55 protein-coding genes, 1 pseudogene and 1 other annotated feature (2 of these 57 cut by a window edge) are annotated in these 57,671 nt (G+C 36.8%); of the genes and pseudogenes, 33 read left to right on the top strand and 23 right to left on the bottom strand.

Annotated features, from left to right (window positions below):
- From MKY46_RS01420 to MKY46_RS01430, 3 genes and pseudogenes are all read left to right on the top strand, one after another.
- Positions 1–126, top strand: a pseudogene (locus MKY46_RS01420) (solute carrier family 23 protein); its annotated part reaches 312 nt to the left of the window's first position; the annotation flags it as partial.
- 159 nt (positions 127–285) lie between these two features.
- Positions 286–636 carry a VOC family protein gene (locus MKY46_RS01425; protein ID WP_036121996.1) on the top strand — a complete coding sequence of 117 codons (351 nt, stop codon included), beginning with the start codon at positions 286–288 and terminating at the stop codon, positions 634–636.
- A 256-nt stretch (positions 637–892) separates the two neighbouring features.
- Positions 893–1,414, top strand: a complete 522-nt coding sequence (locus MKY46_RS01430) for a DUF2179 domain-containing protein (protein ID WP_004227692.1) — start codon at positions 893–895, stop codon at positions 1,412–1,414.
- Between the two features lie 50 nt (positions 1,415–1,464).
- Here MKY46_RS01430 and MKY46_RS01435 read toward each other — a convergent pair whose 3' ends face one another.
- A complete protein-coding gene (locus MKY46_RS01435) occupies positions 1,465–2,754 on the bottom strand; it encodes a DUF2252 domain-containing protein (protein WP_036121994.1) in 1,290 nt (429 codons plus the stop codon).
- Between the two features lie 181 nt (positions 2,755–2,935).
- On the opposite strand from MKY46_RS01435, the gene MKY46_RS01440 reads away from it, so the two are divergent.
- The gene (locus MKY46_RS01440) at positions 2,936–3,514 is read left to right on the top strand and encodes a YitT family protein (RefSeq protein WP_036121991.1); all 579 of its coding nucleotides are present in this window, start codon (positions 2,936–2,938) and stop codon (positions 3,512–3,514) included.
- A 25-nt stretch (positions 3,515–3,539) separates the two neighbouring features.
- On the opposite strand, the gene MKY46_RS01445 is transcribed toward MKY46_RS01440, so the two are convergent.
- From MKY46_RS01445 to MKY46_RS01460, 4 genes are all read right to left on the bottom strand, one after another.
- A complete protein-coding gene (locus MKY46_RS01445; protein ID WP_036121988.1) occupies positions 3,540–4,436 on the bottom strand; it encodes a DMT family transporter in 897 nt (298 codons plus the stop codon).
- Positions 4,437–4,539: 103 nt separating this feature from the next.
- Positions 4,540–5,700, bottom strand: coding sequence for a PucR family transcriptional regulator (locus tag MKY46_RS01450; protein WP_036121985.1), 1,161 nt, complete (start codon positions 5,698–5,700; stop codon positions 4,540–4,542).
- A gap of 160 nt (positions 5,701–5,860) precedes the next feature.
- On the bottom strand, positions 5,861–7,279 hold the full coding sequence (locus MKY46_RS01455; protein ID WP_036121982.1) for an amidase: 1,419 nt from the start codon (positions 7,277–7,279) through the stop codon (positions 5,861–5,863).
- Positions 7,269–7,454, bottom strand: a complete 186-nt coding sequence (locus tag MKY46_RS01460) for a hypothetical protein (protein WP_009373346.1) — start codon at positions 7,452–7,454, stop codon at positions 7,269–7,271. The genes MKY46_RS01455 and MKY46_RS01460 overlap by 11 nt, the downstream gene beginning before the upstream one ends.
- Positions 7,455–7,750: 296 nt before the next feature.
- On the opposite strand from MKY46_RS01460, the gene MKY46_RS01465 reads away from it, so the two are divergent.
- Both MKY46_RS01465 and MKY46_RS01470 read left to right on the top strand, forming a co-directional pair.
- The gene (locus MKY46_RS01465) at positions 7,751–8,632 is read left to right on the top strand and encodes an EAL domain-containing protein (RefSeq protein ID WP_036121976.1); all 882 of its coding nucleotides are present in this window, start codon (positions 7,751–7,753) and stop codon (positions 8,630–8,632) included.
- Positions 8,610–9,560 carry a GGDEF domain-containing protein gene (locus tag MKY46_RS01470; protein WP_036121973.1) on the top strand — a complete coding sequence of 317 codons (951 nt, stop codon included), beginning with the start codon at positions 8,610–8,612 and terminating at the stop codon, positions 9,558–9,560. The genes MKY46_RS01465 and MKY46_RS01470 overlap by 23 nt, the downstream gene beginning before the upstream one ends.
- 194 nt (positions 9,561–9,754) lie before the next feature.
- Here MKY46_RS01470 and MKY46_RS01475 read toward each other — a convergent pair whose 3' ends face one another.
- On the bottom strand, positions 9,755–10,597 hold the full coding sequence (locus tag MKY46_RS01475) for an IS3 family transposase (RefSeq protein WP_340833632.1): 843 nt from the start codon (positions 10,595–10,597) through the stop codon (positions 9,755–9,757).
- Complete coding sequence (locus MKY46_RS01480; protein ID WP_340833634.1) at positions 10,594–11,100, bottom strand: helix-turn-helix domain-containing protein; 507 nt, start codon at positions 11,098–11,100, stop codon at positions 10,594–10,596. The genes MKY46_RS01475 and MKY46_RS01480 overlap by 4 nt, the downstream gene beginning before the upstream one ends.
- 739 nt (positions 11,101–11,839) lie before the next feature.
- On the opposite strand from MKY46_RS01480, the gene MKY46_RS01485 reads away from it, so the two are divergent.
- Entirely contained in the window at positions 11,840–13,234 is a 1,395-nt protein-coding gene (locus tag MKY46_RS01485) for an L-cystine transporter (RefSeq protein WP_036118167.1), read from the top strand.
- Between the two features lie 47 nt (positions 13,235–13,281).
- On the opposite strand, the gene MKY46_RS01490 is transcribed toward MKY46_RS01485, so the two are convergent.
- From MKY46_RS01490 to MKY46_RS01500, 3 genes are all read right to left on the bottom strand, one after another.
- Positions 13,282–13,596 carry a hypothetical protein gene (locus MKY46_RS01490; protein ID WP_036118164.1) on the bottom strand — a complete coding sequence of 105 codons (315 nt, stop codon included), beginning with the start codon at positions 13,594–13,596 and terminating at the stop codon, positions 13,282–13,284.
- A gap of 111 nt (positions 13,597–13,707) precedes the next feature.
- A complete protein-coding gene (locus tag MKY46_RS01495) occupies positions 13,708–14,247 on the bottom strand; it encodes a DUF1273 domain-containing protein (RefSeq protein ID WP_419185178.1) in 540 nt (179 codons plus the stop codon).
- A gap of 231 nt (positions 14,248–14,478) precedes the next feature.
- Positions 14,479–15,618: a DUF418 domain-containing protein gene (locus MKY46_RS01500; RefSeq protein WP_036118160.1), complete on the bottom strand. Its 1,140-nt coding sequence runs from the start codon at positions 15,616–15,618 to the stop codon at positions 14,479–14,481.
- Between the two features lie 103 nt (positions 15,619–15,721).
- Here MKY46_RS01500 and MKY46_RS01505 point away from each other — a divergent pair, with 103 nt between their 5' ends.
- Together MKY46_RS01505 and MKY46_RS01510 are read left to right on the top strand one after the other, a co-directional pair.
- Positions 15,722–16,423, top strand: a complete 702-nt coding sequence (locus MKY46_RS01505) for a response regulator transcription factor (RefSeq protein ID WP_101966981.1) — start codon at positions 15,722–15,724, stop codon at positions 16,421–16,423.
- Entirely contained in the window at positions 16,420–18,063 is a 1,644-nt protein-coding gene (locus tag MKY46_RS01510) for a sensor histidine kinase (protein WP_089934951.1), read from the top strand. The genes MKY46_RS01505 and MKY46_RS01510 overlap by 4 nt, the downstream gene beginning before the upstream one ends.
- A 100-nt stretch (positions 18,064–18,163) precedes the next feature.
- On the opposite strand, the gene MKY46_RS01515 is transcribed toward MKY46_RS01510, so the two are convergent.
- A complete protein-coding gene (locus MKY46_RS01515) occupies positions 18,164–19,075 on the bottom strand; it encodes a TetR/AcrR family transcriptional regulator (RefSeq protein ID WP_036118149.1) in 912 nt (303 codons plus the stop codon).
- Between the two features lie 157 nt (positions 19,076–19,232).
- On the opposite strand from MKY46_RS01515, the gene MKY46_RS01520 reads away from it, so the two are divergent.
- From MKY46_RS01520 to MKY46_RS01555, 8 genes are all read left to right on the top strand, one after another.
- Complete coding sequence (locus tag MKY46_RS01520) at positions 19,233–20,747, top strand: DHA2 family efflux MFS transporter permease subunit (RefSeq protein WP_036118147.1); 1,515 nt, start codon at positions 19,233–19,235, stop codon at positions 20,745–20,747.
- A 164-nt stretch (positions 20,748–20,911) separates the two neighbouring features.
- Positions 20,912–21,931, top strand: a complete 1,020-nt coding sequence (locus tag MKY46_RS01525; protein ID WP_036118145.1) for a serine hydrolase domain-containing protein — start codon at positions 20,912–20,914, stop codon at positions 21,929–21,931.
- A complete protein-coding gene (locus tag MKY46_RS01530; RefSeq protein ID WP_196243723.1) occupies positions 21,928–23,241 on the top strand; it encodes an ABC transporter substrate-binding protein in 1,314 nt (437 codons plus the stop codon). The genes MKY46_RS01525 and MKY46_RS01530 overlap by 4 nt, the downstream gene beginning before the upstream one ends.
- A gap of 86 nt (positions 23,242–23,327) precedes the next feature.
- Entirely contained in the window at positions 23,328–24,272 is a 945-nt protein-coding gene (locus MKY46_RS01535; protein ID WP_036118142.1) for a carbohydrate ABC transporter permease, read from the top strand.
- Positions 24,273–24,284: 12 nt separating this feature from the next.
- Complete coding sequence (locus MKY46_RS01540) at positions 24,285–25,112, top strand: carbohydrate ABC transporter permease (RefSeq protein WP_051891576.1); 828 nt, start codon at positions 24,285–24,287, stop codon at positions 25,110–25,112.
- Complete coding sequence (locus tag MKY46_RS01545) at positions 25,099–26,145, top strand: N-acetylglucosamine kinase (RefSeq protein WP_051891575.1); 1,047 nt, start codon at positions 25,099–25,101, stop codon at positions 26,143–26,145. Before MKY46_RS01540 ends, MKY46_RS01545 begins: the two co-directional genes overlap by 14 nt.
- A complete protein-coding gene (murQ, locus tag MKY46_RS01550; protein ID WP_036118138.1) occupies positions 26,117–27,010 on the top strand; it encodes an N-acetylmuramic acid 6-phosphate etherase in 894 nt (297 codons plus the stop codon). Before MKY46_RS01545 ends, murQ begins: the two co-directional genes overlap by 29 nt.
- A gap of 62 nt (positions 27,011–27,072) precedes the next feature.
- Positions 27,073–27,954, top strand: coding sequence for a MurR/RpiR family transcriptional regulator (locus MKY46_RS01555; RefSeq protein ID WP_036118170.1), 882 nt, complete (start codon positions 27,073–27,075; stop codon positions 27,952–27,954).
- 86 nt (positions 27,955–28,040) lie between these two features.
- Here the strand turns inward: MKY46_RS01555 and MKY46_RS01560 are convergent, their stop codons facing one another.
- From MKY46_RS01560 to MKY46_RS01570, 3 genes are all read right to left on the bottom strand, one after another.
- Positions 28,041–29,123, bottom strand: a complete 1,083-nt coding sequence (locus tag MKY46_RS01560; RefSeq protein ID WP_036118135.1) for an ABC transporter ATP-binding protein — start codon at positions 29,121–29,123, stop codon at positions 28,041–28,043.
- Positions 29,124–29,226: 103 nt separating this feature from the next.
- A complete protein-coding gene (locus MKY46_RS01565) occupies positions 29,227–30,087 on the bottom strand; it encodes a PucR family transcriptional regulator (protein ID WP_036118132.1) in 861 nt (286 codons plus the stop codon).
- Between the two features lie 142 nt (positions 30,088–30,229).
- Positions 30,230–32,416, bottom strand: coding sequence for an MMPL family transporter (locus MKY46_RS01570; RefSeq protein ID WP_036118128.1), 2,187 nt, complete (start codon positions 32,414–32,416; stop codon positions 30,230–30,232).
- Between the two features lie 125 nt (positions 32,417–32,541).
- On the opposite strand from MKY46_RS01570, the gene MKY46_RS01575 reads away from it, so the two are divergent.
- The 6 genes from MKY46_RS01575 (at position 32,542) to MKY46_RS01600 (ending at position 37,431) form a co-directional block, all read left to right on the top strand.
- Positions 32,542–33,162, top strand: coding sequence for a TetR/AcrR family transcriptional regulator (locus tag MKY46_RS01575; protein WP_036118125.1), 621 nt, complete (start codon positions 32,542–32,544; stop codon positions 33,160–33,162).
- 680 nt (positions 33,163–33,842) lie between these two features.
- Positions 33,843–34,625 carry a methyltransferase domain-containing protein gene (locus MKY46_RS01580; protein ID WP_141905214.1) on the top strand — a complete coding sequence of 261 codons (783 nt, stop codon included), beginning with the start codon at positions 33,843–33,845 and terminating at the stop codon, positions 34,623–34,625.
- 3 nt (positions 34,626–34,628) lie between these two features.
- Positions 34,629–35,315, top strand: a complete 687-nt coding sequence (locus MKY46_RS01585) for an ABC transporter ATP-binding protein (protein ID WP_036118022.1) — start codon at positions 34,629–34,631, stop codon at positions 35,313–35,315.
- A 19-nt stretch (positions 35,316–35,334) separates the two neighbouring features.
- Positions 35,335–36,387 (top strand): ABC transporter substrate-binding protein, encoded by a 1,053-nt coding sequence (locus MKY46_RS01590; RefSeq protein WP_058843993.1) that lies wholly within the window; start codon positions 35,335–35,337, stop codon positions 36,385–36,387.
- Entirely contained in the window at positions 36,362–37,132 is a 771-nt protein-coding gene (locus MKY46_RS01595; protein WP_036118019.1) for an ABC transporter permease, read from the top strand. Before MKY46_RS01590 ends, MKY46_RS01595 begins: the two co-directional genes overlap by 26 nt.
- A 2-nt stretch (positions 37,133–37,134) precedes the next feature.
- On the top strand, positions 37,135–37,431 hold the full coding sequence (locus MKY46_RS01600) for an AraC family ligand binding domain-containing protein (protein WP_089933118.1): 297 nt from the start codon (positions 37,135–37,137) through the stop codon (positions 37,429–37,431).
- A 64-nt stretch (positions 37,432–37,495) separates the two neighbouring features.
- On the opposite strand, the gene MKY46_RS01605 is transcribed toward MKY46_RS01600, so the two are convergent.
- The gene (locus MKY46_RS01605; RefSeq protein WP_340833640.1) at positions 37,496–38,275 is read right to left on the bottom strand and encodes a class I SAM-dependent methyltransferase; all 780 of its coding nucleotides are present in this window, start codon (positions 38,273–38,275) and stop codon (positions 37,496–37,498) included.
- Between the two features lie 167 nt (positions 38,276–38,442).
- Between MKY46_RS01605 and MKY46_RS01610 the strand changes: the two genes are divergently transcribed.
- From MKY46_RS01610 to MKY46_RS01625, 4 genes are all read left to right on the top strand, one after another.
- Complete coding sequence (locus tag MKY46_RS01610) at positions 38,443–39,045, top strand: Crp/Fnr family transcriptional regulator (protein WP_340833641.1); 603 nt, start codon at positions 38,443–38,445, stop codon at positions 39,043–39,045.
- A gap of 321 nt (positions 39,046–39,366) precedes the next feature.
- Positions 39,367–39,795, top strand: a complete 429-nt coding sequence (locus MKY46_RS01615; RefSeq protein WP_036118008.1) for a DUF1641 domain-containing protein — start codon at positions 39,367–39,369, stop codon at positions 39,793–39,795.
- Between the two features lie 45 nt (positions 39,796–39,840).
- Positions 39,841–41,025 (top strand): NAD(P)/FAD-dependent oxidoreductase, encoded by a 1,185-nt coding sequence (locus MKY46_RS01620; protein ID WP_101966972.1) that lies wholly within the window; start codon positions 39,841–39,843, stop codon positions 41,023–41,025.
- A 133-nt stretch (positions 41,026–41,158) separates the two neighbouring features.
- Positions 41,159–42,112: a methyl-accepting chemotaxis protein gene (locus MKY46_RS01625; protein ID WP_036118002.1), complete on the top strand. Its 954-nt coding sequence runs from the start codon at positions 41,159–41,161 to the stop codon at positions 42,110–42,112.
- Between the two features lie 55 nt (positions 42,113–42,167).
- Here MKY46_RS01625 and MKY46_RS01630 read toward each other — a convergent pair whose 3' ends face one another.
- Entirely contained in the window at positions 42,168–43,829 is a 1,662-nt protein-coding gene (locus MKY46_RS01630; protein WP_036117999.1) for a M20/M25/M40 family metallo-hydrolase, read from the bottom strand.
- 241 nt (positions 43,830–44,070) lie between these two features.
- On the opposite strand from MKY46_RS01630, the gene MKY46_RS01635 reads away from it, so the two are divergent.
- Positions 44,071–44,784 carry an IclR family transcriptional regulator gene (locus tag MKY46_RS01635; protein WP_058843989.1) on the top strand — a complete coding sequence of 238 codons (714 nt, stop codon included), beginning with the start codon at positions 44,071–44,073 and terminating at the stop codon, positions 44,782–44,784.
- A gap of 39 nt (positions 44,785–44,823) precedes the next feature.
- Here the strand turns inward: MKY46_RS01635 and MKY46_RS01640 are convergent, their stop codons facing one another.
- Positions 44,824–46,056 (bottom strand): MFS transporter, encoded by a 1,233-nt coding sequence (locus MKY46_RS01640; RefSeq protein WP_101966970.1) that lies wholly within the window; start codon positions 46,054–46,056, stop codon positions 44,824–44,826.
- A gap of 66 nt (positions 46,057–46,122) precedes the next feature.
- Positions 46,123–46,387, bottom strand: a binding site (T-box leader).
- A 317-nt stretch (positions 46,388–46,704) separates the two neighbouring features.
- Here MKY46_RS01640 and MKY46_RS01645 point away from each other — a divergent pair.
- Positions 46,705–47,673 carry a quinone oxidoreductase family protein gene (locus tag MKY46_RS01645; protein ID WP_340833642.1) on the top strand — a complete coding sequence of 323 codons (969 nt, stop codon included), beginning with the start codon at positions 46,705–46,707 and terminating at the stop codon, positions 47,671–47,673.
- A 49-nt stretch (positions 47,674–47,722) separates the two neighbouring features.
- On the opposite strand, the gene MKY46_RS01650 is transcribed toward MKY46_RS01645, so the two are convergent.
- Both MKY46_RS01650 and pdxR read right to left on the bottom strand, forming a co-directional pair.
- Complete coding sequence (locus MKY46_RS01650) at positions 47,723–48,529, bottom strand: EcsC family protein (RefSeq protein ID WP_036117986.1); 807 nt, start codon at positions 48,527–48,529, stop codon at positions 47,723–47,725.
- 144 nt (positions 48,530–48,673) lie between these two features.
- A complete protein-coding gene (gene pdxR, locus MKY46_RS01655; RefSeq protein WP_340833643.1) occupies positions 48,674–50,038 on the bottom strand; it encodes a MocR-like pyridoxine biosynthesis transcription factor PdxR in 1,365 nt (454 codons plus the stop codon).
- A 95-nt stretch (positions 50,039–50,133) separates the two neighbouring features.
- On the opposite strand from pdxR, the gene MKY46_RS01660 reads away from it, so the two are divergent.
- Both MKY46_RS01660 and ldmS read left to right on the top strand, forming a co-directional pair.
- A complete protein-coding gene (locus MKY46_RS01660) occupies positions 50,134–50,724 on the top strand; it encodes a GNAT family N-acetyltransferase (protein ID WP_058843984.1) in 591 nt (196 codons plus the stop codon).
- A gap of 107 nt (positions 50,725–50,831) precedes the next feature.
- Positions 50,832–51,983, top strand: coding sequence for an L-aspartate--L-methionine ligase LdmS (gene ldmS / locus MKY46_RS01665; protein ID WP_340833644.1), 1,152 nt, complete (start codon positions 50,832–50,834; stop codon positions 51,981–51,983).
- A 16-nt stretch (positions 51,984–51,999) separates the two neighbouring features.
- Here ldmS and MKY46_RS01670 read toward each other — a convergent pair whose 3' ends face one another.
- From MKY46_RS01670 to MKY46_RS01685, 4 genes are all read right to left on the bottom strand, one after another.
- Positions 52,000–52,707 carry an ABC transporter permease gene (locus tag MKY46_RS01670; RefSeq protein WP_340833645.1) on the bottom strand — a complete coding sequence of 236 codons (708 nt, stop codon included), beginning with the start codon at positions 52,705–52,707 and terminating at the stop codon, positions 52,000–52,002.
- The gene (locus MKY46_RS01675; RefSeq protein WP_036117970.1) at positions 52,704–53,552 is read right to left on the bottom strand and encodes an ABC transporter ATP-binding protein; all 849 of its coding nucleotides are present in this window, start codon (positions 53,550–53,552) and stop codon (positions 52,704–52,706) included. The genes MKY46_RS01670 and MKY46_RS01675 overlap by 4 nt, the downstream gene beginning before the upstream one ends.
- Positions 53,553–53,698: 146 nt before the next feature.
- Positions 53,699–54,655, bottom strand: a complete 957-nt coding sequence (locus tag MKY46_RS01680) for a LytTR family transcriptional regulator DNA-binding domain-containing protein (protein WP_036117963.1) — start codon at positions 54,653–54,655, stop codon at positions 53,699–53,701.
- A gap of 2 nt (positions 54,656–54,657) precedes the next feature.
- Positions 54,658–55,245, bottom strand: coding sequence for a dienelactone hydrolase family protein (locus tag MKY46_RS01685; protein WP_036117961.1), 588 nt, complete (start codon positions 55,243–55,245; stop codon positions 54,658–54,660).
- Between the two features lie 243 nt (positions 55,246–55,488).
- Between MKY46_RS01685 and MKY46_RS01690 the strand changes: the two genes are divergently transcribed.
- Both MKY46_RS01690 and MKY46_RS01695 read left to right on the top strand, forming a co-directional pair.
- Positions 55,489–56,490 carry an iron-siderophore ABC transporter substrate-binding protein gene (locus MKY46_RS01690; RefSeq protein WP_340812447.1) on the top strand — a complete coding sequence of 334 codons (1,002 nt, stop codon included), beginning with the start codon at positions 55,489–55,491 and terminating at the stop codon, positions 56,488–56,490.
- A 251-nt stretch (positions 56,491–56,741) separates the two neighbouring features.
- Positions 56,742–57,671, top strand: partial view of an NAD(P)/FAD-dependent oxidoreductase gene (locus MKY46_RS01695; protein ID WP_036117955.1) — the 5' portion only. It continues 120 nt past the right edge of the window; 930 of the gene's 1,050 nt are visible here — the first part of the coding sequence; its start codon is at positions 56,742–56,744; the stop codon falls past the right edge of the window.

Raw genomic sequence — 57,671 nt, forward strand, 5'->3', positions numbered from 1 at the left:
GAAAAAGTGTCTATTTTAACATCCAACGGTATCGTCTGTGGTTCTGTCACAGCGATTATCCTTAATATTTTATTCAATATGATTGGGCCTAAGCATAAGCAAGACCCGATGCATGGTGAAGTATAAAGAATCCTAAAAGTTATCTATTTTTGACTAGTCGTTTAGTTGAAAGTAGGTGACTTTTTTGTGTAAAAAAGTAGATATGAACAGAGAAATAGAAGGAATTCACTCTCAAAACTAGAATTTAGAATGAATAACTAATAATAGGATAGGAAGGGGTTATTTGTGAATATAAAGGGCTTTGGAGGGATCTTTTGGAGAACTAAAAATCTTGAGGAAATCAAAAAATGGTACAGTAAAGTCTTGAACATTGAAATTGAAAATTGGAATGGTACTATTATTACGCCACAATCAGACAATGAAACGGTCTTCTCTTTCTTTTCTGAAAGTGATAGCTATTTTCCAACAGAACAACAAGTAATGTTAAACTTTCAAGTGGAAAATCTAGATGATAGCATCAAGCATTTAGAAAAAATGGGTATTCCCTTTGTAATGGACAAGACGATGAATGAATTTGGACAATTCATTTGGATTGAAGATCCTGAAGGAAGACGTATAGAGCTTTGGGAAAAGTAATATAACATTGATCAATGAAAAACCAATTTCCATGCCTAAGCTTACGATTAATAGCAGCATCATCATGTTATTCCTCAACTCTTTTAGATAATATCATATAACAGTGTAGGTGTAAAATTACACTTTTTTTGTTATGTTCGATGTTTAATATCGGGTTATAAGGGGAATTTAAAAATGAGGATGGTTTTTAATAGAATGTAATTCTCTCTTTCAACATACACTTATATATAACTACTCTGAGAAAGGGCTAGTACAAATGCAAAGTATCGTTTTAATATTAATTCTTCAATTAGTTTATGTACCTTTTTTAACATTACGAACAATATTTTTGGTAAAGAATATTACATTCCTTGCAGCGATATTTGGTATGCTGGAGATGTTAGTGTATGTATTTGGCCTTTCACTCGTTTTTAGTGGGAAGCAAAGCATGTTATCTATGGTTGTCTATGCAGTTGGATTTGGATTAGGTATATTTTTAGGAGCAAAAATAGAACGTAAGCTAGCGATAGGCTATGTTTATACAACCATTAATACGCAAAATAAGAATGAAGAGCTTGTGAAATTTCTTCGTAACGAAGGGTTTGCAGTCACGATTTATATCGGAGAAGGGCGAGATAGTAATCGCTATAAATATGAAATTTTAACGAAGAGAAATCGTGAAGGGGAGCTCTTTCAAATAGTAGAGCAATTTGAGCCGAATGCCTTTATTATCTCGTATGAGCCTAAATCATTTAAGGGCGGCTTTTTGCTTGCTCGTATGAAGGCTAAGCAAAAATAATTTAATAAGGAAGGACCTCTGCTAAATGCCGAGGTCCCTTTTTTAGGATGTTAATTAAATTTTGTTTCTACCCAGTCTTTAAATAAACTAAAGTCTGTGTAGACAATTTCCTTGTAGCTCATGGCTTGTAAAATTGTATGCTCTATAAATACATCACGCTCTTTGCCGATCGCTTTTAAAATCTCCTCCTCGCTGTGATAGGTAAAAACATGAGAATAATCGATATCAGCTCGTGCATGTATTTTAGCAGCAATTTTCCCCATAAGTGATGTTGTAGTAAAGTAATCCTCTACATCCTTATAGTTTTTAGGCTTAATCTTCTTTTTATAAGGAGAACGTTCACGAATATAAAATTCCTGTCCATTCATCGTGATAAAGGCTAAATGTGGGTCCTCTAAATGGTGCATAGCTTTTTGAGTTCCGACTACACGTGCTCCCTGATGCTCATAATGAGCCCAAAATAGTTCCTGATAAGGGAGGAAGTAGGCAGGAATTGCTGTACGTACCTCTTTCATTTCTAACACTAAATCCTCGACTCCTGACGCACCTTTTTCGTCTTCCACTAAAATATAGTAACGTTTTAAACCGATGGAAGCTGTACCAGAGCCATACTTATAAGCTATGTCCCTAATTTTATATGTAGATAGTGCGTTTGAAATGGCGCTGTATTCTTCACTAGTAACAGGTTGAATTTCTTCATTCCATAAGAAGGCACGCTGACCATCCTCATTTACATACGAAATATCCTGTAAAAAATGAGATCGCTGGCGTTTATCAAGCTTTTTCAATAATCTCTTTGCTGGTCCCTTTGTATTGTCCTTTGTGAACATCAAGGTTAAAGGATTATCCTGCTTACGCTGGAATCGTTTTAGCTGATCTATGTAGCTACGGAGAAAATACTGAATAGCCGTTTCCTGAGTTGTCTTATGTAAGCCTTGTTCTTCTAAATAGAGCGCAATACTGACGCTCATGCGAATAATATCGTATAAATAAGAGCCGACATAGCCCTCATCGAAATCATTAACATCAAAAACAATCTCGCCTGCCTCATTTTGAAAAGCACCGAAGTTATCCATATGCATATCACCTTGAATCCAAGTTGGTTTTCTATCAGGAGTATGGAAGATTGAGGCGGATTTTGTCATATCAAAATAAAATAGATAGGCACTTCCACGGAAAAAGCGAAATGGGCTTTCAAGCATTTTACGGTATTTTTCCAAGCGCTGTCCCTCTGTTAAACTCATTCGTTGAACATCAAATTCTTCAAAGATTGTTTCTAATTGTTCTTGTCTTAAAAAAGTTCTAGTATGTTTAACTTGTTCCAATAAAGCATGCTCCATACAATAATCCCCTTTGTTAAATCAAAATTTACCTGTATATACGAAAAATAATTGAATAGGTTTCGAAGAAATTTAGCAAATGTTCTCGATAAAAATGGTTATACATCTAAGGGTATTTCATAACATGTTCGATAACCTATTTTCATACTATAAGACATGCTTAATCACGGAGGGGGGTTATATGTATTTCTTTACAAAAGGTCTTGTCATTATAGTAGGAAGTATTTCATTGTCGTTAGGAATTAATTTATTTTTAACGCCATATGAAATTTTAGATGGGGGAGTAGTAGGGTTAGCGCTTATATTACATTATCTATATAAGCTCAAAATCGGTTTAATGATCATTATTATTAGTATTCCCATTTTTATTATTGCTTGGTTTAAATATAGAGCCTATTTTTACAATAGTATACATGGCTTAATAGCATCTTCCGTAATTATTGATTTGTTAAAGCCTGTGCGAAATCTTGTCCAAATGGATGCGCTTTACAGTGCCATTTTGGGAGGTATACTTGTTGGCTTCGGCATTGGTCTGATGCTACGTTTTCAGACAAGCACAGGGGGGACAGACTTAATCGCTCAATTTATCTGTGACAAGACAGGTATCAATGTTGGAATATTAATATTTTTTATTGATTCCATTGTTATTGTTATAGGAGGCTTCCTATTATCCACATCAACCTTCCTATTATCCATTATTACCGTGTTGGTAGTGGGCATTACGACAAGCGTTATTACTAGTCGAGTATCAGGAACGTAAAAATAGTCCCAGTATAAAACTGAAACTATTTTGGCGTCTGATTATCAAGTGTTTTCATTAGCTTCTTTTTAGGGTGTGCTGGTTTGATCTCTGCAATGAGTATAGCCAGTAAAATAAGTATTGCACCTACGACCATGCGACTTGTTAAGATTTCATGCAAAAAAATGACGGATAACACCATACCGAAAAAAGATTCAGTCGATAGGATAATCGCAGCTTTAGTAGCAGTTGTATATTGATTGGCTACATTTTGGAAGAGGTAAGCAATTGTCGTAGAAAAAATACCTAGGTAAATAATCGAATAGATTGCTTCTTTTTCGAGTGATGTCGGGATATCCCCTTGGCTAATGACGACTAGAACACCTATAAAGGATGCCGTGAGAAATTGAATAATGGTAAGGGCAATGGCATCTTCTTTTTGAACAAAAAGATTAGTATAAAAGATATCAAAGGCAAAAGCAACGGCACATGCTAGAGAAAGTGCATCCCCAACATTCATTGTTAATGAGCCTTGTAGTGATAAAAAGCCGATTCCTGCGATCGCAATTAGAGAACCAATGATTTCATAGCCGTCAATGCGGCGTTTATAAACCGCATAGGCTATTAAAGGAACAATAATAACATTCACTGCGGTTAAAAAGGCATTTTTAGACGGTGTTGTATATTGGAGTCCAACGGTTTGAAGGGCGAATGCTATATACAGAATTGTACCTAATAAAGCTCCCTTCCAAATAACAGATTTCGAAGCTTTTTTTAATCGAGAACCAAATAAAACCAATAATATAATGGAAGCTAATAAAAATCTACCAGCCATCACTTGATAAGCTGTTAAATATTCTAAGGCAATAGCCGTTATAACAAATCCACTACCCCACACGATTGCAGTAATCAATAGCATGCCATCAGCTATGTAAGTTTTCATGTTTTCTTCCTCCTGACTTCAATAGAATAGCATAGGAGTGAGGAAAAGAATTTGATTTTATTTCTAAATATTCAGGCGTTTTTTTGTACTTATTCCAAAGCGATTACTCAAAACCTATCTTGCTATGTAATAAGTACAATTTAACGGCTGCAGCTAAGTGTTCATAAAAAACATAATCATTATCTGTCGGTGCTACTAAATGACGTATTTTAGCCATACGATAGCGAATTGTATTTGGATGACAAAATTGTGCTACGGCAACTTCCTTAATATTTCCTTTTTTTACGATATAGGTTATGGCAGTTTCCATTAAATCGGGATCAGCCTTATCATCAAGTAAAGGAGCTAAAAAAGAAGTAACATAATCCATTGCAAATATGGGATCTTTACGATACAACTCAATTAATAAACGATCCGATGCGAGATGCTTATAATGAAGGCTAGGCAGCATGTCAATCTCAGCTAATATACTAGCAAAGAAGGCTTCGCGTAAAGCAATAGGGAAGCCAGTTTGAGTATCGTAGCTACTACTATAGCCAAAAGTGATCTTTTCCGTTGGGATGGCATATAATGCTAACCATTCATGTAACACCTTGTCAAATTGAAACAGCTGGGATGGATGTGTCATGATGATAAAAAGGCTCTGCTTATAGGAACAAATCAGACCTGATTTAAGTAGTGGCTCTAACGAAAAAATAGCTTGCATCCAGTTATGGTGAGATGTGTCACTTGCTCGTAAAGTTGCTACAAATACATATTTTTCAAAGGGTCTATTGAGCTGCTGTAAAATGGATTTGATTTGCTCTTGTGTAATATCTTCCTCCATTAATCTCCGTAAGATCGTTTCTAAAAAGAATGAATAATCCTGTGTTTTAGCGTAGGCCATTGTTTCTAAAATAATCTTCTCAAAAAACTCATCTCCACCAAATCTTAAAATAGGAAAATCTTGTTCCTCTGCATAAGTCAAAACCTCTTCAGGTAAATCTCTGAAAATAACAGGCTTATAAGCTAAGGCACTCGCCCCGAGCTCCACTAGATTTTTTACTGCATTTAATAAATACTCAGGCTTTTGTTTGGCAAATAATAAACTACTTAATACAACGCTGTTGGGCGTGAAAATTGTATCTCGCACATGGTGTATGTCTGGTGAAAATTCAAAGTCTAAAATCTCTACATTTTGAACAGCTTTATGCAAACCGTTGTGGCCAGCGACAACGGTGAAATTCTTTGTAATGGGTAATTGTAAAAAATTTTCTACATTCATAAACGGACCATTGCCTTTCTTGTAGTAAGGTACTAACTTCTATTATAAATTTACTTGTTCATAAAAAACCATTTGTATTCATGCAAATGGATATCCACCACAAAAAAATCTGCTCATTCAGCGGTAAACCGTGAAGTGAGCAGATTTCAGTACTTATCGTTTAAATGTTAGCAAAAATATTTGGCTTTCTATTTCTCAGTGGATTCGTTTGCTCAACGGCATACCCTACATTTAAAATGCGTCCTTCTTTAAAGGCAGGGCCAATAATTTGTAGCCCTATTGGTAAATTCCCTTTAAAGCCACAAGGAACGGAAAGGGCAGGTAAGCCTGTTAAGTTGCTAGGGCCTGTAAAGCGAATAATATTATCAATTAAATCCACTTTTTGACCATTTAACTCTGCGAAATCATCACCAATTGTATTAGCCACAACAGGTAGAGTAGGGGTAATAAGCACATCTACCTTATTAAAAATCTCTGTAAACTCCTGTTTGATTTGACGACGTACCTGTTGTGCCTGTAAGTAATCGACTGCAGAAGGCAATTCACCGAGCTCAAAGAGTAGGCGTATATCGTCACCAAAATCTTGTGGTCTCTCTTGTAAATCGGAATGGTGTATAGCTGCCGCCTCCGAAAGGGACGTCACAAGCTCTGCCCATTCTGCATATTGTAATGAAGGAATTCGCACTACTTCCACTTTCGCACCTTGATCTACTAAGTTTTGAATACTTGCTCGAACAGCTTTTTCTATATCAGCATCCACATTTTTAAAGAAGTATTCTTCATTGATACCAATCACTAAATCCTTGATATTGCCAGAAAGCTGCTGCACGTAGTTGTCTGTTGGAACGTCAATGCAAGTAGGGTCTCGATGATCAAAGCCAGAAATGACTTCAAGCAAGCCTGCTGCATCCTTTACTGTCTTTGTCATTGGGCCAATATGGTCTAAACTCCAAGCGAGTGGGTAACAGCCATATTTACTTACACGACCGTGTGTAGGTTTTAAACCAACAATGCCACAAGCAGAGGATGGAATTCGAATGGAACCAGCTGTATCCGTTCCTAATGAAGCAACACTGGCCCCTGCTGCAACAGCCGCCCCAGAGCCGCCGCTAGAACCGCCAGGGATTTTATCTAAATCCCATGGGTTGCGAACAGGTCCGTAATGAGGATTGTTATTGGTAATTCCCCAAGCATATTCATGCATGCTTAGTTTTCCAGTGAAAATTACACCAGCGTCACGAAGTTTTTCAACCACTGTCGCATCATAATCAGAAACGAAGTCCTTATGAATTTTTGAGGACATCGTTGTTATCTTATCTTTGAAATACAAGTTATCTTTTAAGGCCATCGGAATCCCATGATACATGCCTTTATAGTGGCCTTGGAGAATTTCCTGTTCCACTTCTTTTGCCTTTGCTAAAGCTTCTTCCCTGTAAAAGGCCATATAGGAATTAATTTTAGGCTGACTTTCCTCAGCAAAATCTAAAATCGCCTTCGTTAATTCCACGGGAGATAGTGTCTTCGATGCAAGTAAGGGTGCCAACTCTTCAACGGATTTTAAATGTAAATCAGTTGTCAATATGATCACCTCCAGGAATACTACGTACCGCGATATCTGCATCATCAATCGCAATACCTTCTAAATTGCTACGAAGTGACTGCATGCCCTCCCAGCGTGTTTTTAATAGTTCAAGGTGTTCAGGTTTCGGTGTAATTCCTTTGTTCTCCAATAATTGTTGAATAGACAAGCTCATTAACAGGATCCTCCCTTGAATAATTTTTATATCTAAATAGGTTTCCCTATTAAGATCGATAGGTAAAAACGCAAAATATTATAATAGGTAATATAAACCTATTATTACAATCATACACTAACAATAATTTATATCAAATAAATTATTTGTAATATATTTAATATTATGAAATATTTACTACGCTAATAAACGGTCAAAGTCTAGTGTGTGTGCTTGCTCTTTTTACATACGATTCACAGTCTATTTACAATCAAAGCGTACAATGAACCATAATAACCAATTGAAGAGGTGCAAGAATGGAGTCTGCTGTGGGGCAAAATATAAAAACTAGTAATATATTTTCTTTTTTTAAATATTTATATGGGCAACATCAAAGCAATACGTTATATATGAAACGTTTAAAAGCATTGAAACAAATTATTCAGCATAACGATTTACATACATATTTTCAACCTATTGTAGATTTACAGTCAAAACAAACGATGGGATTTGAAGCATTAAACCGTCCAGTTTCCTCAGCATTATTTAATAGTGTCGACCAGTTTTATGAGTTTGTTGGACAAACAGATTGTGTATTTTTATTTGAATGTTTTTGTCGAAATCTTTCCTTACAACGATTTAAGGAACGTATGCCTAACGATTTGGCGAATAAAAACTTCTTAGTCTTTCTTAATATACATCCAAATGTATTAGTAGATAAAAATTACCATTGTGGAGAAACACTGCAATTGCTAAAGGAACTTGGCATTAAACCGCAGCAAGTCGTGTTTGAATTAACTGAGCGTAGTGCCGTGATAGATTTTGTAGAGTTTGAGCGTGTATTATCACATTATCGATCACAGGGCTATCGCATAGCAGTGGACGATGTAGGCTCAGGCTATAATAGTTTAAAAACGCTCATTTATTTAAAGCCAGAATTCATTAAATTAGACCGTTCCTTAATTCAATTTATCGATCAAAACAGCGAACAGCAACAACTCGTTACCTTATTAATGAAGTATGCCGAGCAAGCTAACACTAAAATGATTGCTGAAGGGATTGAGCGACAAGAAGAGCTGGCGTATCTGCATCATATTGGCATTCACTATGCACAAGGTTATGCAATAGGAAAGCCCGCAAAGGAAATACAATTGGGGAAAATAAGGGTGGGTGACAATGAAGATAGGGGAAGTCATTGAAAAGGTTCCATGTATTGATGAATTTGTGAAAAATAAAGAAGTAGATGTACTTTTTACAAGTAATCCTTCATTGCGTAGTATTGTTGTCGTTCGGGATGAAAAACCAATTGGACATATTACACGCACACATTTCTATCAAAAAATAGGTACTCAATATGGCTATCATTTATTTATGGGACGGCAAAATCAACTTATCATTAAAGAAAATCCTTTAATAGTAGATCGCTATATTCCAATCACTGAGGTTAGTACACTAGCGATGTCTAGACCTCCTGAAGACTTATATGATGATATCATTGTGACGAAAAATGACTTATATGACGGAATGGTTAGCATTCGTGAGTTACTGTTAAAGCTTGTTGATACACAAGTAGCTATCGCCAGTTTTTTAAATCCGTTAAGTAGTCTTCCAGGCAATACATTAATCGATGAAAAGCTAGAGGAAGCATTACAGCTAGCACACTATAGTTTGATCTATTTTGATTTAGATCATTTTAAATCCTACAATGACACATATGGCTTTAATAAAGGGGATAAAATTTTACGTTATTTAACAGATATACTAAAAAGATATATCTGTGGGGCGGAAGATTTTTTAGGGCATATTGGTGGCGACGATTTTGTTGCCATCCTTCCGCATTATGAAATAGAAAAGATTTGTCAGAAGATCATAGATGACTTTGATGCCAATATTTTAAGCTTTTATGAGCTAGAGGATTTAGTGTATGTGCAGGTAGCTAATAGAGCGGGTGAGCTAGGTACTCTAACATGTACATCCTTATCCATTGCCGTTATTACGAATGAATATCAGTATTTTAACTCCGTCGAACAATTATCCAATGCGGTCACACACGTGAAAAAGCAGTGTAAAAAAATTGCAGGCAGCTGTTACCTTATCAACGAACAAAAAACCTACTTCGTTCATTAAACGATGTAGGTTTTTCATGTTGTTGAAAAAAGATCATGTCAAAGGCAGAAAAAGCAACTTTGCAAGGTGAGAGGTTGATTTCCGTTCCGCCAGCGCCCTTTCCAGGGGGCGTCCGATGAGCCGCTTCACTCACTTACGCTCGCTCCAGGGTCTCATCTGTGACGCTAATGATCTGACCCCAAAAATTAGAACTTTTAAGAAACCCTTCGAAACTCAACTGGACTTTTTCCGTTGAGTTTTATTTTTATCCGTTCATGATTGTAATAATGGATATAGTCTGCTAATGCTTTTTTGAATTCTTCATAGGTGTGAAACGTTGTCGTATATAGAAATTCAGATTTCAAAATGCCAAAAAAACTTTCGATTACGGCATTATCTAAACAATTTCCTTTCCGTGACATACTTTGCTTGATTTCATGCGTTGCCAATAGCTCTTTAAAACGTGGTATTTGATATAACCATCCTTGATCAGAATGGATGATTAAGCCACTCTTTTTCGATAACTTTGTATACGTAAACGCCATTTTAAAAGACTGTTGAACTAACTCAAAATTGGGTGCTTTCGAAACCTCATATCCAACGATTTCTCGATTGAATAAATCTAATACAGCCGATATATAGAGTTTTTGACCATTTATTTTAAACTCTGTGACATCGGTTACCCATTTCTGATTGGGTGCAGTAGCTTCAAAATCACGTTGGATGACATTCTCTGCGACATAGCCGACTGTCCCTTTATACGAACGGTATTTTTTAGGGCGTACCGTCCCTTTTAAGCCCAATTCTTTCATCAATCGTTGGACTGCTTTGTGGTTGATTAAAATCCCTTCATTTCGGAGTGCAAGACAAATACGACGATAGCCATAACGACCCTTATGGTAATGAAAAAGTATCTGGATTCGTTCTTTGATCGCCTGATATTTATCTGGTTTTACCCATTTTTGAAGATGATAATAATACGTACTTTTCTTAAGTTTCGCGACTTTGAATAGAGCTTGAAGTGGAAATTCCAGCCTTAGCTCATACACAGCTCTCACTTTTTCTTCGGTTTGAATGCTTCCTTTTCTTGAACTAAGGCTTTCAACTTTTTTAAATAGGCGTTTTCCATACGTAAATAGTCAATTTCCGCTTTTAACTCTTCCATTGTTTTTTCGTTTAAGTCAGACGAAGGTGGTTGTTTTTTTGGCATCGATTGGCACTCCTTTTCTATTTGATAGAGTACCTTATCAGCCGTTGACATCCATTGTTTTTTCCATCTCCGAATGGTTTCACGAGAAGGAATATTAAACTTCGCAGCAGTCTGAAGGAGCGAATCGCCCGTCTCTATCATGTGTTGAATTACTTTTATTTTAAAAGAATCTTCGTAATTCGTGAACCCTTGAGGACGAATAATTCCTTCGATGCCATGATAGCGATATAATTCAATCCATAATCGAATGTGATGTCGATCAATCTGCAATCGATTGGCAATCTGATACGGACTTTCCTTTTCTTCAAAGTAAGCTAGAACAGCGGCTAATTTTTGTTCATCAGTAATCACTAACTGCACCTCCTAAATTAGATTTTTAAGTCCAATATTTTGGGTGCAGTTCACTAAATCCCCTAGGAGTGACGCTGGCTCCACTCCAATCAACCATTCTGCAAAGTGTCTTTACTTTTTTTCATAGTAATATAGCGATTAAATAGCCCATTATTTTTAGAGGGAATAAGCTCTTATTTTCAATGTGGGGAAGTGATGTGTGACAACACCTCTCCATAAAGAGTAGTGAAGACCTTCGCCTTATTTGAAAACCTTTGCTAAAAAGGTAATACTTTTGTAGGTTGGAGTCAAGTAGCCTGCAACGGGAATCCATTTCTACCTTTCAATTGACTGTTTTGTTTTTTGTTCGTCAGTAAGGCATTTTGGGTATAGATTTTGTAGTTAATATGAACAATTTTAAAATTCTGGTAACCATTTTGTCACCAACTTCTATGTTTTTGACTAGAATATTAATACAACTGAAATGAGCAATTCTATCAAGCCTTATAGTTTAGCTGTCTATACGTTAAAAGTTAGCCTCATGAACGTTTTCGATAACTATCTACTATTCCCTTTTATAATGGCTCCTTTTACTTATTGCTAATAAATATTATTGATTTTAATTTTAAGGGCATAATCAAAGGAAGAAATCGTTTTTATTTTAGGAATTTATTAATCTTAATAAAACATACTTGAATTATAGGGATTATGGGTATATAATTCGATTACATTATTATAAAACATCTTAGGAGGCATTCCATTGTCGAATTTACAAATCATTCTTAACGTAGCAGTGTTACTTGTGTTCGTTGGAATTTTATATGTTATGAATAAAAAACACGTCAAGTTTTCAAATCGTGTTTTTGCAGGTTTAGGTTTAGGGATTGTACTTGGTCTTGGACTTCATTTTATCTATGGTATAGATTCTGAAGTGTTAGCCAAAACAACATCTTGGTACAACATTATAGGTACAGGATATGTAAAATTGCTACAAATGGTAGCAATGCCACTAGTCTTTATTTCTATTTTAATTGCCTTTACGAAAATGAAGATTGGCAAAAACTTTGGGAAAATGGCAGCTCTTATTCTAGCCATTTTAATTGGTACAACAGCGGTTTCTGCGGCTGTCGGTATTTTTTCTGCAACCGTATTTGATTTAGATGCAACACAAATTTTACAAGGTGATGCAGAAACTGCACGTGGTCAATATCTTGAAGAAAAAACAACGGGCTTAGCAGCTCCAGATCTACCAACACAAATTATCGAGCTATTCCCTGCAAATCCATTCCTTGATTTAACAGGTGCTCGTTCTACTTCAACAATTGCGGTTGTTATTTTCTCAGCATTCCTTGGTTTTGCTTATTTACGTGTGGCACGTAAGGATGAGGGGACAGCAGCTACAATTAAAAAAGGCTTAGATGCAATCTATGCCCTTGTAATGGGTGTCGTAACGATTGTCTTACGATTAACACCATACGGCATTTTGGCTATTATGGCTCGTACTGTTGCAACATCAGATTTCGGTGCGATTTACAATTTAGGTAAGTTTGTTATTGCTTCTTATGTGGCGTTATTTATTGTTTTACTAGTACACTTATTAATTCTGACATTAAGCGGATTAAATCCATTCACGTATTTGAAAAAATCTGCAGAGACATTATTATTCGCCTTTACATCTCGTTCTAGTGCGGGTACTTTACCGATGAATATTAAAACGCAAACAGGTCGTCTTGGGGTATCTGAGGGTATTGCAAACTTCTCAGGCTCATTCGGATTATCAATCGGTCAAAATGGCTGTGCTGGTGTATATCCTGCTATGTTAGCAATTATGATCGCACCAACAGTTGGCATTAATCCACTCGATCCTATCTTCATTATTACAGTTATCGCGGTAGTAGCGGTTAGCTCATTTGGTGTAGCAGGTGTTGGTGGTGGTGCAACATTTGCAGCTATTCTTGTGTTATCAGCACTTGATTTACCAATTGCACTTGCAGGTGTATTAATTTCTGTAGAGCCTTTAATTGATATGGGACGTACAGCATTAAATGTAAGTGGGTCAATGACAGCGGGTGTTACAACAGCACGTATTACAAAAGAATTGGATACAGAAATGTACAATGATAAAGAATTAGGTGCTCAAGTAGCAGATCTATAAAATCAAAGAGGCCCCTTTAAAGGTAAAACTTTAAAGGGGCTTACATTTTATATTATTTTTACATAAAAATCTTTACCGTTAATTAATTCGGAAACTTCAATTTTATAATTTTGTTTATAGTAATCATAAATATTGTAGGCTAGACCAGAGTGTCCATTTAAATAGGTTCCTTTTTTAATCTCTTTCCGAGGATTATGGAAATCGAAATAGAGGCGTGCATCATTGCTCATTGTATTTAAAATAGCTAGAAATTCTTGTTCTTCAATATGAATTCCTCGTGTATAGCGGCATTCTCTGCGGTAGGTATCGTGAGCAACATTTACGGGAGAAGCTTCAAGAATCATTTCAATCTGTTTATTCAAATGATGATAGCTCCTTTCAAATTATTAGTAACGTCCGTATGTGAACTAGTTACAAATAAGGGTTTTATTAATTTTAGTATATAATTATCAGAAAATTATATCAATATTTTTCTACCAATCTTGTTGCTGTATGTCCTCTGCTATTACTTGTAAATCATAGGCATTTACGATTAAAAGAGTGTAGTCATGAGATTCCATATATTTTTCAGCAAGTCGCTTAATATATTTCGGAGAACCTTCATTTTCTTCATCGTAAATTAATAAAAGCCCATCTGTATTTTGAATAATAAATTTATCCTTCTCAACAAATTGCCAGGGTGCTTCGTATGGTTTTTTGGTCACGCTTGTAACAAAATCGGCTTGGGCAATTAATGTTTGATATTTTTCCTTTTTTAGGTCCTGCCAATTTTTTTCTTGCTCTAAAAATGGTGTAATAACGGCATATTTTAAATGTGGAAATTCTTTTTTAAGCATTAAAACAACTTCAGCACTCCAAGATTCTACACCCTGCTGACCACTGATAATAACCCATTCCAGTCCTTCATCAAGTAGTGTGCGTAGACGGGCTTCCAGTGCTTTTTTTATGATGGCAATGCCAGGATGTTTATCATTAAAAATACCAAGTTCATGTGGCTTATAGCCAGTAATCATAATACGCTGTAACAACAAAATGCCCCCTAAGCTGTATAGTTGTAGTTCTAGTATACAGTAGGGGGCAAATGAAAACGAATTCCATGCAATTGTCTATGAAAATGCAAGTAGTGTTAGAATCACTGCTACAGCCGCACAAATACCTAAAAACCACCATGAGTCTGTAAAGTCTTCTTTAGTGTCACTATTCATATAAAATAATTCCTTTCTTATTTGCCTACCTGTTGAGTTTTATTTTACCTGCCCAGTCCAAGACCAATTCGTCCATATCCGTAAGATTGTCTCAAATGGGCCACGTTTAAATTTCTTTAAATAGGCAAGGCTGAAAACACATTGCAAGCCATATACAACGATTCCGAATAGGATACCACCAAAGACGCCTAGTTTACCGTATAATCCGAGACCATAGCCATAAAAAACAGTTGTACAAATAATGGTTTGTAGTAAATAATTGGTTAATGACAGTTTTCCAACGCTCTCAAATGCTGGTGCAAGTAGTTGTACAGGACGTGTTTTATAAATGAGTGCTGCAAGGCAAACATAGCCAACCGCTAGTAACTGAGCACCACCCATTAATAAGATGGAAGAAAAGGCACTTTCTATAAAACTTAGACTTTTACATACGAGCCCAATAGGAACGAGGAGAGTACCTAGCTTATACCATTTCATTTCCTTATCCATCTCCATGAAGGCTTGCTTTTTAGCAAGTGCCATACCGAAAAGGAATAGAGGTGCGTAGAACAACGGTGTAAAAATTAATAAAATGAAGAGGAAGGCTGGCTCTTCCATTCCCGGTACTTCAGCATTAGCTCGAAAATCAAAAATTTCTGAGTAGCTTCCGTTAGCGTAAACGTTATCTGCTTTTTCAATATAGGTATCTAGCTCTTTTTGTTCCTTTTTTGAAGCTTCCATAGAGCCGTATGTTAATGCCGTTGTTAGGACGAAAAGGATACTGGCCCATATAAATAGCGTTTTCGGCTTCCGATTAATAAAAGGAATCAAAAATAAAGTCATACAGCCATAAGAAAATAGAATATCGCCTTCCCATAATAAAGTGGAATGAAGTAAGCCGAGAGCAATCAAGCCAGTAGCACGGCGTAAAATAGACCAGCGACTTTTATTCTTTTTTCTGCGAATGGATTCAATCAATTTAATAAGTGAGAAGCCGAATAATATAGTGAAGATAGGCATAAACGAGCCTTCAATCACAATTTTCACAAAATATAAAGCTCCATTATCTAAGGTAGAAAGATTTTTTAATTCATCTTTGCCATACATCCCGTACTGGAAAATCAGTAAATTCGCCATTAAGATGCCAAATAAACTAAATCCACGCATCGTATCAATGAAAGTAACTCGTTTAGTTGTCATTGCGTTTTATCTCCTTAATTGGTTATCTTATACATAGAATAGTGAAGGAAGCTTATGGTGAAATAATGACTACCTTAAATTAATCTTAAAAGTAGGTGAGGAAATGCAGGACGCATCAATTTTAGTGTTAGAGGATGAACGTGCCATTGCTGAAATGATTGAAATCATTTTAAGAAAAGAAGGAATTACCAATATTACATTATGTAACACAATTGAAGAAGCAAAAGATGAAATGAATACTAAAACATTTGACTTTTATCTATTAGATATCATGCTGCCAGATGGAAGTGGGCTGGATATCGCGAATAGGATTCGGGAAAAAAGTGATGCCCCTATTTTTTATTTAACTGCAAAAAGCAGTGATGCAGATAAGCTTCGCGGTTTTATGAATGGTGCAGATGATTATATTACAAAACCATTTAACCCATTAGAGCTTGTAGCACGAGTAAAGGTACAGTTAGTCCGTTACATGAAGAAAAAGAGTGTACCAGAAAATCATGTATTTACTTGCAGCCGTTTTACATTTGACATTGACGCAGCAGAAATCGAGGTAGACGGGGTGAAGGAAATAATCAGTGGTCGCTTGTTTCATTTATTAAAATATTTATGTGACAATGTAGGGCAAGTGTTATCAAAAGAGCAAATATACGAGCGCGTATGGGGCGATTGCTTATTTGATGATAATACAGTGATGGTACATATAAGAAAGCTGCGAGAAAAAATAGAAAAAAATCCTGGAAAGCCGACCTGCATTATTACTGTCAGAGGTATTGGCTATAAGCTTGTTGGAGACATTTCTTCATGAAGTCTGCTGGAAAATTAACACTACGTTTTGTGTCGTATTTCATCATATTCTATCTATTGATCATTTCAGGTTTTATTATAAGTCTGGTGTTTTTCGCTATCTTTATCAATGAACGTGTCGGTGACAACATTCATGTAATGAGCTCCTTTGAAATTGAAGATGATGCAGTTGTAGAGAAAGGGAAGACGGTTAAAATTGCTGATTATTTAGTGAAGAGAGCTGAGGAAAATGTAGGACAGCTCTATTTATTTGATTCATCCATGACAATTGTTGATTATACGGGAGATACATGTGGATTATGTGGAAAGTCAGATAATGAACTATTGGCATTGAAACAACCGGGTATGCATACGTGGGAACTGCCAAATTACTATTTATTATTTCTTCCGACTACTCCTGTCCAACCACTTTTTGAGGAGGCACTTGAAAACTGGACAGCAACAGGGAATATTTCTGCTGTAACACGGCAACGTCTAAAAGAAAATAAAGCCAGTGTTGAAATCTATGACGAGCAATGGAATCGGATTGAAGTCATTGGCGAACGCTATGAGAAGCTAAATAAGCCACAATTACTAGAGGAAAAATACGATATTTTCGAGCATGCGGAGCTGAAGCAAAGCACAGCCTTAGCCAACGATATGACATTTGTTGTGCGAATGCCTAACCCATCTTATAAGCCTTTTGAAGAGCCTTTTAATAAGGCGATGGTATTGTTCGTTTCTATCTTCTTTGGAGGGCATATTATATTGCTGTTGGGCGTTATCTTTTTATCCATCAGTATTTCACGACAATTTGTACGACCATTAGTCTATGTTATATCACGCATTGAACGACTAACTCAATTTGATTACAGTGAAATTAGTGATAAAAAAATCCATCATCAAAAAACAGGGAAGTTAAAACGGAAATTTAAACTGTTTCAACCTGTAGAGGAGTCACTCAATCATCTATCTGAACGACTTGATTCAAATGAAAGACAAATCAAGCATGCAGAGCATTTACGTGAGGAGTGGATAACAGGCTTATCGCACGATCTAAAGACCCCGTTAAGCTCCATTTATGGCTATTCCACTATGCTTGCATCTGAGGAATATGAGTGGACAAAGGATGAGATGCGTATTTTTGCACAAACCATGCAAGAAAAGGCGACATACATGGATGCACTCATTCAGGATTTAACCTATACGTACCAATTAAAAAATAAAGCGATACAGCTGGATAAAGTGTTATTACCGCTAGCCATATGGTTACCACAATTTGCAGATGAACAGGTATGTGTAAAGGTATATGGTGATGTGTTGCTGCAAGCAGATGAGCTTTTACTTAAGCGGATTATGGATAATTTAATAACTAATGCGAAAAAGTATACGCCTGAAGGCACGAAGGTCGTTGTGGAGGCACAACATACTGGTAAAGAAGTAATGCTAACCATTGCTGACCAAGGCCCTGGTATTCCGCAGGAGGAGCTCGATAATCTATTCGAACGCTATTATCGAGGAACGAATACGACAGATGATACAACAGGAACAGGGCTAGGACTAGCCATTACGAAACAGCTCATTGATTTACACAATGGCACAATTAGTGTTCGTTCAGGCCAAGATGGAACCATCTTCGTTCTAAAATTCCAATGTCACTAGTGTTAGATTCGATTTCTAGAGAGGAATGCTCTTGAAGGACGAGGCTTATTAAACAGAGTAAAGAGGTATCAAAGTGTTTTATTTGATACCTCTTTTTGTTTTATTTATTTTTCGTACAACGCTCGGCTGGCTGTTCAATTTTAACATAGCGCCATAAGTTATTAGCGATATCGCGCGCTTCTGCGATATGTTCTGTGCCAACGAATGCCTTACGGAAAGGAGTAAGAAGTGATTCGATGATAAAAAGCTTTGGTTTTTCGCGCTGTAGCTCTTCTAATAAGAATTGAGCATATTCCAAACCCTCCATTGTTTCGTTGTTCGACAAACCCTTTGTAAAGCCTTGTAATTGTTCGATAACCATTTCTTTTGTAACGGTTTTATAGTTCACCACATTTTGAATGGTATTGATCATTTCAACACTCACGATGATTTCTTTCGACTCAAGCATCGTGGGTATAATTACGCTAATATTACGCAATGCTACACGTACAATAGCTTCTCGATTGATATATTTATAATCGGCAATAAAGACAGCACGTAGAGTGAGGTTAATCATCCCAAGTGTTTGGACAGCACATTCATAGCTAATTGGGCTAATCTCTTCGCCAAAAACTTGTACTAGTCGGCTGGCTAGCCATTCTAATTCTTGTAAATGGTAGTTAATAATGATTTTCTTTAGTTCTTTATCTCTTGATTGGAAGACGGATTCGAAAATCTGTATTAAATTATGTTCACGATTGACATACATGAGAACAGCGACTTGCTGTGTCAATACTTCTAAATCTGTAGGGTCTTTACCATAGATAAGCTCATGACGACGATTACTAGCTTCTTCACGCCCTTCATCCAAAATGGCGATTAAGCATTCGTTTTTCGAAGTAAAGTGATTATAAAATGTACCTTTTGAGATTTTAGCTGCATTGATGATGTCATTAATCGATGTATCTAGAAAACCCTTTTCAATAAAAAGTTCACGTGCTGCTGTAATAATCTGTCTTTTTCTTTTGTTCATAACCTCACCTTTTTTATATTATTATACTCTTATTCTACACTTAAAACCCTTGCATATCAACGTTTATAAAAAATATAAACTTATTTGTTGAAAAAAGTAGACTACGAGTATAAAATAAGTTTTATCGCAAAACACAAGAAAGAATTGAGGGATATAAATGAATAGTGAGCAAACAATGAAAAAGCCCCCTTACGGCATGATAGCTATTCTATTTGTGGGTGCTTTTGTTGCTTTTCTAAACAACACATTGTTGAATGTGGCATTACCAACAATCATGAAGGATTTTGGGATTACCTATTCAAAGGTACAATGGTTAGCAACAGGGTATATGCTCGTGAGCGGTATTTTAGTGCCCGCTTCAGCATTCTTTGTGACACGCTTTAAAAATAGACATTTATTTATAACAGCGATGTCCATCTTTACAATCGGTACAATTATGGCAGGCTTTGCGCCAAACTTTGGTGTGCTGCTAGCAGGTCGTATGGTGCAAGCAGCTGGGGCTTCTAGTATGTCACCACTTTTAATGAATGTTATGCTAACAAGCTTCCCGAAAGAGAAGCGTGGAGCAGCGATGGGGATCTTTGGTTTAGTAATGATCATGGCGCCAGCAATTGGTCCTACATTATCAGGCTACATTGTGGAGCATCATGATTGGCGTATGCTCTTCCAAATGATTATTCCATTTGCAATAATTAGTTTATTATTTGGTGTGTGGAAACTAAGAAACGTGATGGAGACACGTGAAGTTCACTTAGATTTCCCTTCAGTCCTTTTATCAACAGTTGCATTCGGTGGTATTTTATACGGCTTTAGTACAGCGGGGGATAAAGGCTGGTCAAGTCCATGGGTATATGGAACAATTACAGTTGGCTTCATCGCTTTAATAATTTTTATCATTAAGCAGTTGAAAATGGATGAGCCACTTCTGGAATTACGTATTTATAAATACCCAATGTTTGCTTTAGGGTCTGTCATCTCAGTTATTATCTCTATGGCGATGTTCTCAGGGATGATTTTAACACCAGCATATGTACAGTCTATTCGTGGTATTGAACCATTTGAGGCAGGTTTAATGATGCTTCCAGGGGCACTTGTTATGGGGATTATGTCACCAATCACTGGTAAACTTTTCGATAAATTTGGCCCTCGAGTGTTGGCCATTATTGGCTTAACAATCACAACAATTGCAACATTTGGTTTAACAAAATTAGAAATTGATTCAAGCTACACATATATCGTTTCAATGTATACAATTCGTATGTTTGGTATGTCGATGGTCATGATGCCAATTATGACAAACGGTTTAAATCAACTACCACAAATTATGAATCCTCATGGTACAGCTATTAACAATACATTACAGCAGGTATCAGGAGCAATCGGTAGTGCGATTTTAGTTACATTTATGAATAATCGTACAAAAGCAAAAGCAGAAGAATTAATTGTAGAAGCCAAAGCGAATGCTGCACAATCAGGAGCGGCACCTACAGCAGAGCAAATGCAACAAATGCAAGATCAGATTATGCAAACTGCCTTATTAGATGGTATTACACACTCCTTCTTAATTGCAGCGGGTATAACAGTGATTGCAGTAGTACTTGCCTTCTTCTTAAAACGAGTAAAAGTTGAAAGCACAGCAGCTTCAATGGATTTAAAAAAACCAACTAAATAATGAACAGAACCCCCTTTATAGGTAAAACATTTACCAACGAAGGGGGTTTTTTATATGTTTATTTGAAAAAAAATTTTAGGATTGTTGTTATTTTTCATCATTTTATTTTATATGATAATAATAATTTACAGAAAATTTAGATTTTTATATAATGAGGTGCTTTCGTGGTAGATGCATATATCAATGACTTAGTGAACGAAAAGGAACTGCCAGGAGCTGTATTAATTGTTCAACAGCAACAAAACAGGCTATTAACAGGCAGTTATGGAGCCTATACAGCTGAGGATGGTAGTAAGCAAGCTATTGTAAATCATACGCTGTTTGATTTAGCTTCCTTAACGAAGGTTGTAGCTACAGTACCAGCTATTTTACTGCTGATAAGTCGAAATCAATTAACATTAAGAGAGCCTGTTCAAACATTTTTGCCTACATTTCATTACCCAGATATGACGATTCAACAGTTATTACAGCATTGCTCAGGGCTACCGGCAGATTTAACACCAGCGGTAGAGCGGAATCACAGACGTGACATCATGCAGGAGATAATGGCAAGTGAAGTAGTGTGTCAGCCAAATAAACAGGTGCTATATAGTGATTTAGGCATGATTCTACTAGGAAAGGTGATTGAACAGGTTACTGGGTGCTCATTCAACAGTTTTGTAGAGCAAGAAATTTTTAAGCCATGGGGCATGCACCATACTCGTTTTCGATTGCAGGAGCAACAAAGAAGGCATGCGGCATCAACTGAAATGTTTGCAGGGAAATTTGTTCAGGGGATTGTTCATGATGAAAAAGCTCTATTACTCGATGGGGTTGCTGGGAGTGCAGGCTTGTTTTCGTGCGCAGAGGATTTAGCAAAGTATGCGGAAATTTTTTTAGGGATCAGGCAACAAACGGTTATTCCATATGAATGGATGGAGCTTACCTATACAAAAACATTCAAAAATAGGGGACTTGGTTTTGAAGTATGGAGAGGGGACGATACATCACTTTGTTTTGGTAGGAGGTGGAGCAAGAACTCATTTGGTCATACAGGATTTACAGGCACGAGTATTTGGATGGACCCTATTCAAAAAGCATTTGTTATTTTCTTAACGAATGCGGTGCATTATGGGAGAAATACAAAGCTGCGAAGGATTCGGGAGAAGCTTCATACGATGATTTATGAAAAATTACTGATATGAAGGGTGGATCTGTTGGTATGAGACAAAAGAGTAAATGGTTATTGCCGTTTCTTTTATTACTCGTTGTAGCTTTAGTAGGCTGTAACACTGATAAGAAATCAACGAACGCAACAACACCTGGTAAAGAAGACGGGCCGAAAACAGAAGAGGTTTCCCTAACAATAGGGAGTTGGCGGACAGAAGATGTTGCCAAATATGAAAAAGTAATTGCTTTATTTAATGAACAACATCCTGATATACACATTTCCTTTAACCCAACTAAAAATACAGAATATAACACAGTCCTCAATACAGCATTACAAGCGGGGGAAGGACCAGATATTTTCCACTTGCGTCCATATGCAGCTGGGTTGAAGCTTGCAGAGGCGGGTTATGTTGAGAAAATAAATGACTTAAGCGGTTTGCGTGCATATCCTGAAGAGGCATTAATGGCTTCACGTGATGAGCAAGGGAATCAGTATGGTGTACCAATTAATTTAAGCTCAACGCAATTTTTCTACAATAAAAAGATTTTTAAAGATAATAATCTCGAAGTTCCTACTACATGGGATGAATTTATAGCCTTAAATGATCAATTATTAGAAAAGGGCATTACACCCATTGCAATGGGTACAAAAGAAGGCTGGTTATTATCGTTGCTACACGGTATTGTGGGCCCCGCTATTTATGAAGGAAATGATTTCTATCAAGCAGTGCTTACGGGAGAAAAGGATTTCTCAGACGCTCAGTTTATCGAATCTATACAAGTGATGAACGACTTGAAAAAGTATTTTCCAGCTAATTCAGAAGGCTTGGGAATGGATGATATTCGTACATTGTTCGCTTTAGAGGATGCAGCGATGTTCCCGCTCGGTAGCTGGGAAATTCCTGTTGTCTTAGAAATGAATCCAGATTTAGATTTAGGGTATTTCCCGATTCCTTCAAAAGAAGGTCATAAAACAGTGACAACTTGGGTAGATGGTTCATTTGCGATCAATGCAAATTCAAAAAATAAAGAAGCAGCTAAAGAATTTTTAGCGTTTTTAACAACAAAGGAATTTGGTGAACTGTTTGTGAGGGAATTTTCTATGATCAGTGCTATTCCTGGCATTACTTCTGATGACGCCTTGCTAAATGACATTAGTAACTCGACTGCTAATGAAGCAACACCATATATGTGGGTGACTAATTTTACTGGTGGGGACCCGACAACAAAGAGCTTGCTTGAGAGTGAGCTACAGGGCATGTACTTAGATCAGGTAACGCCTGAAGAGGTAGCCAAAAAAGTACAGGAAAACGCTAAAGCTTGGTTTACGCCCTTTCAGCAATAAGTAATGTATTAAGATAGACCCCTGAAACTCCACTAAGGTGTATAGGGGTCTTGTTGTCTCATTATGATTAAAGGGGGCTGTTCAGCATGAAAGAATCTACAGCTTCATCGTCAAGAAAGGGGAAATCGTGGGCAAAATGGACAATACATCTTTTCCCAATTCCTGCACTAATAGTATACGGAATGTTTGTGCTTTATCCGATAGTAGCAGCTTTATCCTATAGTTTTTTTGAATGGAAAGGGATGGCTCGTGGTGGTTTCATTGGCTTCCAAAATTTTGTGACGCTTTTTACGACAGAACCTTATAGCTCTATGTTTTGGAACGCCTTCAAACATAATGTCCTGTATTTTGTTTTGCAAATGGTAGTGATGAATGGATTAGCATTCTTTCTTGCATTTATTATCTACCAAAAAGTTAAGGGAGCGGAGTTTTTTAAGGCGGCTTTCTTTCTACCACGATTATTATCAGTAATCGTAGTAGGTTTCTTATGGAAGCTCATCTTAAATCCTAATTTTGGTACCTTAAATGTTATTTTAGAGAAATTGGGTCTTGAAACCTTACAAAAGGCTTGGCTTGGAGATCCTGGAACAGCTTTAATAGCGATTATTTTAGTGAATTGTTGGTTTGGGCTTGGTTTTGGCGTTTTAATATTTTTAGCTGGCTTTCAAGGAATTCCAAGTGAGTTAGTTGAAGCAGCAAAATTGGATGGTGCCAAAGGTTTTACATTATTACGCACTATTTATTTGCCATTAATGGTGCCATCTATTATGATCATGGGAATTTTAACGTTTATCCAGTCCTTTGAGGCATTTGAGCTTGTATATGCGATGCAGGGCTCCATGGGAGAGCCATATTATTCTACAGATACTTTAGCTGTGTTTTTCTATCGCTTGGCATTTGGTAGCTCTACAGCTTCTGGAGCGACAGCTATTGGGCTAGGTTCTGCGCTAGCAACGGTACTATTCCTATTTATTTTAGTTTGTACCACGGTGTTTTTACGCTTGGCCAATAAAAGGGATGTCCAAATGTAAGGGGTGAATATAGTGAAGCAAGGTGCAATATGGGTTCGACCTTTTTATTATCTTGTGGTATTTACGGTGGCGACCATTAGTTTATATCCCATTTTGTTAATGATTTTATCTTCATTTAAAAAAAGCGTGGACATTTACAAAAATCCATTAGGCTTACCAACTAGCTTTAGCTTAGAGACTTACCGTACATTATTATCTAAAATCCCATTTACAACGTATTTTTTAAACAGCCTGTTTGTTAGCGTTGTATCTGTTGTATTGATTGTTGTTGTTTGTTCATTGGCTTCATTTTATATTGCTCGCTTTCAATTTTCTTGGAATCATGCATTGTTTTTTATTTTTTTATTAGGCATGATGATCCCTATAAAGCTAGGTATTGTACCGCTCTTTATTTTAATGCGTGATTTAGGATTAATTAATTCCTTATGGTCTTTAATTTTGATGAATATGGCGACAGGCATACCATTATCCATGCTGATCTTAACAGGCTTTTTTAAAACGATGCCTTATGAGCTGGAGGAGGCTGCCCGTATAGATGGGGCAGGAAACTTAAGAGTCCTTTGGCATGTGGTATTACCGTTAATGAGACCAGCACTTGGAACAGTCGTCATTATTAACTTTATCGCTGCATGGAATGATTTTTTCTTCCCGCTTATTTTTATTACAGAGAAAATGAAACGGACGATACCTGTTGGAATGATGTCACTCTTTGGGGAACATTCCGCAGATTGGGGCTCGCTGTTTGCAGGTCTAACATTAGCATCATTACCAATGATCTTATTATTCTTCATTGCTTCAAAGCAATTTATGGAAGGGCTGACGGCTGGTGCTATTAAATAGACAATACATTATTGCGGTAGATGGAGGCGGAACGAGAACTCGCGCAGTAGTCGGAACGAAAGAAGGAGAAGTGCTGGCAGTTGTTGAAGGAGCCGGAACAAATATGAAGGCGACACCACCAAACGTGGTAAGGATACAGATTGAGCATCTACTAGCCCAGTTATTACAAAAGATAGCTGTGACAAAGAGTGATGTTTCGACTGTGTTCTTATGTGTGGCAGGAGGAGATCGACAAGTAGATAAAGTCCGCTGGGAGCAATGGATTGGTTTCATTTTCCCTGCTAGCTCTTGTAAGGTAACGATCACCAATGATGCAGTAGCGGCTCTTACTAGCGGTACATTTACCCAGCAAGGGCTCGTTGTGATAGCAGGTACAGGCTCCATCGTATACGCTGTCGGGAAAGATCATCAAGTTAGTCGTGTTGGAGGATGGGGTTATTTATTTGGAGATGAAGGCAGTGGCTACTATATTGGGCAAGAGGCATTGCGTGAAATTGCCCAGCATTATGATGTTTCTGGCATGAATGGAGATGTCTTTACTGCGGCCATTTTAGAGCAGCTAGCATTAACAAATCCTACTGACATCATTACCTATGTTTATGAGCATCCACAACCACGTGTCTTCATAGCCTCTATAGCTCGGACGGTGTTAAGTTTAGCTGAACAACAGAATGATAAAGCAAAGAATATTGTCGAACAGGCTGTTCATCATTTAGTGCAATTCCTCCAAACGATGCTGAAAAAAGAACCACAAGTGAAAAATTGGCCTATTGTCATATGTGGAGGTTTATTTGAAAATCTTTATTTTAAGCAATGTTTTCAAGAGAAATTACGGCTAGCAACTAGGCATAATCGGCTCATACAACCTGAAGTGCCACCTGTTATTGGGGCTTTCATTAATGGGCTTTTGAGTGAGGGGATTCAAATGACAGAAGCTTTACAGCAAACGGTAAAGGGAACTTGGATGAGCATCCATGAAAAGAGCGCGGGGGGATTTAAATTCAATGGAACGCATGACAAAACTGACGACTGAAGGCTACCATCCAGATACGACAAATCTAGATTTAATGTCCACTGCTGAAATTGTAAAGCTGATGAATGAAGAGGATAAAAAAATACCGTTAGCCATAGCCAAAGTTTTACCTGAGATTGAACAAGCTATTACAGCTACTGTTCATGCACTGAAGAATGGTGGCCGTTTATTTTATGTAGGTGCAGGGACGAGTGGGCGAATTGGTTTGCTTGATGCAGTGGAATGTCCGCCCACATTTAGTACCTTACCAGCGCTTGTACAGGCAATATTGGCTGGTGGGGAAGAGGCAGTCATGATTGCCGTAGAAGGAGCGGAGGATGATCTGTCATTAGGCGAAGCAGAGTTAAAGAAACGACAGCTAACAAACCGCGATGTAGTGATTGGAATTGCGGCAAGTGGTAGAACACCTTTTGTGAAGGGGGCATTAATATATGCGCAGCAAATAGGAGCGAAAACCATCAGCTTAGTTAGTAATTCTCATTCTGCCATTAGTCAGTATACGGACATTGCGATAGAGGTGATTACTGGTCCTGAAATTTTGACAGGGTCTACAAGATTAAAGGCTGCCACTGCCCATAAACAAATACTGAATATGATTACAACAGCCACAATGATCAAGCTTGGCAAAGTCTATAAAAATTTAATGGTGGATGTCCATGCTAGTAACTTTAAATTGCGAGAGCGAGCTAAACAAATAGTTTGTGATGTGACAGGTGTTGCTTATAGTCAGGCTGAAAGTGTTTTGGAGCAAACTAATTTTCAAGTGAAGCTATCGATTGTGATGCTACTGACGAATACAACAATAGAAGAAGCAACGGAATTACTAGCCCAATCCGAAGGGCATGTACGTAGAGCAGTGGAATGAAGAAAGTTTTGATGCGAGATGTGAATGGAAACCTCCATTCAACAAGAGACGAGGATGGAAGAATGGACAAAATAAATGCTGGCTTAATTATGCTTGCAGAAATGCGAGAGAAGCTACCTCCTTCAGAAAAAAAGGTAGCGAGCTTTATTTTAGACTACCCAACACAGGCAATTAAAATGACTGCGGTTGAATTGGGAGAAGCAAGTCATACAAGTAGTGCGGCTGTCATTCGTCTGTGTAAATCGTTAAATATAAGTGGTGTTCAAGAGCTGAAATTACGTATCGCTGGTGATTTACAACATACGAAAACAGTAGATCGGGATATTGAGGCAAATGAAGCATTGCCATCGATTGTAGAAAAGGTGACGATGCAAAGTAGTGAAATTTTGGCACAAACAGCTAATTTAATAGATATAGTTGAATTAGAGCGTGCCATCACTGCTTTATCACAAGCTCGTAAAATTATATTTTTTGGAGTGGGTGCTTCAGGTATAGCAGCAATGGATGCAGATCAAAAATTTTTAAGAATCAATAAAAATAGTAGAGCTTTTATGGACCTACATTTAGGAGCTACAGCGGTAGTCAATGCACAGGAGGGAGATGTCGTAGTGGGCATTTCCTTTTCTGGAGAAACACATGAAGTGGCTAAAATTCTTGAGATAGCTAGGGAAACACCGGCAACTACAATTAGTTTAACGCGCTATGGTAGTTCTTTAGCAGCTAGTTTAGCGGACATTTGCTTATATGTATCTCCAAATGTTGAAGCTACTTTTAGAAGTGGTGCAACCTCCTCACGTCTTGCCCAACTACTCGTCATTGATATTTTATTTATGGGAGTCGTGACGAGTGCCTATGAGCAGACAGTTGACTATTTAGACGAAACACGTTCAGTCATTCAAGGGCTGCATAAAAAAGTGGCGAAACGAAAAAATAAAATAAAGTAAACGAAGGCGATCTATTATCCCATAGTATCGTCTTCGTTTTTGGTTTCGATTCAGCTGTAGTCGACGCCTTCCTCTAGAGTGTATGCTTAAAGGCGCTCTTCTGTTTCAGGGTCAAAGAAGTGGATTTTTTCCTCCCTCATGACAAAGGAAACCCTATCGGATGGGTGTAAATTATTGTCAGCCTGTACGCGTGCAATGAAATTTTGATTGTTTAAAGAACAATAAAGATAAGTTTCTGCACCTAGTAATTCAGTAACATCAATAGTTGCCTTAAAAGCAAAAGGAGAAACGACATCCGTAATTTGTAAATCCTCAGGACGTATACCCATAACAATCTCTTTCCCAAAATAATTTTTTTCCTTTAACAATGGTACGTACATGGATGGGATAGGGAAGCTCTGCTCTCCTAAAAGGATCTCTGTTTCTGTAAGGTGGCAATGGAATAAGTTCATGGATGGTGAACCAATAAAGCCTGCCACAAACATGTTATGAGGTGTATTATATACTTCCTTTGGCGTCCCGATTTGTTGAATAAGACCATCCTTCATCACGACGAGGCGAGTAGCCATTGTCATAGCCTCTGTTTGGTCATGCGTAACATAGATTGTAGTTGTTTGAATTCGTTGATGGAGTTTCTGGATTTCAGCACGCATTTGCACACGTAATTTGGCATCCAAATTAGAAAGAGGTTCATCCATTAAAAATACTTTAGCGTCTCTAACAATAGCTCGACCAAGTGCCACACGCTGACGTTGTCCACCTGATAAAGCTTTTGGCTTTCTTTTTAAATAATCCTCTAAACCTAATATTTTAGCAGCCTCTTTGACGCGGTGATCTATTTCCTTTTTATCGACCTTTCGGAGCTTTAAGCTAAACGCCATATTATCATAGACTGTCATATGTGGATATAAAGCATAGCTTTGAAATACCATGGCAATACTACGATCTTTTGACTCCACATCATTCATTAGGACATCATCAATATAGAGTTCTCCTTTTGATATGTCCTCTAAGCCAGCAATCATACGCAAAGTTGTGGTTTTTCCACAGCCAGATGGACCTACAAACACAATGAATTCTTTATTATGAATATGCAGATTGAAATCAGTTACAGCCTGAATATTTTTATCGTAAATTTTATAGATATGCTCTAACCGTAATTCCGCCATAATATACACCCCTTTGTAAGACATAATTTTATTGTAAATAACTTCAGCACAGAGTGATAGAGAAACAGTGCACAGTGTTGAGGCCATTAATTGTGCAGTTAACCTAAAGTGATTCTAAGAAAATAATTGCGAAATAAACTTCTAGTCGATGAGAAAAATGCCGAATGTCCTTTTGCGTCAATAGCTGAAATTTTTCTAAGCGATTTTGTAGTGTATTGCGATGCATATACATTTTTTTAGAAGCTAATGTGATATTCCCTTCATATTCAATCAATTGCTTTATCGTATGGAGTAATTCAGGCTGAGAGGTGGCACTTTTTAAGACAGAGGAAATAAAAATCTCCTTTTCATGTGACTCTATACGCTGCATGACATATGGCACTAAAATCTCCTGCTGTGTGAGTACATGCTTTGGTGTATAGGTCCAAATAAATTGTTGAAGGTGGACATACCAGCTAAATCGCTCCTTAGTCGTCGTTACGTCTGGTATAACATCAGATACGAAAATCTTAAAATGAGCCTGTAAATCCTCGATTAATGGATCAAGATAATGAGCAAAATTTAATATTTCATCACCCTTAATACATTCGATTATGACAAATAATTGTGGATGTATGGATAGCATGAAAATATCTTTTCCTAGTAAAGCTTCAAAGATTGTGCGGAGTAATGCAGGTGCTGTAAAATCTTTGTCGAAGTGAAGAAATAACAAACGATGTAGAGGAAGGATAGATGGAGCAATATCCGTTAGGTCTGTTAAATAATCTAGCCAAATCCTATCGTAGTCATGTGGCAAGGCAATGGGATCTGAGAAAATTTGCAACAGCTCAAATTCACTTTGTGTCACGGTATGTGCTGGAATTTCATAAAGATGGTTGTCAAAATTAAATACATAGTTTCCGTCTGTTTTACCTGAAAAGGGGGTTAATAATGGGAAGCGTTGCTGTAGTTTTTGAAGGTTCATTTATGCCACTCCTTTATTTGAATGGAGAGTAATAAAGTTAAATTAGTATAATTATATGATGAAATGTTTATAGTATTAATAGAAAAAACACGGATGTTAGCAAGTATGATAGTCATACTTATCTAATGTCCGTGTTATCTGTTTATGCCTCTTTTTTAAATAACTTCCCTGGCCAAAATGCATATTTACCTAGTACTGTTGTGATTGCTGGTACAAGCAATGGACGTACAATAAATGTATCGAGAAGCACACCAATGGCTGTAACGACACCAAATTGAACAAGCACCTGAATCGGTAAAGTTGCCAACACAGCAAACGTACCTGCCAAGATGAGTCCAGCGGATGTAATAACACTTCCTGTTCGGACGACACCTTCTTCTACAGCTGTTAAATGATCAGCAGTTTTACGCTTTTTCCAAATTTCTGAGATCATAAAGATATTATAATCTTCTCCGAGTGCTACTAGGAACACGAAGGAATACAGTGGTATAGCTCCAGAAATGGCTTCTGCACCCATGATATGATGCAAAATTAACCATCCAGCACCTAATGCTCCAAAGTAGGAAATAATAACGGTTGCTAATAAATAAACCGTAGCAGTAATAGAGCGTAAATAAACAAACAATAATAATGCGATTAAAGCAATCATGGTTGGCATGATCACGGTCTCATCACGCTTAGTTATTTGTTGTGTATCGTATTGGCTGGCTGTTTCTCCACCAATCCAAACATGCTTCTCAGCACTAGTGAGCCCTTGTACCTCCAACATTTTAATTACCTCAGCTTGAAGCTCAGGAATATGGGCTAATGATTCCTTTGCATAGGGGTTGACATTGAAAGTTAATTCGTACAATTGAATAGCCTTATTTTTATTGCCAGTTTGTACATCTGCAACACTATCAATATAAGAGATGTCAGCAAGTTGTTGCTGTAAATTAATATCGGTACCTTCAGTATCAATAACCAATTGAACAGGAGCTAGCTCTCCAGGAGAAAAATTCTCTTCTATTAAAGTAAAGCCTTCTCGGGACGGCATATCTTTTGGGAAGGATGAAAGCAGATCAAACGTGTATTGAATACGTGGAACGAATGCTGCCAATCCCCCGAGTAAAATGACTGTTACAGCAATAACAATCCATGGTTTATGTGTAACAAAACGTCCGATTTTATGACTAACCTTATGTGAAGGTTTATGCTGCTTTTTACCTTTTTTATTTGCCATTTCCTCAGTACGAGGGATGAAGGGAAAGAAAGCTACACGTCCTATTATGACAAGAATAGCTGGTAGGACAACAAGTGCTGCAATTCCCATTACAAGCACGCCAAAGCTAAATGGCACAGCAAAGCGTTGGAATGCACCATAATGAGCAAGACTAAGAGTAGCTAGACCAATGACAACCGTCAAAGCACTCATTAAAATGGCACCACCTGATTCTTTGACAGTCAGCTTCATAGCAGCAGTCTTATCCTCAACATCTAAGAGAATTTCTCTATATTTAGAAATTAAAAATAAACAATAGTCAGTACCTGCACCAAAGAGTAAAACAGTCATAATGGATACTGCTTGCGAATCCTTATCTATCCATCCTTGGTCAGCAAAGAAACCAAGTGTCGGACTAATAACACCATAGGCAAGACCTACAACAATTAAAGGAATAATAGCCAGTAATGGTGAACGATAAATGATAATAAGTAATACTAAAACGAGCAATACGGTTGCTATTAATAATTTCACGTCTGCCTGTGAAAATAAACTGACAGCATCAGTGGCAATCCCAACTGGTCCAGAATAGCGGACATGGAGTGCATCACTGGATAATTTCTCATCTAATTGAACTTGATAGCGTTCCATTACCTTTGTCAGATGATCTAAACTATCCTGTAGCATATCTGTAGCGACATCTTTTTCAAAAAACACTGGTGTCACAATCGTTGTGCCATTTTCGGAAGCGGAAGTCATTAAAGCCTGTGGTGGCATTTGATCAAATGGTGGGATCATTGTTTGATGGGCTAAGGGCTTTGCCTGAAGCTCGCTATAAACACCTTGGATAGCCGTAAAATCCTCAATGCTAAGACCACTGTCACGATGCCAAACTAGTAATAAAGGTGTTCCAGCATCGTTAGGGAATTGCTCGGCAATAATCGCCGCTGCTTGCTCAGACATTTCAGTATCAGGTAAATTTTTACCGGATTCACTTTCTATACTATTGATTTGTGGCCATGCAAACGACAGCACCACTACTAATAACACCCAAAAAGCTAATGCTAATAAGCGACCCTTTTTACTTGCAACCATTGAGCCCCATTGCTCAAGTGGATGTTTTTTCATGAGAAGACCTCCATTTCATGTAAGTGATTTAATTATATATACTAGAAGGTTAATTAATCAACCTAGAAATATTCATATGTTATACTATGTGTAAAAAGTATGCTTAATTTAAGGAGGCGAACTTGTTGAAACAATCACCGCGTGTTCTCGGGAGACCTCGCCATGATGGAAATGCGAAACCAACAAAAGATCTTGTCCTTGAAACGGCCACAAGACTTTTTATTAAAGAAGGCTACAAAAATATTTCGATGGATGATGTAGCTAAAGCTTGTAACGTAACAAAGGCGACTATCTATTACTACTACCCAACTAAAGGTGAATTATATACATCTGCATTAATTGCTATGATGGATCGAATCAAGCTATCTATCCTAGAAATTTTAGAGCAGCCTATACCATTTAAAGAGCGATTAGAGCAGCTTGTGGCAGTTCATTTATCAGCGACTATCGATATTGATATGAAAAATTTTATGAAAGAGGCAACCATCAATTTATCGGAACCACAGCTGAAACAAGTACAGGCATCTGAAAATGATATGTATCAAACAATAGAGCAGACCATGCAAGTGGAGATGGATAATGGCACGATTCGAAAAGGAAATGCTAAATTTTTCGCTCATAACTTTATGGCATTAATGACAGTAGGATATTTTAAAGATGGCGAAGGTAAAACTTTGCTAGGCTCAGTAGATGTGACGGCAAAGGAAGTAACAAATTTCTTTTGGCTGTCTGTTGAAAATAAATAAAACTTAATGATTATGTGATTTTTGATAACAGGAGTTATCTCATTATTCGAGGTAACTTCTTTTATGTTGTTGAAAAAAGATCATGTCACTAGCAGAAAACGACCTTTTAGCAAGGTGGGGGGTGATTTCCGTTCCGCCAGCGTCCTTTCCAGGGGGCGTTCGATGAGCCGCTTCACTCACTTCCGTTCGCTCCAGGGTCTCCTCTGTGACGCTAAATCCCCTAGGAGTGACGCTGGCTCCACTCCAATCAACCATTCTGCAAAGTGTCTTAACTTTTTTCATAGTAGCATAGCGATCAAATCGCCCATTATCTGTATTCTTAATGAGTGACAACACCTCTTCATAAAGAGTAGTGAACACCTTCATTTATTTGAAAACCTCTGCTAAAAAGGTAACATTTTGTAGGTTGGAGTGGAAGGCTACTTGACTCCCGTGGGATAGTGAGACAGGCAAGCCTCTAAACGGAGCGGCTATGCGCTCGCCCACAGGCAAGCAAGTAGCCTGCAACGGAAATCCATTTTCACCTGTCACCAAAACTCTATGGATTGTTTTATTTTTCAACACTATTAAAGGAGTTATCTCATTATTTGAGGTAACTCCTTTAATTGTGATATGGGTCACATACATTGATAATGGTTCTCATTTATAGTGTAGCTATAGATGACAGAGGAGGAGAAAAAATGAATTCGACAGAACAGCGTTTACCTACACATCTCTTTTTAGCGAAGCTAGGAAAGACAATTTTACGTCCAGGTGGAAAGGAGGCTACGAACCGAATATTAGAGGCTTGTCAGCTACATGAAGATAGCCATGTCCTAGAGGTGGCTACGAATACAGGAGCGACAGCAATACATATTGCTAAAGCATACAATGCTAAAGTAAGTGGAATTGATATTAATAAAGAGGCAGTTCAAAAAGCAAATGAGATTATTATTCGTGAAAATGTACAGCATCTCGTTCAAATTCAACAAGGAAATGCTACACAATTACCATTTGATGATGCAACCTTCGATGTGGTTATAAATGAAGCGATGCTCACAATGCTACCACAGGAATTAAAAGAACAGGCTTTAGCTGAATATAGGAGGGTTTTGAAGCCAGGCGGTATTTTAGCAACACATGATTTAGTTGTTAAAGCATCAAGTGAAGAAAGTGTTACTGATGAAATTGAGGCACTGCGTAATGTCATTGTTGTGAAGGCACAGCCACTATCAAAGCATCATTGGCAAACTTTAGTTGAAAATACAGGATTCAAACCTGTAGATGTGCATACTGGAGAACTCCACTTAGTATCTTTGGTAGGGCTTATACGAGATGAGGGCTTAGATGGTTTAATACGTATCATTGAAAATGCACGAAAAAATTCGGATGATGAGCAATATTTCCTTGAAATAATTGAGCATTTTGATCATGCTCGCCATCATTTTGGTCACATTACCATCATTGCAAAAAAGCAAGGATAGCCAATGAAAACAGCAATTCAATTTGAACACGTATCTAAATTTTTTGGAACGAAGCAAATTATTAAAGATTGTCATTTAAGTTTGCAAGAAGGCGAAGTGGTGGCTATTGTTGGACCTTCAGGATGTGGAAAAACTACCTTTTTACATCTTGCAACGAATGTACTACAGCCAACATCTGGTCATATTACATGCATCACAGATAAATTGGGTTATGTATTTCAAGAACCAAGGTTATTACCATGGTGTACATTATATGAAAATGTCACATTTAGCTGTAATGGTGTAGTAGATAGATCTCAAATTATGAATCTATTAGCTCGCGTTAAGCTTGACAATGAAATGGATGCGTTTCCTAAGCAATTATCTGGTGGCATGAAGCAGCGAGTTTCAATTGTTAGAGCATTTGCATGCAAGCCTAAGCTTATTATGATGGATGAACCTTTTTCAGCATTAGATTATTGGATAAAAAAAGAACTTGTGCAGGACCTTATTGATTTAATAGAAAATGAGCAAGTAGGTATGTTTTATGTAACTCATGACTATGAAGAAGCTGCAACGGTAGCAGACCGCATTATTAATATTGCGTATGCAAATGAAGGAATCTACAAGGAAATAGTTTTAGATACACCAAGAAAACATCGTAACTTTGATTATATAAAAAATATTGAATATCAATTATTACAACTTTAAATAAGGGAGAAAGTATGCTATGAAAAAATGGCCTATAGTAAGTCTTTTAATAGTATGTCTTACAGTTGTCTTAACGGCTTGTGGCAATACAGAAAAAGCAAAGCAAGATCAAGAACCAGAGAAAAGTGTACAAGCTACTGCTGAACAACCAAGTGTATCAAAGGTTGAAAAAATGACTATTCAGGCACCGGCAGGTATTTCGATTGCTGCACCACTCTATAAAATGATTGATGATAAATCGTTACTAGAAGGTGCAGAGGATGTTGAGTTTCTAACTTGGAATACTCCTGACGAATTACGTGCACGTATCAGTGGAGGTCAGGTGCAAGTGTCTGCTGTGCCAACATATGTAGGTGCCAACCTTTACAATAAAGGTGTAGACATTCAATTGGTAAATACATTAATTTGGGGTATTTTATATTTTATTGGACCAGAGGGTGAAGCAATATCATGGGAGGATTTAAAAGGTAAAACGGTCCATGTACCATTTAAGGGAGATATGCCAGCATTAGTATTTCAGTATTTATTACAGAAAAACGGGCTAGATATAGAGAAAGATTTAACGGTGGAATATACAGCAACTCCTCAGGAGGTTGTCCAATTATTAGCGGCTGGCAAAGCACAATATGCTGTATTACCAGAGCATACTGCTTCCCTTGTTATTGCGAAGGCGAAAAAAGAGGGAATTGCCCTACAAAAATCAATGAGTCTACAAGAGGAATGGGCAGCAGCAACAGGAAAGGCACCGCGTATTCCTCAAGCTGGCCTTGTTGTGGATAAGGCATTAATTCAAGAGCACCCAGAAACTGTAGCATTGCTACAAGCAAAAATAGAGGAATCTATTCAATTTTTAAAAGATAATCCTGAAGCTGCTGGTGAGCTATTGGCATCGTATCAAGAAGGGCTTGATCCAACCTTTATTGCAGGATTATTACCTTATTTAAATATCGAATTTGTCACGGCGCAAGAAGCCAAGGAAGAGCTTGAGTTTTTCTTTGAACAACTAGCTTCACTATCGCCAGATATTATTGGTGGGCAATTACCGGATGATGATTTCTATTATGAACCGTAAAAAAAGCTTGATTATTCAAATGAGCACTTGCAGTGGCATCGTGCTCATTTGGACACTATTATCTTTAAATTTCCCGAGCATTTTAATACCCTCTCCATATGAAACACTAACAGCACTATGGCAACTTATAGTAAGTGGTGAGTTGCTTCATCAACTTTATTTAACAATGGTTCGTATGGTAGTAGGTTTATCAATCGGTATGTTTTTGGCAATTTTATCGGGTTTATTGGCGGGTAGATTTGCAGTTATTTATGAAATGTTCCGCCCAGTTATTGCATTTTTATTAGGTATTCCACCTATTATTTTAGTCGTAGTTGCAATGGTATGGTTTGGTACTAATTCAATCATACCAATATTTGTCGTAAGTATTTTAGTGTTTCCAACATTTTATATTAATATTGCTAATGGTTATCGACAAATAGATAATCAACTCTTACAAATGGCGACCGTCTATCAAAAATCAACATGGCAAAAGTTACGTTTCATCATATTACCAAGTCTGATGGTGCCATTTTTTACAGCCTGTTCGCTGGCGGCAGGAGGTGCAGTAAGAATGACCATTATGGCTGAACTATTAGGAACGAATAGTGGTATTGGAGCGGCTTTAACAATGGCACGCATCAATATTAATACGGATAAAGTATTCGCTTGGACGTTGATAAGTGTACTAATAATTTTAGCAATCGATAGTTTTATTTTAAACCCATTAAAAGCAAAAATGATGACATGGAATAGGGAGGAATGACAATGACAATTATACAAGTTCAAGCAATGCTAAAAGAGAAGAAAAAGCATATTGGTAAATTGGGCAGTATTGAGGGTGCAGATGTTTTAAACATTCAATTGCGAGCAGGTGAAAAAATTCCTGAGCATCATACAGACAATGAAGTTTTAATTATTGTTCAATTTGGGGAAGTTCGCTTTATTATTGAAGGGATGGAAGAAATTTTAACACAGGATACCATCTTAGCCTTAAACCCATCTGAGAAGCACAGCTTAGAAGCTATTACAGATGTTCGCTTGATTGTGATTAAATTGAAATAAAAAAGCTCCTAGCGAATGGAGCTTTTTCTATGCTTCATTTTTAGCTGAACTTTAAGTGATGTTATTAAGGCAGACGCGCAATGATAGAGATGCCTTGTAGGTTTTGATTATGCTTCATAAACGTTTTACGCATAAAAAGTACGCGCTTACGAGCTTTCGAATTTATTACTACATTTTTGATGATTTTTAGAACGCCGAATAAGCCTTCATCTTCAATTAAGCGTTTCGGGTAAAGGAGATGCATAGGTGCTGTTTCTACATGTTCTATAGTAAAACCATGTTGCTTTAAAGCATCTTCCCATTCCTCTACTGTTAATGGTAGAGCATTGACCTTTATAGCTTGGACTAAATCTTTACGAATCTCTTCACGTTGAGTGCTAGTAATAGTAGATGGTGTTAAGCACATCTCATGTATGGCATAGATACCACCAGGCTTTAATAGTCTTTTTGCCTCGCTAATAATGGCATTTTTCTGTTTAGTTGATTGCATGGTCAACATGGCTTCACCGTAGACAACAGTAGCCCATGCATCTGGTAAACCAGTTTGCTCAGCACTACCAATGATACAGCGTTGATTATCCCCATTTAAATATTCTTTTACCTTTTTTGCAGCTTCCTCATCACGTTCAACGGCTATGTAGGTTGGATTTTTTGCTAATGTCATTTTTGCAGTAGTGCCAAGTCCAGGTGCAAATTCTACTACATAGTCCTGTTCTTTAATGGCTAAATGTTGAAGCATTTGACATGTCATTTGAATGCCACCGGGGCGAAGTACCGTTTTTCCTAAGCTCGCTAAGAGCCAATGACCAGGCATTTTTTCGTAGTTTAAGGTTTGTTTAGTCATTTATGTATCCTCCTTTTATTGAAAATGATTATTATTCTCACTATTATAAAGGTAATATAACATTAATTACTGTGATATATGTCAAATTTGGAGGTAGATAAATGAACTGTCAAAAACAATACTGTTTTTCAAAGGTACCAATATTTCAACATCTAAAAGCACATGAAATGGAAGAAATCTCACACATTATTACACATCATCATTTTGATAAGGGAGAAATTATTTTACTCGCAGGTGACCGGAAGAAAAAATTATTTATCGTAAGGTATGGCCGTGCAAAAGTATCTCATATTTCTACAGACGGTCGGGAGTACGTTATGAGAGTTTTGGAAGCAGGAGAATTTTTTGGGGATGTTACATTGTTTAATAATGAGCCGCAAAAATCGACAGTAGAGGCACTAGAAAAAACTGAAATTTGCTCACTTGATGGTGAGGAACTGATGAAGATCTTAGCAGGTACGCCTGTTACGCTGTTTCATATGCTTGCCCAGCTTTCCTCACGATTAGAGGAGACAGAAAATCAATTGAGTGAAGCTGTTTCTAAAGAGGTAAGTGAAAGACTGGCTGCCTTTGTTTTAAAATCTGCTGCTACAGCAGGAAGCGATACATTTTTATTGACACTTACAAAAAAAGATTTAGCCTCTTTATTGAATACTACAAGAGAGACATTAAGCCGTCGTTTATCTGCATTTCAAAAGGAAGGTTATATAGAGATGACAGGAAAAAGAATTATCATAAAAAATTATGATGCTTTGGAAAATTTATTATAGTAAGACAGTTAATAGTTGATAAAATCAATGAGTTTTGAAAATATTGTCGAAATTGTGATATAGCTCATTGAAATAATGTACAAACAGTCTTATAATGAAGGTTGTAATGTCACCAAGACAAGATAAGGATGGTATTATGATGCGCTTTTTGCGATTTAAAGTAAACATTGTAATAACAAGTCATACGAATCGCTATCCAGCCCTTGTGACTGGTGATTGTGTAAGATATACGCTGTAACGACTGTTAAGTTTTACCTTAATGGTCTTTTTTACATGTAAGCAATAAAAAATAGTACTAGTGATGGCAAAGGAGAGTTCAAAATGTCAGAAACGAATAACCAAACACAGGCTGAACAAGTAACTGTGAGTAAAGAGCAATTAGATGTACTAGATCAATTATTAAAGCCTGAAGTTCAAGAATCACTTACAACTTTAGTTGAGCAATTACCAAAGTTAACTGAAATGATGACATTATTAACGAAATCATACGAGTTTGCTCAAGCTGTTGCAACAGACGAAGTGCTTAAAAATGATACTGTTGGAGCAGTAACAGAAATGGCTGGTCCTGTAGTAGGCTCTGCGAAAAACCTTGCAGCAACTGCAATTGAAGCGAAAGACCGTGCATCTGAAAGCCAAGAAGTAATTGGTTTATTCGGTCTTGTGAAAATGTTAAAAGACCCTCAAGTTCAAAATGTTTTCCGTTTTGTTAATGCTTTCTTACAAGTAAGCTCAGAACGCAAAGCTAAATAAGACTCAAGGTAAATTCAATTCGTAAGGACGGAGGATTAATTAATCATGTCAAAAGAAATCGTCATCTTAGGTGCAGGTTACGCTGGCGTTTTAACTGCATTAACAGCACGTAAATATCTATCAGCTGATGAAGCTAAAATTACTGTAGTAAACCAATTCCCAACACACCAAATTATCACTGAGCTTCACCGTTTAGCAGGTGGTACAATTGCAGAAGGTGCTGTTGCATTACCACTTAAAAAAATCTTTAAAGGTTTAGATATCGACTTACACATTGCAAAAGTATCAAAATTCAATGTAGATAATAAAAAAGTTGATTTAGATAATGGCTATACATTAACTTACGATACGCTTGTAGTATCTTTAGGTAGCCAAACTGGATTCTTCGGTATCCCAGGATTAGAAGAAAACTCTATGGTCCTTAAATCAGTAAATGATGCTAACAAAATTAACAAGCATATCGAAGACCGCATTAAAGCATACGCACAATCTAAAGATGAAGCAGATGCAACAATCGTTATTGGCGGTGGCGGTTTAACAGGCGTTGAGCTTGTTGGTGAAATTGTGGACAACTTCCCGAAAATCGCTGCAAAACACGGTGTTAACTTTGCTGACCTTAAAATTAAACTTGTTGAAGCTGGTCCAAAAATCTTACCAGTACTTCCAGATACACTGATCCAACGCGCTACAGAAAGCTTAACAAAACGCGGTGTAGAATTTATTACAGGTACGCCTGTAACGGGTGTTGACGGCAATGTTATTTCATTAAAAGATCGTGAACCAATCGTTGCAAACACACTTGTATGGACAGGTGGGGTAGCTCCACTACCAATCGTAGGTGAATCAGGTTTAGCAGCTGATCGTGGTAAAGCAACAATTAATGAATTCTTACAATCTACTTCTCACGAAGATGTATTTGTTATTGGTGATGCATCAGTAGCTCTACCTGCTGATGGAGGTCGTCCATTATACGCTCCAACTGCACAAGTTGCATGGCAAATGGGTGAATGCGCTGGTTATAATGTATTTGCACAATACAGAAACCAAGAGATGAAATCATTCTCAGCAGTAAACTCAGGCACACTTGCAAGCTTAGGTCGTAAAGATGCTGTCGCTACAATTGGCGCAAGCAACACAGAGCTTAAAGGTCTTCCTGCAACATTAATGAAAGAAGCTTCAAATATTCGTTATTTAACACATATTAAAGCTTTATTCGGTTTAGCTTATTAATAAATAAAACACTCACTTTTATCGGGATTACGCTGATAGAAGTGAGTGTTTTTTTCTAAAAATGTATATTAATCACTTTAAATCCAGTAAACTAAATACATATTCAATAATCTACTTTCTGGGGTGATAGGCTATGTTAACAATGTTTCAATCAAAAAAAGAAGATATAGAGCAATTTAAGGCTAAAATTGATGAACTGAATGCAAAGCTAGATAAGAAGGATCATGAATTTCAGATTTTCCTCAATGAACTACATAAAGAACTAATTTCAACGATTGGACAACATGATATAGTCAATAACCAGCATATCATTTTAGGAGAGATGGTTACTGAAATATTAAAAGAATTTAATAGAGTAGAAGATAGTACAATACAATCAAATACCATATCTGGACATGCACTTGAAAAAGGTAGTTCTTTAATTGTCTCATCAGATAAAATGGTTTCTTTATCGATTGATAGCAAACAAGCGGTTAAGGAAGTGCAGCATGTTATTGATGAGCTAGGTGAACAATCAAGAAAAACAACAAATAGCATGAATCATTTAAGTGAACGATCAAAGCAAATAACGGATATTGTCAAAGTGATTAGTGAGATTTCCAACCAAACTAATTTACTTGCTTTGAATGCCTCAATTGAAGCAGCACGGGCTGGCGAACATGGCAAAGGGTTTTCAGTTGTTGCAGAAGAAGTACGTAAATTAGCAGAAAATACAAAGTCAAGCACAGAAGATATTGTAAACCTTACGAAAAAAATAGAGGAACAAATCTCTGAAGCCTATGAAGATAATAAAAATAATATGCAGCTAGTAACAGAGGGCCTACAAAAAAGTACAGATACTTCTGAGCAAATCAATGCTTTACTCCAAATCATTATGAATGTGCAGGGTGAAGTGAAGGAATTGCTACAATATATTGATAGTCAAAAAATATCGACTGAGGATGTTATGAGTAAATTCCAAACAACAACAGCGCTATTTGATGAAACGAATAAAGTTTTAACAGAACATATTGATGAATCGGAAATAGTAACCAAAAAATTACTAGAAGCTGTAGATAAAGTGAAATGCTTCCCGAATAAAATGTAGGTACATAAAAAAACACCATTCGATTCCTAATGAATCGAATGGTGTTTTGATTAGATTAATGGTTTGATTGGAATATTGCTTTAGTTGTTTTCTGTATGAGTTTTGGTAAAACGCCAAAGGAGTAAGGTTTGTAAACTCTCTCAGTCCATTTGTGTCCATCTTTCCCATATACACCCACTGTAACGGAAGGGATATTTAGTGCTTTTATTTTGTCAAAGGGTAGGGGATAAAGGGTATTCCATTCTGGAAAATTATGAAGCAATTCTTGTAGTTCTTCCTCTGTCGCATGAATAGATAAGAAACTACCATCAGCTAAGTAAGGGAAGAAGCGTTTAACTTGGAATAGCTCACCTGTTTCCATAGCAACCTCTTTGACAATATGCTCAATAGTTTGTTTCAATACTTGATCTCTTTCCACATTTTCCTTTAAATAATTATGTGGTAAGAATGGTGGTGCAAAAAATAGGACAACACGAGGTTGATGTTCTGGATCGGCCTTTTGTAGGGCATCCACAAGAGCAAATGACTGTTGGCGTAATTCCTTTCCTTCATTCTTTTTCATTACCTCTGCAAGAATAGCCTCAGTTTGAACACCTTTTTCATTCAAGTATGAAATCAGTTCATCATACGTTACCACCTCAATATGCCAGGACAAAGAGCGTTTTGGGACATTGGACCATTCACTATATTTTTCATATTGAAGTTGTAGGTATTGCTCTGCTTCAGTACATGCCTGCTGTGTAACAGCTTTTAGTTTACTGACGACATGAGCTGGAGATTCTTCATATAAAAAATAGTTAAAATAAATTTGGCTTGTAGATGCTGTTTGAACTGTGTAGGATTCCTTTGTGTCACGCTGATATAAGCAAGTAGGTGGGAGTATCGTTTCACCTGTAATTTGCTCAGTCAATGCTAAGTTATTATGAATGCGTTCAGTAATTTTAGCTGCTATATAATTCGGGTCGATACCACTTAATGTATCACCCACATGTACCTCACGTCCGTAGATATAGAATGCGGGAAGAAGCTTACCAGCAACGCCTGTATAAATATAACGATGTGGATCATCCCCGTATAATGGTGTTGTAAAATCGGTATTAATTGCCATTAGAAAATCCAACCCATGTGCTATTTTTAAATGACTAAGTTCATCTAATGCATCAATAATCCCATTATGCTCTGACTCTTCACCACCATTTAAAATTAGAAGTAGGTTTCCATCTAATTCTTCAAGATGCTGTGTGAAATACTGAATATTCGCCACATGGACAGCGGCACCACTTTTCATATCTACAGCCCCACGTCCAAACATCCAATCGCCACTTTGAGCATCCTTTTGTACTTCAGCGTTTCCTTCATATTTTCCAAAGAACTCCTCAAGCTTGTGAGGGGAAAAAGCAAACTCCTTTAGATGACCATAATCCTCTATATCGACCGTATCCAAATGGGCATGATAAATAATTGTTTTCTTTGTTTCATTAGGACTTTTTACGAATGCAAAGAGATTTTTGCGTCCGATCGGATCATGCTTCACATTTGTCGTCCAAAGAAATGTAGGGTTTTCTTGGTAATAAGGGAATGCTTGCATTTTTTCATAGATGAACTCAATGATTTTCCCCTCACCATGTGTACCATTAATGCTATTAATATGGACTAATTCTTTTGTAAGCTCTTCGATATGTGTTGCAAGTGGTAATTGACTTAGTTGTTGACACATGTATATTGCTCCTTTTTTTGTTCGACTACATATCATTCAAATTAGCAACCATTTCAGTTCAATTGTTTTCATTATATGAAAATTAATCCGTATAGTGGAATATGAAAATATCATATAAAAAAAACGTGTAATAGTCAATTTTAATTTTTATAAAATTCTGCTATTTATTATTAATTTATTCGCTAGGAAGTCTATTTAAATGAGTAAAAATTCGTTAAAATGAATAAAAGGAGGAGTAGTGATGATTCAATCTATTGAAAGAGCAATGTTGATTATTAATGTACTAGCTAAACAACCGAAGAAATTCTATTCTGTGCAAGATATCTACAATGAAACAGATTTACCGAGCAGTACGATTTATCGTCTATTGTATACATTAGAAACTTTCGATTTAGTAGAAAGAAATGAGGAAAAAAAGGAATTTCGTTTAGGGTATACTTGGTTACAACTAGGAATGAAAATGTACCATCATACAAATATTCGAGAAAAAGCACATCCATTATTAGAAGAGCTTGCAAATAATGTTCGTGAAACTACATATTTAAATATTCCCAAACAATTTAGCTCAATCATTATTGATAGAGTAGACAGCCCAAAAAACGTCCGAATCATAGATATGATTGGTGAAAAAATTCCTTATCCAATCGGGGCTGCCAATAAAGTGCTACTAGCCTTTTCAAGCAAAGAAATCCAAGCTACTTTTTCAGAGAATTATGAAGTGATGGAGCAACTTCAACAAATTAAAGAGATGGGCTACTCTATTAGCTACGGTGAAAAAACAAAGGGAACCGTTTCTGTTGCAGCGCCTGTTTTTGATTTGGATGAGAAACCAATTGCAGCTATCAGTGCAGAATGCTTTGAATATGATACAGATGATGAAAAATTAGAGGGTATTGTGAAAGAAGTAACCAAAACAGCCTACCTTCTCTCACAAGAACTCGGGCATATAAAATAGGTCTTTCCTATTTAAGGAAAAGACCTATTTTTATGTTCTTTAGTCATATTCATAGTAATGGGACTTAGAGGATTGTATATTTAAAAACAATAAAATAATAGCGACGATGATCATAACAAGGGAGGCACTCACGACGACAAATCGTATTGTGATTAGTTCAGCAGTAATGCCAAAAATGGCTGTTAAGAGAATGATGAAAAATGCGTCCAAGAATCCATAAATACTGCCTATTCGCCCCATGCTCTCAGATGGGATATTATTTTGATAAAAGGTATAGAATCCTGTATTTGCAAAGGCAGTCGCAAATGATAATAGAAAGCAGCCTAGAGCAGCAATAAGAAAAGTGAAGGATGAAGTAAACACCAAATAGCCTAATGCTGTTAGAAGAGACCCCAGACCAATCAACCAGGCAGTGGACACTTTTTCAACTACCGCTGAATTGGTGAATGAGCCAATTAATACACCTATTCCAGCAATACTAACTAAAATTCCATATTGTTCCTCTGATAAAGCAAGTATTTGAGTTGCAAAGGCAGCCTCTAAAGAATCAGTCGCTGTCATTAAGACGATGGTAGCACTAAACAATAAATAGACGCTCATTACATATATATTTTTTAAGCTAAAGCGTATGACCATTTGCCAATCATGAAATAGTACTTGGTAAAGGGATTTTTTTTCTATAGCATTATCAAACTTTAGCCGTTTAAAGGCTTCAACACTCGGCATGTTAAACGTTATACAGGCTGATAAAAATAAAGCAAAGGCATTTAAGTATATAGCCATATTGGGTGTTCCTAGTGTAAATAGAAAGCCGGCAATTGCTGGTCCAGTTAGAAAAGCCCCTGAGTCCAGCAAGCTACGTAATGAGTTAAAACGTTTCCTTTGTGCTATAGGAATTAATTTAGTGATGTAGGTCATCGAGGTTGGATGATACATAGAGCTAGCTACTGTAATGATAAAAACTAGCGTATACATCCATGCTAAGCTATAGAAGAGGGGAAGTATAACAATTAGTATAGATTGCACAAGATTTAAAGTAATCATTAAATGTTTCTTATTATAGCGATCGATAAGGCTTCCTGCCCAAAAATTAGTGAGCAAAGATGAGATTGCTCTTACAATATACAAGCCAGAGACAGCAAGAGCTGATTCTGTAACATTTAATACAATAAGATTTAAGGCGATAAAATAAATCCATTCGCCAATACTGGAAACACCAATACTACATAATAGGATGGCAGGATAACGCCAGTTCTCTAAAGATTTCTTCATATCAATTCCTCCTTAAGCAAAGTCAAGATCTGCAAAATAAAAAATCCCACCCCCAAGACGATTAGTCTTAGGGACGAGATTGTGGAATTTATACTCACGTGGTGCCACCCTAGTTCACTACTATGTCACCATAATAGCCTTTTCAGTACGACATAATTACTTATGTTTATACTGTAACTCTATAACGGGAGTTCCCGTCGCACCATCATTCAAATAGAAGTCCAATGCGCTACTCCGAGACTTGTTTCAATCATTCGTTCTTGCTCGTTTTCAGCGACCCGAGCTCTCTGGGAAGAACAGCCTTATTTACTCTTCTCTTCAATGTATTTTTGCTAGTGTATCATATGTACATAATTTTGGTAAAGTGTGATCTGAAAATTTCGTCAATTCCTTTACTGATAATTTGTATGGTCAAGCAACAGTTGACGCAACTTTAAGTAAGTGATCGAGATTCTTCAAAATGGTAAGATCCAATGTCGTTAGTTGTACTATTTTTTTCTGTGAATAGTGAGCCTTTGTTAATCGTCCTAATTGGCAAAACCACTTGTTGTTTTAGACTAGCATTATTGCTCCAGTCCATTGTCAGGAAGATTATCCATCCATTCTAAATTTAGTATATAATTTTTCTTAACAAGGAGGGAGAAATGAATGAAAGCTATTGTGATCCATGAGTTTGGTGAGGCAGAAGTTTTAAACTATATAGACTGTTCAGAGCCTACTTTGACTAAAGGCGAAGTCCTAATACGCACAACTTATACGAGTGTGAACTATGCAGATATTAAAAACCGCACAGGCAATAAAGCTAAAGCCAATTTCCCAATGATTCTTGGCTTAGATGTTGCAGGTGTTGTAGAAGAGGTCTTCGATGATAACAGTAACTTTCAAAAGGGCGACCAAGTCATCGCATTCCCTAAAAATGGAGCTTATGCAGAATTTGTTGTAGCTAAGGAACAGCTGGTTTTTAAAATTCCTAGTGATGTACCAATTGACAAGGTAGCAGCTGTACCGACGGTTTCATTTTTGGCGTATATGCTAACACATCAAATAGCAGCTATTGGTCAGCATGATGTCGTCTTGATACATGCTGCTTCCGGTGGAGTAGGGACAATGCTCATCCAAATGGCAAAAAAGCTAGGGGCAAAGCAGATTATTGGGACTGTGAGTAATTTAGAGAAAGCTCCAATCGTGTATCAGCTTGGTGCAAATCATGTTCTCACATATGATCAATTCAGTACACAAGTGCATGAACTAACGGAGGGACATGGTGTTGATATTGTATTTGATTCGATAGCAGGTGCTATAACAGAGGAAAGTTTGAATTGTTTAGCGCCTTATGGCACTCTTGTACAATTCGGCAATAGTGGAGGTAGAGCTGGTAATATTAAAACATCAGATTTACATAGTAGCTGCCGTACTATAAAAGGCTTCAGCTTAGGCACGACTAGAGCTTCAAAGCCAGAAATGTTGCAACAGGTTGCACAGGCTATTTTTTCTTTAATAAAAGAAGATGGCTTTCAGGTCCCCATTGCTAAAATTTTTGCCTTAGAAGAAATGAAAAAGGCACATGAATTGATGGAAAGCCGCCAGCATCAAGGGAAAATTCTTATTAAAATATAAAAATACAAAAAGATGACACGTCAATAATAGTGCCATCTTTCCATTTCTATTAATGTTCTAATTCATTTAGTTTTTCATATATACGTCTTTTTCGGTAAAGCATCATGCCCGTTTCAGCGACATCCTGAATCATTCCTTTATTGGCATAGGCTCCAAAGACCATTCCAGCAATAGGAATCATTTGAAACAGCTTTTTCCAGCCAAGCTGATCTCGATAGGTGTAAAATACTTCCTGCCATCCTTGGAGCTGTGAAATCATATTATCAGAAGCCTTTTTCGAGCTATTCATAGTTGAAAGTTCCTGCAAAATGGCTTCTTTACCGACAATATCAGCAGAAGTAAATTGTAGACATTTCACTATGAAAACACGCTCCATCTTATCATTCGGATCATAGCCATGAATCATCGCTATTTCCTGTAATGTTTTTAAAGCAGTTCCTAAAATAACTGGAATATCAATAGCTAAAGTAAAAATGCCTCCGAAGCCAGTAGAGGCCCCTTGTACCGTAGCAAATTTTACACGTTCATTTTGTAATTTATCACTGAGAGCAATCATGTCCTCTAAAGGAATTTGCCCAATATCAGCAATCGTCAAAATATGCTGTGTAGAAGAATGGTTGCGGATTTTTTGAAGTATGGCTTGTTCATTAATTAAATATTTCCCGCCCGATTGAATATAATTGCCTAATTCATCAACTAATAAAGCAATTTTATTTTGAATAAAGGCAGGCGTCATTTTATCTAATATCTTAAAAGGTATTCTCCCTAATTTCTCCCAAAACCATAAATCCTTTTGATCCTTCTCCCACAATTGAATCTCTTGCAAATACTGTTCTAATTGCTCGCGTTTCTCCATTATTATCTAATCCCCTTATTTGTCCATATCATTTGAACTTGATTCAGCCAATGTTTATTTTCAGCGTGTCGTAATTGATATACGAAAAAATTTTTATAAGGTTTCGCTCTATTCAATGAAGATTTAGACAAACTAATGAATTCATCATGATTGCCAAACAGAAGCAAGGAGTGCAATGCCGTCATTAATTTGCTGAAGTGTCAGTCCACCATAGCCAATAATGACCTTCGCGTCAATCGTACCATTTTGATAGGAGGTAGAGCATGGATAGACTTGAATTCCTACCTCTTGAGCTAGCTGGATTGCTCTATTTTCGGCAAGATATGGAGGTAGCTTTATGACAATATGGAGCCCAGATTTTTCACCAATCACTTGAAATTCATTTGAAAAATGTGTAGAGATGGCAGCCAGTAATGCCTGCTGTTTTTTACGATAAATCGTCCGCATTTTTGCCAAATGCTTATCGAATTGCCCTTGTGCAAGAAAATCTGCTAAAACAAGCTGGTCTACTTTGGAGACAACTGATTTTTGATCTTGATGAAAAGTCATAAACGGTATGACTAGGGATTTTGGTAGAATCATATAACTAATACGTAATGATGGAAGCAATGTTTTCGAGAATGTTCCGAAATAGATGACTCGTTGAAGCTGATCCATTTTTGCTAAAGAAGGGATTGGTAGCCCTTTATAACGATATTCAGAATCATAATCATCTTCTATAATAAGAGCCTCGTTCGAGTTAGCCCATTGTAACAATGCCGCTCTTCTTTCCATCGTCATAATCATGCCTAAAGGAAATTGATGAGCTGGTGTTGTGTATAACATGTGAATTGTTGTTGGAGGAAGTGTAACCCCTGAATTATCCACAGGAATCGCCTCTGTAGATAATCCACATTGCTGTAAAACGGCACGTACTCTTTTAAACCCTGGTTCCTCTAAGCCAACGCGAGTCGTGCCACCAAGAAAATGACAGAGAGCTTGAAGCTGGCTTTGTGTACCACTATAGACAAACACTTGTGATGCAGCACAAACAACCCCACGCGAACGTTCTACATAGCGAGCAATCTCTGTGCGTAAAGTTGCCTCTCCTTCCCAGGGGCTTGTTGATAAGTTGTTGCTATTAAAATGCTTTTTAATTAGCTTGTGCCAAACAGCATAAGGAAAAGCTTCGTTATCCACATGTCCATTCGTAAAGTCGAATTGAATGTCATTTGCGTTACTGATACTAGGAGTAAAAACAGGTGGCTGTTCTTGCTGTAGCCAATCAAATTCAAAGGGAGCGATATAATAACCAGATCTTTCTTTGCTATAAATATAGCCTTCCGCAAGTAATTGTTCGTATGCTTCCTTGATGGTGTGCACGCTCACATCTAATGTTTGAGCAAGAGCTCGTTTAGAAGGCAGTTGCGTATGTGCGTGTATTTTTTTCGTTATAATAGCGTGTTTTATTTCTTCGTAGATTTGTATATATTTCGCTGAATTCCCTGTAAATGAAATGGAAAGCTCCACAAAATGCCTCCTTTGGTATGGTCAGTTTTTTAGTAATTGGTTATATCTATCATATCAGTTTTATCGTTAAATAAGTAAAAAAGGAGTGAGCTGTAATGGAATTTATTGCATTAGAAAATGATGTGGTTAAACTAAAGCCTTTAGAGTTAAACGATTTACCAGGAATAATAGAGGCTGGGCGTTATCCAGAAATTTGGTCACATATGTCCACAACGATCAAGAAAAAGGAGGATGTGAATAACTTTGTGGAAAACGCATTAATAACAAGAAGCGGAAAAACAGAATTCCCGTTTGTAATTGTGGATAAAAAATCAGGAGATATTATAGGTTCAACTAGGTTTATGGATATTGATGATAAGCATCAGCGACTAGAAATAGGCAATACATGGCTGACTCCTGCATACTGGCGTACAGCTATAAATACGAATTGTAAATATTTATTACTGCAATATTGTTTTGAACAGCTTCATTTAAAGCGAGTTCAAATAAAAACGGATCATGAAAATATTCGTTCTCAAAAGGCCATTGAGCGTATAGGTGCCACAAAGGAAGGAATATTGCGTAATCATATGATTCGCAAGGATGGAACAACGCGGCATACTGTGATGTATAGTATCACGATTGAAGAATGGTCAAAGGTGAAAAAACATTTAGAAGAGCTATTAGTGCAATTTGGTTATAATTAGGAATAAAATGGATTTTTTTTAATCTAGAAAACCACTTTTTCTTATAAAAAGTGTCAAAAAGTAATGGGAAGGGTAGAGTACTTAAAACTTGAAAGAGGGTAATCTACTTGAAACCAAAATATACTTTAAGACAAATTTATGGTGATAATGCTGTATATACGCCAAGAACGCCGTATAGTGATAATCCGTGGATGATGGACGAACCTCATAAGCTGGATGCTTTAACCTCTAGAGAAGTAGCTATTGCTGATATCCCCGTATTAGTACACCGAGCCACACAAACAGAAAAAGCCCAGGAGCTTCATCAATTAGCAGGGTTACCTTGGATGGAACAGCCGTATAGCTATGACACACAGGAAGAATATCTGGCACAGATCCAATCTTGGTGTGAGGAAGGGAAGACAATTGTTTGTCAGTATATACATGACTTAGAGCATATGGATCGTCAATGCTATTGGATGGATGCCGAAAAGTTTAATGAGCTGAATACAAAAGCATATATCGATCATTTAATTGATAGTAAATTCATTCCAAGTCGTTTAAATGTAGAAACCTATAGACTCTCTGATGCCATAAAAAATTGGCAGCCACCTGTTGTACTAAAGCCTGGAGATGATTCCCCAACATCGGGAGGATATGGTGTCATCATTTGCCATAATAATGAAGAGCTGACAGAAGGTATACGGCAATTTCGAATGACTGGCACTGACAGTATCATTATTGAAGAACTTTTACAAACAAAGCACAATTATAGCTGCCAATTTATTTACTGTGAGGAGCTAGGGATTCAATACTTAGGAGCTTCACAGCAAATAACAGATGACAACGGCATTTATGAAGGAAATATCATAGTAGATAAAGTACCTGAAAAAGTAATTGAGGCAGGAAAACATATAATGAAGCGTGGTGTGGAGGAAGGTTTTGTTGGTGTGGCAGGCTTTGATTTAATTGTGACAGAGGCTGGTGATGTTCAAGCCATTGACTTAAATTTCCGTCAGAATGGTTCTACCTCTATGCTGATGTTTCATGATGCTTTAGGAAAGCCCATTAATAAATTTGCTTCCTATGCTGCACAAGATCCGCAACAGAATGATCACTTCTTTCAAACAATTAAGCAATGTATAGAACAGGAAGCATTATTTCCGTTATCTTTCTATGATGGGGATTACTTTGATGAGCCCGTTGCCTCTAGATTTGTCGGCATATGGTACGCTGAAACGCTAGATGAGATTGAAAAGCTAGAGAAGGAATTATTATAGTTAAAAAGAATGGTCATTAATCGACCATTCTTTTTTTATAGATACCTGCTGCGAAAAACCAAGAAACAAGTGTCCATACAATGATTGCTAACAGAGGAATGACCACATCTGGCATGGAATACGTACCTTCTAATGCCTCTGCTAAAAGTAATAATTGTGAGCTAGGCAACCATTCTGCTATTTTTAAGATTGGGTTGACAGAAGATAAAGCTAGAGCAAAAGGACCGAAAGAGAATATTAACATTACAGGCAACACAATGATGGATGCCTCCATAATGGATTTAGCAAATAAACCACATATTGTACCTAATGCAATATAAAACAAAGCTGAAAGTAATAATGCTATTACTATGATGAAAAGATTAGCAGGCTCATAGCCAACTAGAAAAATAGTCACAGCTTCAGCTAGAATTGTAATTATTAAAACAAACAAGCTTTTACCAATTAAAATATCACCAAGTGATGCTGGGGATAGCATGAGACTGCGAAGAGTGTTTTTTTCTTTTTCCTCTGCAATTAAGCAACATTGGACATATGTTGTTACTACAGCAAAGGCCATGTTGATTGGTAGAAAATATATACTAATACTATTGGAACCAGATTGATTATATAAATAAGCCATTATTAGCGGCAGAAGCACCATCGTCGATACAGCATAGTTACGTGAAAATTCCTTATAATCCTTCACCAATATAGCTTGAATACGTGTCATTGAAAAATTCATACTAAATCACTCCCTGTTATTTGCATAAAAATATCACCCAATGTCGGCTCATTTGTATTAATTCTTGTAACTTCGTTGGAATGCATCCATTGATAAAGCTTCTCTGCATCTTGTGCACCGTTTTGTATAATCTCTTGCATGCCATTTTTGAGTTCAACTGTAATAGAATCAGAGCCAAATTCCTGTTTTAAATCCTTTGGTGCACCTATTGCTCGAATTTTTCCCTTATGAAGGAAGGCTACACGGTCACAAAGTATCTCTGCTTCGCTCATATCATGAGTGGTTAAAAAAATAGTTGTCCCCATATCATTTAATTTTCGTAAGCCATTATAAATATGCTGTGTATTGACAGGGTCTAAAGCAGAAGTAGGCTCATCTAAAAATAATAATTCAGGCTTATGCATAATAGCACGAGCAAGGGTAACACGTTGAATCATTCCTTTTGAAAGCTGACTGATCTTCTTTTTACGTTCCGCATATAAGTTTACAAAATCTAAAGCCTCTTTTACGGCAGAGTGGGATAGCTGATATAAGTTACTATAAAATAATAAATTTTCTTCAATAGATAGTCTTGTATACAAACCACTATTATCTGTTAAAATACCAAAACGTTTACGATTTTGACTTTGCTTCATTTCAGATGCTGGTTGCCCAAATAATAGGACATTACCAGCCGACTTATCTGTTTGTGCGGTTAATATTTTAATAGTAGTTGTTTTACCAGAACCACTTGGACCAAGAAAGCCGAATATTTCCCCCTTCTGAATTGTAAAAGAAACATCTTGCAATGCTGTTTCTTTATTAAATGTTTTTTTCAAGTGCTGCACATCAATCACTGTGTTCATGTGTAAACCTCCTGTTTGTTGTTGATGTCTACACTATAAGCAACAAACATAAGGTACACAGTATAAATCGGGTGAAAGGCGGAAAAATGATCCTCAGTGAAACAATATTAAAGGTGACAGGAGTCGTTTATTTCCTGGGAAATCTACTATATTCCGAGTATTTCCTTTAAATCTGCTAATTTATTTTTCGACAGTGGGACAACAGCCTTTTCAGTGCTATTGAGTGCTAGACTATAGCTGTTACGTGTCCATGTAATGATTTCACGAACCTTTTGCAGATTCACAATATAAGAACGATGGCTTCTAAAAAAGCCGAATGGTGTCAATTTTTGCTCTAGCTCATTGAGCGATAAAGTACATGGATATGCTTCTCCAGCCACATAGATAGAAACATCACCTTCAACACTTTCAATATAATCAATTTCGGGTGGATTAAATAAAATAATCTTATCATTTTTCTTTGTTGGGATTTTATCAATGCGAATTGGTGCAGATTCAATTTGCTGAGGTGATTGTTCTATTTCATCCTCCTTTACATCTAACGCATGCAAACCAGCTCCGTCTAATCTATGTATAGCTGTACTCATAATCATTAAATCTTCTAGATTGGTCGATAATAAAATGATGGTTTTTTGCTGTTTTATTTGACTATTTAATAATTGTTGGATATTTTGTTTTGAAAATTCATCTATATTTTGAAAGGGCTCTTCTAAAATTTGAATAGGTGCTTGATGGAGATACGTATTCAATAACTTTAATCGCTGTTTTTCACTATGAGAAAGCCGACTAATTCTAGTGTTTTTTTGTTCAGTAAGGCTAAAGAGCTTTAATAGATTCTCCGTTTCGTTCGTTGGACGGTTAAAAAGTCTCAATAAAAACTGGATATATTCACGAGCAGTAAGTCGCTCATATAACGCACTTTCACGAAAATGAGTATATGTATCATGTCGGTTCATAAACCATCGCATTAATGTATGTATTTTTGAAATATCTGTATAGATGCCGATAATAGTGCCAGGTTGTAAAGAAAGCTGAAAGCTCGGATAAATAACATTGCCTGCTTCAATATAGGGTTCAACCTGAATATCAATATTTTGTTCCATGTTTATTCCTCCTGAAATTTTCTAGCTTGTAAAAAGCTTCGGATGTCATTGTGTGCCTGCAAGTAGCTCCTTTGGCAATAATTAGAGTTAGAGGCGTCCATAAAACCATGTAAACCCTGATATTGTTTGGTCTGAACATTCGGTATGCGACCAAGTGCATTCTTTAATATTTGCACATCAAAACTACTTTCATAGCTAGGTAAAACGACTAAAGTTGGACATGCAGGTAGGATATCGAAGTATTGGCGGATACGTGAACCATACACACAAATGACGCGGTGTAGGGGGAGTGTGGCTAATCGCCAAGCCAAAGTTGCACCTACGCTATAACCAATTAATACCACTTCATTATAATTTTGAGCTGCCGCCAGTATTTTTTGAGAAAGTAACTCTAGAGGGGCATCGAAGCCAACTGTCTGCATGTAAAATTCATATGCTTGCTTTTCTTGCTCATATGAAAAGGATAAACCATCTGAATAGAACGAAATACAGGAAACGGAAGTGTTTTCATCACTATATGTTTGGACTTGTTCTTTTATAAAATGATTAACTCCATATATTTCATGTAATATAAAAATTTTTCTCCTCATTATTGCCCTCTATTATCTTTTTTCCAATAGTGTATCAAAAAGTAAGTATAACGTATATTTAACGTTAAAATGAACAGTGATAACCTCGTTCAAAAAGTACAAAGCTGGACATTTTTACGTTTATGGATAAAAAAACACAAATTTGTTCATCGAGTATTATATGTACTCAAAAAATTGAATTTGCTATCATCTTTTTGATAATGATTCTCATTATTTTGCTAGAAAATTAAAGGAGGACATACAATGAAGAAGCCGTGGATAATGGTGCTGTTCACTTTGTTACTATCAGTCTTGCTAGTAGCATGTAATAATGCCGAAGAGAAGGTAGCGAATCAAACCCAAAAAGAAAAAGAGGAAATAAAGGAAGAACCGTCCATTTATCCTCTAACATATACAGACGCTTTAGGGAAGGAAGTAATAATTGAGAAAGAGCCGAAACGTGTTATTTCTTTGATGCATGTATTATACCCAGATGTTCTATTAGCATTAGATACCAAGCCAATAGGTATAGCAAATGCTGATACTATGTTTAATTTATGGGAAGCCTATCAATCTTTTGTGGAAGAACAAACATTTACTGATATTGGGGATGTTAGAAGCCCAAGCCTTGAAAAAATACTAGAACTAAAACCAGATTTAATTTTGGCTGCTTCAGGTGTTCATGATCAGCTATATGACCAATTGTCAGCAATAGCACCTGTTGTGTATTTAAATCAAAGAGCGATGTCTACGGATCAAGAGTTAGCTGTAACGGAAATTTCAAAGGTATTGGGGAAAGAGCAACAAGGAAAGGCACTGCTAGAAGAAGTAAGCAAAAAAATCACAGATGGCCGAGAAGCTTTGAAAAATTTTACAGCCAAAGGAGAAACTGTAGTCTTTACATCCGTAAATACGAAAGAAGGGTTTTGGATATATGGGAAAAATATTGCGCCAACGAATCCTGAACATGGTTTAGGAATTAAAGTTCCACAAAATTACCCAGAAGATATGACAAAGGAAGTAAGTATGGAGGGGATGTCAGTCTTAAACCCAGATCATCTATTTATTTTCCTTGATAAAAGTGGAATTACCATGAGTGAAGAGGAATTTTTAAAATCCTATGAAGAAAGCGCGGTATGGAAGAACATCAATGCAGTTAAAAATAAAAATATTTATATAGTCGATCGTTCTTTATTTGCACAGGATGCACCAATTGCAACTATGTATGGAATTGATATAGTAGTAGATTTGTTAAAAGATAAATAAATATGATTAAAATGAAATAGTATGCCTAGTGCATACTATTTCTTTAAGAATATTAAAAAATGGTGACAGGATATGTATTATTATTATGTTTTGTAATAATTTTATTTGATAATGATTATCATTATCGTATAATGGAATTAAGGAGGAAGTTCAAAGTAGTTTAGACAATTAGAAATACACAGTAGGGCTGTCATGCAATGTTAGTCCAATTGTTGAGATAGGTAATGACAAATTGAAAGGTGTGTTAAGTATTGTTAGAACAAGAATTGTATGATGTAACAATCATTGGTGGTGGACCCGCAGGTCTATATTCTAGTTTTTACTGTGGTTTACGAGAAATGAAAACGAAGCTAATTGAATCACAACCACAGCTAGGCGGTAAAATTCATGTTTACCCAGAGAAAATGATTTGGGATGTTGGGGGTGTAACGCCTATTTCAGGGGGACAACTAATTAAGCAATTAGTTGAGCAAGCCTTAACGTTTAACCCTTCTATTTATACAGATGAAAAAGTGCTGTCCATTGCCAAAAATGAAGATGGCATTTTTATGATCACTGCGGAGTCAGGAAACATTCATTATTCCAAAACGGTTATTGTCGCTATTGGCGGAGGTATCCTGAATCCTCAAAAAATTGAAATTGAAGGCGCTGAACGCTTTGAAGTTTCTAATTTAAATTACACAATTAAATCCTATGAAAAATTTAAGAATAAGGCAGTTATTATTTCCGGTGGTGGTAACACTGCTGTAGACTGGGCATTAGAGTTAATGGAAGTAGCTTCCAAAGTCTATTTAACATATCGAAAAGATACATTGTCTGCACATGAGGCTCAAATTACAGAGCTTACAAATAGTTCTATTGAATGCCATTTCAATTCTGAAATTACGAAACTGATTGCAGACGATCAAGCAGGAATGATTAAAGCGATTTCTTTAACTAATCATGAAACAGGCACTGTAACAGAGATTCCTATTGACGAAGTGGTCATCAGTCATGGATATGTACGTGATAAGGAGCTATTAGATAATAGTCCGTTAGCCATTGACCGTAAAAATGATTATTTTATAGCTGGTTCGATTAATAGTGAATCGTCCATTCCGGGCCTTTATGCAGCAGGTGATATTCTTCACCATGATGGTAAAATCCATTTAATTGCAGCTGCCTTCCACGATGCACTCCAT

The sequence above is a fragment of the Lysinibacillus sp. FSL M8-0355 genome, from assembly GCF_038008985.1.
GTDB classification, from domain to species: Bacteria; Bacillota; Bacilli; order Bacillales_A; family Planococcaceae; genus Lysinibacillus; species Lysinibacillus fusiformis_D.

Bases quoted from the DNA above. Each gene is read 5' to 3' on its own strand.
- MKY46_RS01595 (WP_036118019.1), top strand. From the start codon at position 36,362: ATGATGATTTCTATTATGAACCGTAAAAAAAGCTTGATTATTCAAATG.
- MKY46_RS01605 (WP_340833640.1), bottom strand. From the start codon at position 38,275: ATGACTAAACAAACCTTAAACTACGAAAAAATGCCTGGTCATTGGCTC.
- MKY46_RS01650 (WP_036117986.1), bottom strand. From the start codon at position 48,529: ATGGAGAAACGCGAGCAATTAGAACAGTATTTGCAAGAGATTCAATTG.
- MKY46_RS01440 (WP_036121991.1), top strand. From the start codon at position 2,936: ATGTATTTCTTTACAAAAGGTCTTGTCATTATAGTAGGAAGTATTTCA.
- MKY46_RS01635 (WP_058843989.1), top strand. From the start codon at position 44,071: ATGATTCAATCTATTGAAAGAGCAATGTTGATTATTAATGTACTAGCT.
- MKY46_RS01615 (WP_036118008.1), top strand. From the start codon at position 39,367: ATGTCAGAAACGAATAACCAAACACAGGCTGAACAAGTAACTGTGAGT.
- MKY46_RS01620 (WP_101966972.1), top strand. From the start codon at position 39,841: ATGTCAAAAGAAATCGTCATCTTAGGTGCAGGTTACGCTGGCGTTTTA.
- MKY46_RS01670 (WP_340833645.1), bottom strand. From the start codon at position 52,707: ATGAATTTTTCAATGACACGTATTCAAGCTATATTGGTGAAGGATTAT.
- MKY46_RS01450 (WP_036121985.1), bottom strand. From the start codon at position 5,700: ATGAATGTAGAAAATTTTTTACAATTACCCATTACAAAGAATTTCACC.
- MKY46_RS01580 (WP_141905214.1), top strand. From the start codon at position 33,843: ATGAATTCGACAGAACAGCGTTTACCTACACATCTCTTTTTAGCGAAG.
- MKY46_RS01630 (WP_036117999.1), bottom strand. From the start codon at position 43,829: ATGTGTCAACAACTAAGTCAATTACCACTTGCAACACATATCGAAGAG.
- MKY46_RS01680 (WP_036117963.1), bottom strand. From the start codon at position 54,655: ATGGAACAAAATATTGATATTCAGGTTGAACCCTATATTGAAGCAGGC.
- MKY46_RS01610 (WP_340833641.1), top strand. From the start codon at position 38,443: ATGGAAGAAATCTCACACATTATTACACATCATCATTTTGATAAGGGA.
- MKY46_RS01520 (WP_036118147.1), top strand. From the start codon at position 19,233: ATGAATAGTGAGCAAACAATGAAAAAGCCCCCTTACGGCATGATAGCT.
- MKY46_RS01625 (WP_036118002.1), top strand. From the start codon at position 41,159: ATGTTAACAATGTTTCAATCAAAAAAAGAAGATATAGAGCAATTTAAG.
- MKY46_RS01430 (WP_004227692.1), top strand. From the start codon at position 893: ATGCAAAGTATCGTTTTAATATTAATTCTTCAATTAGTTTATGTACCT.
- murQ (WP_036118138.1), top strand. From the start codon at position 26,117: ATGGAACGCATGACAAAACTGACGACTGAAGGCTACCATCCAGATACG.
- MKY46_RS01565 (WP_036118132.1), bottom strand. From the start codon at position 30,087: ATGAACCTTCAAAAACTACAGCAACGCTTCCCATTATTAACCCCCTTT.
- MKY46_RS01555 (WP_036118170.1), top strand. From the start codon at position 27,073: ATGGACAAAATAAATGCTGGCTTAATTATGCTTGCAGAAATGCGAGAG.
- MKY46_RS01675 (WP_036117970.1), bottom strand. From the start codon at position 53,552: ATGAACACAGTGATTGATGTGCAGCACTTGAAAAAAACATTTAATAAA.
- MKY46_RS01600 (WP_089933118.1), top strand. From the start codon at position 37,135: ATGACAATTATACAAGTTCAAGCAATGCTAAAAGAGAAGAAAAAGCAT.
- MKY46_RS01585 (WP_036118022.1), top strand. From the start codon at position 34,629: ATGAAAACAGCAATTCAATTTGAACACGTATCTAAATTTTTTGGAACG.
- MKY46_RS01470 (WP_036121973.1), top strand. From the start codon at position 8,610: ATGAAGATAGGGGAAGTCATTGAAAAGGTTCCATGTATTGATGAATTT.
- MKY46_RS01660 (WP_058843984.1), top strand. From the start codon at position 50,134: ATGGAATTTATTGCATTAGAAAATGATGTGGTTAAACTAAAGCCTTTA.
- MKY46_RS01505 (WP_101966981.1), top strand. From the start codon at position 15,722: ATGCAGGACGCATCAATTTTAGTGTTAGAGGATGAACGTGCCATTGCT.
- MKY46_RS01640 (WP_101966970.1), bottom strand. From the start codon at position 46,056: ATGAAGAAATCTTTAGAGAACTGGCGTTATCCTGCCATCCTATTATGT.
- MKY46_RS01435 (WP_036121994.1), bottom strand. From the start codon at position 2,754: ATGGAGCATGCTTTATTGGAACAAGTTAAACATACTAGAACTTTTTTA.
- MKY46_RS01570 (WP_036118128.1), bottom strand. From the start codon at position 32,416: ATGAAAAAACATCCACTTGAGCAATGGGGCTCAATGGTTGCAAGTAAA.
- MKY46_RS01445 (WP_036121988.1), bottom strand. From the start codon at position 4,436: ATGAAAACTTACATAGCTGATGGCATGCTATTGATTACTGCAATCGTG.
- MKY46_RS01685 (WP_036117961.1), bottom strand. From the start codon at position 55,245: ATGAGGAGAAAAATTTTTATATTACATGAAATATATGGAGTTAATCAT.
- MKY46_RS01690 (WP_340812447.1), top strand. From the start codon at position 55,489: ATGAAGAAGCCGTGGATAATGGTGCTGTTCACTTTGTTACTATCAGTC.
- MKY46_RS01535 (WP_036118142.1), top strand. From the start codon at position 23,328: ATGAAAGAATCTACAGCTTCATCGTCAAGAAAGGGGAAATCGTGGGCA.
- MKY46_RS01465 (WP_036121976.1), top strand. From the start codon at position 7,751: ATGGAGTCTGCTGTGGGGCAAAATATAAAAACTAGTAATATATTTTCT.
- MKY46_RS01495 (WP_419185178.1), bottom strand. From the start codon at position 14,247: ATGATTACTGGCTATAAGCCACATGAACTTGGTATTTTTAATGATAAA.
- MKY46_RS01510 (WP_089934951.1), top strand. From the start codon at position 16,420: ATGAAGTCTGCTGGAAAATTAACACTACGTTTTGTGTCGTATTTCATC.
- MKY46_RS01560 (WP_036118135.1), bottom strand. From the start codon at position 29,123: ATGGCGGAATTACGGTTAGAGCATATCTATAAAATTTACGATAAAAAT.
- MKY46_RS01590 (WP_058843993.1), top strand. From the start codon at position 35,335: ATGAAAAAATGGCCTATAGTAAGTCTTTTAATAGTATGTCTTACAGTT.
- MKY46_RS01645 (WP_340833642.1), top strand. From the start codon at position 46,705: ATGAAAGCTATTGTGATCCATGAGTTTGGTGAGGCAGAAGTTTTAAAC.
- MKY46_RS01460 (WP_009373346.1), bottom strand. From the start codon at position 7,454: ATGAGCTTGTCTATTCAACAATTATTGGAGAACAAAGGAATTACACCG.
- MKY46_RS01515 (WP_036118149.1), bottom strand. From the start codon at position 19,075: ATGAACAAAAGAAAAAGACAGATTATTACAGCAGCACGTGAACTTTTT.
- MKY46_RS01530 (WP_196243723.1), top strand. From the start codon at position 21,928: ATGAAGGGTGGATCTGTTGGTATGAGACAAAAGAGTAAATGGTTATTG.
- MKY46_RS01500 (WP_036118160.1), bottom strand. From the start codon at position 15,618: ATGACAACTAAACGAGTTACTTTCATTGATACGATGCGTGGATTTAGT.